This is a genomic window from Paenibacillus sp. USDA918EY (genome assembly GCF_009870825.1).
GTDB lineage: Bacteria > Bacillota > Bacilli > Paenibacillales > Paenibacillaceae > Paenibacillus_AQ > Paenibacillus_AQ albilobatus.
In genome coordinates, this window is sequence record NZ_WTWY01000011.1 from 57672 (window position 1) to 115342 (window position 57671).

Annotated in this window: 53 protein-coding genes and 1 riboswitch (1 of these 54 only partly in view); of the genes, 34 read left to right on the forward strand and 19 right to left on the reverse strand. The window is 54.3% G+C overall.

The genetic code is table 11. The annotated features are described in order from the left end of the window. Positions 1 to 76, reverse strand: partial view of an AEC family transporter gene (locus tag GQY55_RS20455; RefSeq protein WP_160043739.1) — the 5' end (the start) only. It extends 845 nt beyond the left edge of the window; the window shows 76 of its 921 coding nt (coding positions 1-76); its start codon is at positions 74 to 76; its stop codon lies beyond the left edge, outside the window. 622 nt (positions 77 to 698) lie between these two features. On the opposite strand from GQY55_RS20455, the gene GQY55_RS20460 reads away from it, so the two are divergent. Then, entirely contained in the window at positions 699 to 1172 is a 474-nt protein-coding gene (locus GQY55_RS20460) for a hypothetical protein (protein ID WP_160043740.1), read from the forward strand. Between the two features lie 12 nt (positions 1173 to 1184). On the opposite strand, the gene GQY55_RS20465 is transcribed toward GQY55_RS20460, so the two are convergent. After that, the gene (locus GQY55_RS20465; protein ID WP_306434073.1) at positions 1185 to 1925 is read right to left on the reverse strand and encodes a FadR/GntR family transcriptional regulator; all 741 of its coding nucleotides are present in this window, start codon (positions 1923 to 1925) and stop codon (positions 1185 to 1187) included. A gap of 262 nt (positions 1926 to 2187) precedes the next feature. Between GQY55_RS20465 and GQY55_RS20470 the strand changes: the two genes are divergently transcribed. Both GQY55_RS20470 and GQY55_RS20475 read left to right on the forward strand, forming a co-directional pair. After that, on the forward strand, positions 2188 to 3603 hold the full coding sequence (locus tag GQY55_RS20470) for an FAD-binding oxidoreductase (RefSeq protein WP_160043741.1): 1416 nt from the start codon (positions 2188 to 2190) through the stop codon (positions 3601 to 3603). Positions 3604 to 3679: 76 nt separating this feature from the next. Further along, a complete protein-coding gene (locus GQY55_RS20475) occupies positions 3680 to 4939 on the forward strand; it encodes a (Fe-S)-binding protein (protein ID WP_160043887.1) in 1260 nt (419 codons plus the stop codon). Positions 4940 to 5087: 148 nt separating this feature from the next. On the opposite strand, the gene GQY55_RS20480 is transcribed toward GQY55_RS20475, so the two are convergent. Continuing rightward, positions 5088 to 7094, reverse strand: coding sequence for a methyl-accepting chemotaxis protein (locus GQY55_RS20480; protein WP_306434072.1), 2007 nt, complete (start codon positions 7092 to 7094; stop codon positions 5088 to 5090). A 176-nt stretch (positions 7095 to 7270) separates the two neighbouring features. Continuing rightward, positions 7271 to 8449, reverse strand: a complete 1179-nt coding sequence (locus GQY55_RS20485; protein ID WP_160043742.1) for a MalY/PatB family protein — start codon at positions 8447 to 8449, stop codon at positions 7271 to 7273. Between the two features lie 159 nt (positions 8450 to 8608). Between GQY55_RS20485 and GQY55_RS20490 the strand changes: the two genes are divergently transcribed. Beyond that, a complete protein-coding gene (locus tag GQY55_RS20490; RefSeq protein WP_160043743.1) occupies positions 8609 to 9241 on the forward strand; it encodes a TraX family protein in 633 nt (210 codons plus the stop codon). Here the strand turns inward: GQY55_RS20490 and GQY55_RS20495 are convergent. Beyond that, complete coding sequence (locus tag GQY55_RS20495; protein ID WP_160043889.1) at positions 9238 to 9615, reverse strand: hypothetical protein; 378 nt, start codon at positions 9613 to 9615, stop codon at positions 9238 to 9240. The genes GQY55_RS20490 and GQY55_RS20495 overlap by 4 nt on opposite strands. A 177-nt stretch (positions 9616 to 9792) precedes the next feature. Between GQY55_RS20495 and GQY55_RS20500 the strand changes: the two genes are divergently transcribed. Then, positions 9793 to 11145 (forward strand): N-acyl-D-glucosamine 2-epimerase, encoded by a 1353-nt coding sequence (locus GQY55_RS20500; RefSeq protein ID WP_160043744.1) that lies wholly within the window; start codon positions 9793 to 9795, stop codon positions 11143 to 11145. A gap of 149 nt (positions 11146 to 11294) precedes the next feature. Here the strand turns inward: GQY55_RS20500 and GQY55_RS20505 are convergent, their stop codons facing one another. Beyond that, positions 11295 to 12038: an SDR family NAD(P)-dependent oxidoreductase gene (locus GQY55_RS20505; RefSeq protein WP_160043745.1), complete on the reverse strand. Its 744-nt coding sequence runs from the start codon at positions 12036 to 12038 to the stop codon at positions 11295 to 11297. Positions 12039 to 12295: 257 nt separating this feature from the next. On the opposite strand from GQY55_RS20505, the gene GQY55_RS20510 reads away from it, so the two are divergent. The 6 genes from GQY55_RS20510 to GQY55_RS20535 all read left to right on the forward strand — a co-directional run bounded on the left by GQY55_RS20510 (position 12296) and on the right by GQY55_RS20535 (position 20712). Beyond that, positions 12296 to 13975 (forward strand): extracellular solute-binding protein, encoded by a 1680-nt coding sequence (locus tag GQY55_RS20510; RefSeq protein ID WP_160043890.1) that lies wholly within the window; start codon positions 12296 to 12298, stop codon positions 13973 to 13975. Positions 13976 to 14095: 120 nt separating this feature from the next. Then, positions 14096 to 15001, forward strand: a complete 906-nt coding sequence (locus tag GQY55_RS20515; protein WP_160043746.1) for an ABC transporter permease — start codon at positions 14096 to 14098, stop codon at positions 14999 to 15001. Between the two features lie 21 nt (positions 15002 to 15022). Further along, positions 15023 to 15901, forward strand: coding sequence for a carbohydrate ABC transporter permease (locus GQY55_RS20520; protein WP_160043747.1), 879 nt, complete (start codon positions 15023 to 15025; stop codon positions 15899 to 15901). A gap of 36 nt (positions 15902 to 15937) precedes the next feature. Further along, positions 15938 to 17668 (forward strand): sensor histidine kinase, encoded by a 1731-nt coding sequence (locus GQY55_RS20525; RefSeq protein WP_160043748.1) that lies wholly within the window; start codon positions 15938 to 15940, stop codon positions 17666 to 17668. A 13-nt stretch (positions 17669 to 17681) separates the two neighbouring features. Then, complete coding sequence (locus tag GQY55_RS20530; protein ID WP_160043749.1) at positions 17682 to 19349, forward strand: response regulator transcription factor; 1668 nt, start codon at positions 17682 to 17684, stop codon at positions 19347 to 19349. 85 nt (positions 19350 to 19434) lie between these two features. Further along, positions 19435 to 20712: a Gfo/Idh/MocA family protein gene (locus tag GQY55_RS20535; protein WP_160043750.1), complete on the forward strand. Its 1278-nt coding sequence runs from the start codon at positions 19435 to 19437 to the stop codon at positions 20710 to 20712. Between the two features lie 229 nt (positions 20713 to 20941). Here GQY55_RS20535 and GQY55_RS20540 read toward each other — a convergent pair whose 3' ends face one another. Next, complete coding sequence (locus GQY55_RS20540; protein ID WP_160043751.1) at positions 20942 to 21415, reverse strand: DUF1641 domain-containing protein; 474 nt, start codon at positions 21413 to 21415, stop codon at positions 20942 to 20944. A 17-nt stretch (positions 21416 to 21432) separates the two neighbouring features. Continuing rightward, a complete protein-coding gene (fdhF, locus tag GQY55_RS20545; RefSeq protein ID WP_373309273.1) occupies positions 21433 to 24348 on the reverse strand; it encodes a formate dehydrogenase subunit alpha in 2916 nt (971 codons plus the stop codon). A gap of 385 nt (positions 24349 to 24733) precedes the next feature. Between fdhF and GQY55_RS20550 the strand changes: the two genes are divergently transcribed. From GQY55_RS20550 to GQY55_RS20565, 4 genes are all read left to right on the forward strand, one after another. Next, a complete protein-coding gene (locus tag GQY55_RS20550) occupies positions 24734 to 25075 on the forward strand; it encodes a DUF2294 domain-containing protein (protein ID WP_160043753.1) in 342 nt (113 codons plus the stop codon). Positions 25076 to 25087: 12 nt separating this feature from the next. Then, entirely contained in the window at positions 25088 to 25933 is an 846-nt protein-coding gene (fdhD, locus tag GQY55_RS20555) for a formate dehydrogenase accessory sulfurtransferase FdhD (protein ID WP_160043754.1), read from the forward strand. A 48-nt stretch (positions 25934 to 25981) separates the two neighbouring features. Next, complete coding sequence (gene moaA / locus GQY55_RS20560; RefSeq protein WP_160043755.1) at positions 25982 to 26992, forward strand: GTP 3',8-cyclase MoaA; 1011 nt, start codon at positions 25982 to 25984, stop codon at positions 26990 to 26992. Between the two features lie 305 nt (positions 26993 to 27297). After that, positions 27298 to 28101, forward strand: a complete 804-nt coding sequence (locus GQY55_RS20565; protein WP_160043756.1) for a formate/nitrite transporter family protein — start codon at positions 27298 to 27300, stop codon at positions 28099 to 28101. Here the strand turns inward: GQY55_RS20565 and GQY55_RS20570 are convergent. Beyond that, complete coding sequence (locus GQY55_RS20570) at positions 28086 to 28988, reverse strand: LysR family transcriptional regulator (protein ID WP_160043757.1); 903 nt, start codon at positions 28986 to 28988, stop codon at positions 28086 to 28088. The genes GQY55_RS20565 and GQY55_RS20570 overlap by 16 nt on opposite strands. Positions 28989 to 29032: 44 nt before the next feature. Further along, the gene (locus GQY55_RS20575; RefSeq protein ID WP_201452203.1) at positions 29033 to 29221 is read right to left on the reverse strand and encodes a helix-turn-helix transcriptional regulator; all 189 of its coding nucleotides are present in this window, start codon (positions 29219 to 29221) and stop codon (positions 29033 to 29035) included. Between the two features lie 286 nt (positions 29222 to 29507). Between GQY55_RS20575 and GQY55_RS20580 the strand changes: the two genes are divergently transcribed. Then, on the forward strand, positions 29508 to 30533 hold the full coding sequence (locus GQY55_RS20580) for a YeiH family protein (protein WP_236575757.1): 1026 nt from the start codon (positions 29508 to 29510) through the stop codon (positions 30531 to 30533). Between the two features lie 103 nt (positions 30534 to 30636). Here the strand turns inward: GQY55_RS20580 and GQY55_RS20585 are convergent, their stop codons facing one another. Continuing rightward, positions 30637 to 31029: a hypothetical protein gene (locus tag GQY55_RS20585; RefSeq protein WP_160043759.1), complete on the reverse strand. Its 393-nt coding sequence runs from the start codon at positions 31027 to 31029 to the stop codon at positions 30637 to 30639. A 278-nt stretch (positions 31030 to 31307) separates the two neighbouring features. Between GQY55_RS20585 and GQY55_RS20590 the strand changes: the two genes are divergently transcribed. Next, entirely contained in the window at positions 31308 to 33215 is a 1908-nt protein-coding gene (locus tag GQY55_RS20590) for a sensor histidine kinase (RefSeq protein WP_160043760.1), read from the forward strand. 47 nt (positions 33216 to 33262) lie between these two features. Here GQY55_RS20590 and GQY55_RS20595 read toward each other — a convergent pair whose 3' ends face one another. The 3 genes from GQY55_RS20595 to GQY55_RS20605 form a co-directional block, all read right to left on the reverse strand. Then, positions 33263 to 33475, reverse strand: coding sequence for a hypothetical protein (locus GQY55_RS20595; RefSeq protein WP_160043761.1), 213 nt, complete (start codon positions 33473 to 33475; stop codon positions 33263 to 33265). A 175-nt stretch (positions 33476 to 33650) separates the two neighbouring features. After that, positions 33651 to 34010 carry a DUF1634 domain-containing protein gene (locus GQY55_RS20600; protein ID WP_160043762.1) on the reverse strand — a complete coding sequence of 120 codons (360 nt, stop codon included), beginning with the start codon at positions 34008 to 34010 and terminating at the stop codon, positions 33651 to 33653. Position 34011: 1 nt separating this feature from the next. Further along, on the reverse strand, positions 34012 to 34839 hold the full coding sequence (locus GQY55_RS20605) for a sulfite exporter TauE/SafE family protein (RefSeq protein ID WP_160043763.1): 828 nt from the start codon (positions 34837 to 34839) through the stop codon (positions 34012 to 34014). Positions 34840 to 35073: 234 nt separating this feature from the next. Here GQY55_RS20605 and GQY55_RS20610 point away from each other — a divergent pair, with 234 nt between their 5' ends. Next, a complete protein-coding gene (locus GQY55_RS20610; RefSeq protein WP_160043764.1) occupies positions 35074 to 35529 on the forward strand; it encodes an Lrp/AsnC family transcriptional regulator in 456 nt (151 codons plus the stop codon). A gap of 17 nt (positions 35530 to 35546) precedes the next feature. After that, entirely contained in the window at positions 35547 to 35798 is a 252-nt protein-coding gene (locus GQY55_RS20615; RefSeq protein ID WP_236575759.1) for a hypothetical protein, read from the forward strand. 18 nt (positions 35799 to 35816) lie between these two features. Here the strand turns inward: GQY55_RS20615 and GQY55_RS20620 are convergent, their stop codons facing one another. The 3 genes from GQY55_RS20620 to GQY55_RS20630 all read right to left on the reverse strand — a co-directional run bounded on the left by GQY55_RS20620 (position 35817) and on the right by GQY55_RS20630 (position 38404). Then, positions 35817 to 37079 (reverse strand): MFS transporter, encoded by a 1263-nt coding sequence (locus GQY55_RS20620; protein WP_160043766.1) that lies wholly within the window; start codon positions 37077 to 37079, stop codon positions 35817 to 35819. Positions 37080 to 37223: 144 nt separating this feature from the next. Continuing rightward, complete coding sequence (locus GQY55_RS20625; protein ID WP_160043767.1) at positions 37224 to 37925, reverse strand: AIM24 family protein; 702 nt, start codon at positions 37923 to 37925, stop codon at positions 37224 to 37226. 32 nt (positions 37926 to 37957) lie between these two features. Beyond that, complete coding sequence (locus GQY55_RS20630) at positions 37958 to 38404, reverse strand: hypothetical protein (RefSeq protein WP_160043768.1); 447 nt, start codon at positions 38402 to 38404, stop codon at positions 37958 to 37960. Positions 38405 to 38624: 220 nt separating this feature from the next. Between GQY55_RS20630 and GQY55_RS20635 the strand changes: the two genes are divergently transcribed. From GQY55_RS20635 to GQY55_RS20670, 8 genes are all read left to right on the forward strand, one after another. Further along, entirely contained in the window at positions 38625 to 38777 is a 153-nt protein-coding gene (locus GQY55_RS20635; RefSeq protein ID WP_160043769.1) for a hypothetical protein, read from the forward strand. Between the two features lie 412 nt (positions 38778 to 39189). After that, entirely contained in the window at positions 39190 to 39888 is a 699-nt protein-coding gene (locus tag GQY55_RS20640) for a hypothetical protein (RefSeq protein WP_160043770.1), read from the forward strand. A gap of 152 nt (positions 39889 to 40040) precedes the next feature. Then, positions 40041 to 41006: a helix-turn-helix transcriptional regulator gene (locus tag GQY55_RS20645; RefSeq protein WP_160043771.1), complete on the forward strand. Its 966-nt coding sequence runs from the start codon at positions 40041 to 40043 to the stop codon at positions 41004 to 41006. 451 nt (positions 41007 to 41457) lie between these two features. Continuing rightward, positions 41458 to 43533, forward strand: coding sequence for a peptidoglycan D,D-transpeptidase FtsI family protein (locus GQY55_RS20650; protein WP_160043892.1), 2076 nt, complete (start codon positions 41458 to 41460; stop codon positions 43531 to 43533). Between the two features lie 287 nt (positions 43534 to 43820). Further along, positions 43821 to 45887 (forward strand): peptidoglycan D,D-transpeptidase FtsI family protein, encoded by a 2067-nt coding sequence (locus GQY55_RS20655; protein WP_160043772.1) that lies wholly within the window; start codon positions 43821 to 43823, stop codon positions 45885 to 45887. 242 nt (positions 45888 to 46129) lie between these two features. Then, on the forward strand, positions 46130 to 46873 hold the full coding sequence (locus GQY55_RS20660) for a Cof-type HAD-IIB family hydrolase (protein WP_160043773.1): 744 nt from the start codon (positions 46130 to 46132) through the stop codon (positions 46871 to 46873). A gap of 72 nt (positions 46874 to 46945) precedes the next feature. Continuing rightward, positions 46946 to 47431 (forward strand): DUF456 domain-containing protein, encoded by a 486-nt coding sequence (locus GQY55_RS20665; RefSeq protein ID WP_160043774.1) that lies wholly within the window; start codon positions 46946 to 46948, stop codon positions 47429 to 47431. Between the two features lie 125 nt (positions 47432 to 47556). After that, entirely contained in the window at positions 47557 to 49197 is a 1641-nt protein-coding gene (locus GQY55_RS20670) for a putative polysaccharide biosynthesis protein (protein WP_160043775.1), read from the forward strand. A 25-nt stretch (positions 49198 to 49222) separates the two neighbouring features. Here the strand turns inward: GQY55_RS20670 and GQY55_RS20675 are convergent, their stop codons facing one another. Further along, entirely contained in the window at positions 49223 to 50632 is a 1410-nt protein-coding gene (locus tag GQY55_RS20675; RefSeq protein ID WP_160043776.1) for a DUF2515 family protein, read from the reverse strand. Positions 50633 to 50782: 150 nt separating this feature from the next. Between GQY55_RS20675 and GQY55_RS20680 the strand changes: the two genes are divergently transcribed. The 7 genes from GQY55_RS20680 (at position 50783) to GQY55_RS20710 (ending at position 57175) form a co-directional block, all read left to right on the forward strand. Continuing rightward, positions 50783 to 51127 (forward strand): thioredoxin family protein, encoded by a 345-nt coding sequence (locus GQY55_RS20680; protein ID WP_160043778.1) that lies wholly within the window; start codon positions 50783 to 50785, stop codon positions 51125 to 51127. Positions 51128 to 51324: 197 nt separating this feature from the next. Then, positions 51325 to 52290, forward strand: coding sequence for a COX15/CtaA family protein (locus GQY55_RS20685; protein WP_373309271.1), 966 nt, complete (start codon positions 51325 to 51327; stop codon positions 52288 to 52290). A gap of 107 nt (positions 52291 to 52397) precedes the next feature. Continuing rightward, the gene (locus GQY55_RS20690) at positions 52398 to 53099 is read left to right on the forward strand and encodes a Cthe_2314 family HEPN domain-containing protein (RefSeq protein WP_160043781.1); all 702 of its coding nucleotides are present in this window, start codon (positions 52398 to 52400) and stop codon (positions 53097 to 53099) included. 85 nt (positions 53100 to 53184) lie between these two features. After that, positions 53185 to 53323: riboswitch (SAM riboswitch) on the forward strand. Positions 53324 to 53466: 143 nt separating this feature from the next. After that, entirely contained in the window at positions 53467 to 54477 is a 1011-nt protein-coding gene (locus GQY55_RS20695; protein ID WP_160043783.1) for a methionine ABC transporter ATP-binding protein, read from the forward strand. After that, the gene (locus GQY55_RS20700) at positions 54477 to 55145 is read left to right on the forward strand and encodes a methionine ABC transporter permease (protein WP_160043784.1); all 669 of its coding nucleotides are present in this window, start codon (positions 54477 to 54479) and stop codon (positions 55143 to 55145) included. The genes GQY55_RS20695 and GQY55_RS20700 overlap by 1 nt, the downstream gene beginning before the upstream one ends. A 142-nt stretch (positions 55146 to 55287) precedes the next feature. Further along, complete coding sequence (locus tag GQY55_RS20705; protein ID WP_160043786.1) at positions 55288 to 56133, forward strand: MetQ/NlpA family ABC transporter substrate-binding protein; 846 nt, start codon at positions 55288 to 55290, stop codon at positions 56131 to 56133. A gap of 253 nt (positions 56134 to 56386) precedes the next feature. Further along, positions 56387 to 57175 carry an SDR family oxidoreductase gene (locus GQY55_RS20710; RefSeq protein WP_160043787.1) on the forward strand — a complete coding sequence of 263 codons (789 nt, stop codon included), beginning with the start codon at positions 56387 to 56389 and terminating at the stop codon, positions 57173 to 57175. A 70-nt stretch (positions 57176 to 57245) separates the two neighbouring features. On the opposite strand, the gene GQY55_RS20715 is transcribed toward GQY55_RS20710, so the two are convergent. Then, positions 57246 to 57491 (reverse strand): NifU family protein, encoded by a 246-nt coding sequence (locus GQY55_RS20715; protein ID WP_036710886.1) that lies wholly within the window; start codon positions 57489 to 57491, stop codon positions 57246 to 57248. Positions 57492 to 57671 lie beyond the last annotated feature (180 nt).

Here is a 57671-nt window from a genome sequence, read left to right on the forward strand (position 1 = left end):
GCCGCTGCATGAGCGACCCGAAGGCGATCAGAACGAACACCGGCAGCACGACTTCAAGCAATATCGTCGCAATCATTAGTTCAGCTTCCTTTGTCTTTTTCTTGATGATATAAAATGGCGGGCCCATTCATTATAGCATCACTCGGAAGCGGCGGGGCTAAGAAAAACGTCTACCGACGCACTTTCACAGAAGACAGACCGCGTTTCGCGGAGGTTATTTTTAACGTTATGGAGTTTATAAAATAGAGTATATAAATTTCGGCCTCCCCGCAAAGTACATGAACCCGCTTCGAGGCAAGGCCCCGCTTTGCAGGGTTATTTTACGATCATAGAATTGTTCGGCTTGGCTGAAAACTTATGCGTTCCAATGATGGTCAAAAAATCGAGGTTGCACAGGGAGGTTTTTTTATGGAAAGTTCTTCATTTTTTAGGAAATAAGGTCGATATATATAGCATACACGCAAAATCGGACTGCATTGGGCATTCAGACGCATGAAACATCAAGGGCTTTGGCACCAATCCAAGCCAAGAGACAGAGGGTCCAGGGAGAAGCAGTTCGAGCAGTAACCGAGGATTTTGTCGAATTCATTAGGAAGTCATTCATCGGCAACGTCATGGATTCATTTGGCTGTTTCGAAGCAGGGAAAGGGCATCCGGCGTCATATTTTTGCAAGATTCTGAACGGGGAGGTTATCGAGATGCTGCCTTTTTCGGTACAATCGCAAAAAAACATCCGCAGCGGACTTTTTCACGAGGATGCGTACGAGTTGTATGCCAAAGCCCGCAGCTGGAACGATTTATCCCTTAGTTACATCCATTTTGCGCGCCCCCTGCTGGAGGCAGGCTTTTGCAAAGCAGCGCTGGTTGTCGCGCACATGAGCGTCAAAGCGAAGCTGAAGCAGCTTTATATGCAATTGGAAGGAAAGTTTCCGCCGGAGGATCTTTATTACGACGAACTCATCGGCCTGCTCCGGCAAACGGCCGGGATCGATTTGGAAACGGAGCTGTTCCTGAATACGCTGCAATATATTGCCGAATGCACGGACGCTGCCTTTTTTCTGCAGGACGGGGGCGACCATCTGCCAAAGATGCTTGAGAGGGTGGAACAAACGCTGGAACGCCTGGACGTATGTGCGGTTGGCGGCAGCGTGAAAGTCAGGCTCGAAAATTAGTCAAAAAGCCGGTTACGTCATCCGCAGATGATGGTCTCCGGCTTTTTTTTCGTTCAGCACTTGCTCCACCTTCGAAATATGCAATTCCATGCGGGCGGAGGCTTCCTTGGCATCCTGTCCGGCGATGGCTTCGTAGATCCGGATATGCTCCTGAAGCAGCCGTTCCGCGGAGGAGCGTTCGGCGTAAAACCAAAGCGCGCGCATATCCTTCATGCTTTCATGCAGCTTGCTCGCCAGCGATTCCATCAATTCAAGCAGAAGCGGGTTGCGGGTTGCGGCCGCGATCTGCTGGTGGAATTTAACGTCGGCCTGTTCGATAAAATGCTCGTCTTCGGATTGTCTCATGTCTTCAAGCAGCTTCTCGAAAACGGCCAAATCCTCCGCCGTTCGCTGCTGGGCGGCAAGCGCGGCGCAGCCGGCCTCAAGCACCCGGCGCACTTCGAGGAGATGGCGCAGCGATGCGGCGCGGCCTTCCCACAAATCGTCGTACCGCTGCATCGGGTGTACCGGTCCGGCTTCGGAAGGAGGCGCTTTGACGAACGTGCCCCCGCCTTGCTTAATGTTCAGCAGTCCCATCGCTTTCAGCGCGCTAAGCGCCTCCCGGATCGTCGATCTGCCTACATTGTACTGGGCGGCCAGGTCGACGACGGAGGCAAGACGGTCTCCGGGAGCAAGCCGTCCTTCATCCATCTGTTTTTTTAAATCGTTCATGACCCATTCGTACTGCTTCAAAGGTCTTTGCTGGTTCGTCAAGATCTCGACATCCTTCCTTGAATCTCTAATCCCGGCCGCTGAAACGGTTATGTACCGGTTAAGGGTTTTCACCTGTTCCGCGGCGCTTGCATCGGTGATTCTTTTTTTCAATACAGATTGGACATGCCGAAAAAAAATTTCGTTCTGGTCTATTTTCGATCCATATATTCTAGTGTATACTTGTTCACAAGAAAAGTCATCAGATGACCTGACTAATTTATAACGAATAACCCAAACCCAATGAATCCAAGGGGGGCTTTCCTTGCTGCAAGAAGAAGTCAAACGCGAACTTGCCTCGATCCTCGGCAGCGAATGCGTGAAGGACGATCCGCAATCGCTTGTCACCCATTCCTATGACGGCACGCCGATGCTCCAATCGCTGCCGGATGCCGTCGTTTACCCGTCCAGCACCGAAGAGGTGTCGCAAATCATGAAGGTGCTCAGCCGCCACAAAATCCCGGTCGTGGGCAGAGGCTCAGGCACGAATTTATGCGGAGGCACAGTGCCGGTACAGGGCGGTGTCGTGATGGTCATGCACCGAATGAACCGCATTTTGGAAATCGACCTCGAAAATTTGACGGCAACGGTGCAGCCCGGTTTGAACACGAAACAGTTCAGCACGCATGTCGAAAGTTTGGGCTTGTTCTACCCGCCCGATCCGAGCAGCATGTCCATTTCCACGATCGGCGGGAATATTGCCGAATGCTCCGGCGGCCTGCGCGGCCTGAAATACGGAACGACCAAAGATTACGTGATCGGCCTCGAGGCGGTGCTCGCAAACGGAGACGTGATCCGTACCGGCGGGAAACTGATGAAGGACGTGGCGGGTTACGATTTGACGAAGCTGCTCGTCGGGTCGGAAGGCACGCTCGCCATTATTACGGAAGCGATTTTGAAGCTGATTCCGCCGCCAAAATACAAAAAGACGATGCTTGCCATGTACAAGGACCTTTACGGGGCGGCGCGCACAGTATCGAAGATCATCGAAAACCGCATCATTCCGGCGACGCTGGAAATTTTGGATAACGCCACGATTCGCGTCGTGGACGATTTTGCGAAGCTGGGGCTGCCGCTGGACATGGAAGCGATCCTGATCATCGAGCAGGACGGCGACGAAGAAGCGGTGGAGCGGGATATCGCCGTTATTACCGAGGTTTGCAAAAGCGAGCATGCCGATCAGGTAAGTATTGCGGCCAGCCAGGAGGAGGCGGAGAAGCTGCTGACCGCGCGCCGGAGCGCGTTTACCGCGCTGGCGAGGCTGCGTCCGACGACGATTTTGGAGGACGCAACCGTGCCGCGCTCGAAAATCGCCGACATGGTGGTGGAAATCAACCGGATCGCGAAAAAGCATAACGTCCAGATCAGCACGTTCGGCCATGCGGGCGACGGCAACCTGCATCCGACCGCGACGACCGATGCCCGCAACAAGGAAGAGATCGCCCGTGTCGAGGAAGCGTTCGAGGAAATTTTCGAAGCGGCCATCCGTTTGGGCGGAACGATTACGGGCGAGCACGGCGTCGGCATGGTGAAATCGCCGTACCTGGAATGGAAGGTGGGCCCGGCGGGGATGGACGTGATGAAAGCGATCAAAAATTCCTTCGATCCGCATAATTTGCTCAATCCGGGCAAAGTATTCGCGAAGGAAACGCGCAAAAGGGTGGTGATCCAGCGTGGCTAATGGGCAAACGCAGCATACGAATCCACTGACCGAGAAGCTCCGTTTGCGCCTCGACGAAGACCAGCTGACCAACTGCATGCGCTGCGGGTTTTGCTTGCCGGCCTGCCCGACGTTCGCCGAAACGGGGCTGGAAGCCGAATCCCCGCGGGGACGGATCGCCCTCATGAAAGCCGTGACGGACGGCCTGATGGTTCCGGATCAAGCCTTCGAAGAGCAGATGAACCACTGCCTCGGCTGCCGCGCCTGCGAGCCGGCCTGCCCGGCGGGAGTCAAATACGGCCAATTGATCGAGCAGGCGCGGGACGCGATCGAAGACCATAAACGCCACAAGCCGTGGGTGCAGGCAACGCGCCATGCTGCCTTCAAGACGGTATTCCCGCATCAGAAGCGGATGAAATGGGTCGGCCGCGGCCTGCAATTTTACCAAAAATCCGGGCTTCGCGCCGCAGCTCATGCCACAGGCGCGATGAAGCTGTTCCCGAAGCATTTGCGCGATATGGAGAAAATTTTGCCGGACGCGACCGGGCGCGGCGTCGTGGAGCAGATCGGCGAGCGCCATCCGGCGAAAGGCGAAAAAATCGCGACGGTCGCCTTGTTCCGGGGCTGTATCATGGATGTTTTGTTTACCGACACCAACATCCATACGGTGGATTTGCTCACGGCTGCGGGTTTTGAAGTCGTCATTCCGCGGGAGCAAAACTGCTGCGGCGCGCTGCATGCGCACAGCGGGGAAGCGGAGGGAGCCAGGGAGCTGGCCAGACGGAATATCCAGACGTTCAAGGCCGCCGGAGTGGATTATATCGTTTCCAATGCGGGCGGCTGCGGGGCGATTTTGACCGAATACGACCATCTGCTGCACGAAGACCCGCAGTGGCGCGACGACGCCGTATGGTTCGCGGAGCGGGTCGTGGACGTCAGCGATTTGCTCGTGCGCGTAGGCAGAAGCCTCGATTTCGGCGAGGAGGAGACGTCGGACAGCACGGAACAAGTCCGCATCACCTATCAGGATTCATGCCATCTGCGCAACGTCATGCGTTCATCGGACGCTCCGCGCAAATTGATGCGCCAAGTGAAGGGGGCGCAGTTCGTCGAGATGAAAAACGCCGACCGCTGCTGCGGATCGGCGGGGATCTACAACATCACGCAGCCGGAAATGGCCGGGCAAATTTTGGACCACAAGATGGAACATGCCGAAGCGACCGGGGCCGGCTACATGCTGACCAGCAATCCGGGCTGCCTGCTGCAGATGAAGCACGGCATCGAGGAACATGGGCTGAGCGGGCGGATGAAGGCGGTCCATATCGTGGACTTCCTGCATGAACGATTAAAACGTTAGCTTTCGACGGCTACGATGGCATAAAATACAAACGGGATGTTCTTCAAGCGAATCGGCTTGAAGAACATCCCGTTTTTCATTTGCTTATAGCCCCCGAATTGGCGGCGCCTTTTACGGTTATCTCTACTTGTGCAGGAACTTTTTGCACCTATTCATCGAGCTTGAAGCGGTCGATCATCGCCTGCATGTCCGCCGCCATCCGGGCCAGGCCGGCCGCGGAGGAACTGATTTCTTCCATGGACGCCAGCTGTTCCTGGCTGGCTGCGGAGACTTGTTCGAACGAGGACACGGTTTGGCGCGAGATCCCGGCAACCTCGTGAACGGCAGCCGAAATTTCCTGGCTGCTGGCCGACATCTGTTCCGTGATCGCGGAGATGTCCTGGATCTGGTCCGAAATCTGCTTGGCGGAACGCTCGATGTTCACGAACGCCTCCAGCGCTTCCGCAGTGACGTCCAGCCCCTGGCTTACGTCGGCTTGAACCTTGTTCTTCATCACGTCGAAGGCGCTGGCGATCAGTTCGGTCATCTTTGCGATCGTCTCCTGAATCTCTTCGGCGGTGATGCGGGATTGGTCGGCCAGCTTGCGGACTTCGTTCGCTACGACCGCGAACCCCCGCCCATGTTCGCCGGCGCGTGCCGCTTCGATCGCCGCATTCAGCGACAGCAGGTTCGTCTGCTTGGAAATTTCCGAGATGGCCGTGCTCATGTCCGCGATGTTTGCGCTATGTTCATGCAGCCGATCCATCAACGCGGCCGATTCCACCGTGGATTGCCGGATGGTATCCATTTGAGCGCTAACCTGGCGTATTTTCCGGCTGCCGTCCTTCACGTCCTCTTCGGTGCGGCTGGACGAATCTACGATCGCTCCGGCGGATTCGGCGATTTTCTGGATGCCGCGCGTCATTTCTTCCAGCGTACGGGCGCTTTCTTCGGTAGCCAAAGCCTGGGTTGCGGCACCCTCGGACGAATCGGATATGAGCCGTGAAACCGTTTCGACCGATTGGGCGTTCAATTCGGTGCTGGCCGTCAGCTCTTCGCTGGATGCCGCCAGTTGACTGGACGTATCGCTCATGTCCAGCACCATGCTGCGGAGGGACGCGACCATGCCGTTGTAATTCTCGGCGAGCGTTCCGATTTCGTCCGTGCGGTTGATGATGACCTGCTCGCTCAAATGGCCGTTGCTGACCCGGATGGCCGATTGGTTCAGCTGCTCGATCGGTTTGGTCATGCCGCGGATGACGAAGAACATGATGACAAGAATAAGGGCAACGGCAATCACGAGCACGCCCACGGAAGTGTACAGGATCGGGCGCGTGGCATCGCTGTATTCGCTGTCGGGAAGGATGCCCACGATTTTGAAGGACGTCGTTCCGTTGGTGGTAAAATATCCCCGCTGAAGCACATGGGTATCGGGATTGGTGTAGCTAATAAAACCTTCCTTCTGGCTGTGCATGACCTCAAGCTGGGCACCTGACGCTTTGTCGCCGATTTTTTTGGTCGGGTGGGCCATCATAAGGTCGTTGCGGTCCATAATGTACAGATATCCTTTGTTGCCAAGGCGGAGATTATTGACGATTTTGTCCATTTCCTTCATGCTGAAGTCGATCGTTATCGCGCCCTGCCCATCGGGCAGCATTTTGGAAATGGAGAGCACGTAATTGCCGGTCGTGAACGAGATGGACGGATCGGCGACCATCGCTTGATTCGGATATTGCTTGGCCAGCTTGTACCAATTCCGGGTGCGCGGGTCGTAGTTGTTTTGCTTGCCGGGGTCCGGCGCTTTCATCCAGGCTCCCCGGTCGTTGCCGATCGACACGATTTCAACCTCCGGATGCTGGGCCTTATAATCGTTGATGAGCTTCCGGACTTTGATCGAGTTGACGTCGATGTCTTCGGAAGTGATTTGACCGGCAAGCATCTTCACGTTCGACACCTGCATTTGGACCATGCTGTCGACAAGGTTGTTCAGCAGCACGACGCTGGATTTGGTCGTTTCCTCCATTTTGCCCTGCAGTTGGGCCTTGGCGCTGTTTACGGAAAACAATGCTACAAAAATGTTTGGAATGATAACCATCAGACTGATAATGAGCAAAAGCCGGGTGCGCAGTCTTTTGATTTTCAGGAGCCGCAAAACTCCATTAAATTGTTTTTTCAAATAAATTCCCCCATATGGTATATATCATGTGGTCTCTTGTGAGGAGTCACCTCCTATATTTCGACAAAAACAGAGCAATTTTTCATAGCGTGATCCAAAAAAAAGAGGATCCGGCCGTTTGCCGCATCCTCTTTTTCTCGATTAGACGCTTAGATTCAATCATCGGACAACGAAAATCAGCCGAGTCTCCATTCTTTCATCGCGGCATCCAGCCGTTTCAACGCTTCCGTGACCGTCGCCTTCGAACAAGCTACGTTCATGCGCATAAACCCTTCTCCGCCCAGGCCGAACGAACCGCCTTTGTTCAAGGCGAGTTTCGCTTTGGTGAGCAGGAAGTCGGCAAGCTCGTCTGGCTTCATGCCGAGGGAGCGGAAATCGAGCCACAGAAGATAGGTCGCCTCCGGCTTTTGGACTTTGATCTCCGGGATATGCGTTTCAATATAATCCGTTACGTAATCGATGTTTTGCTGCAAATAAACCAGCACCTCATCCAGCCATTCGCGTCCTCCTTCGTAAGCCGCCTGCGCCGCGGTGCTTCCGAGCGCGCTGATGGAGCCTACATGGTACAGCTGGAGCGCTTTGCGGAATTTTTCGCGGATTTCCGGATCCGGAATGATGATGTTCGAGGTGTTCAGCCCGGCGATGTTAAACGTTTTGCTTGGCGACGTGCAGATGATGGTTCGTTTCTTCGCTTCGTCGGAAACCATGGCAAGCGGCATATGGGCATGGGGGGCATACACCAGATCGGCATGGATTTCATCGGACACGATCATCACGTCATGGCGCACGCAAAGCTGGACCAAAGCCGCAAGTTCTTCGCGCGTCCATACCCGACCGACCGGATTGTGGGGGCTGCACAAAATGAGCATTTTGACGCGCCCGCCCTCCAGAATCTTCTCGAGACCTTGCAAATCCATGGCGTATCGGCCGTTTTCGCAGACCAGCGGGTTAAGCGCGAGCTCGCGCCCTTGCTCCTGTACGACGCTGTGAAACGGCGGATATACCGGCGGCTGGATCACCACTTTGTCTCCCGGTTCGGTGAAAGCCTGAACGGCGAAGCTCAGCGCGGGCACGACGCCAGGGCAGAACACGAGCCATTCCGGGTCGATCTCCCAGCCGTGGCGTTCTTTCATCCAAGATGCAACGGACTCCCTGTATTCAGCCGTCACCATCGTGTAGCCGAATACCCCATGTTCAACACGCCGTTTAAGCGCGGAAACGACGGAAGGCGGGGATTCGAAATCCATGTCGGCCACCCACATCGGCAGCGCGTCCGCCGTCCCGAAAATATTTTTCATGCCGTCCCACTTTTCGCAGCCGGTCATATGTCGTGAAATCGGTTTGTCAAAATTCAAAATGTTGCCCTCCTCAAAGAATAAGTAGAAAGAAATAAAAGGTTCATGCCTATATTATATCAGAGGGAAACTTGGAGAAAGAGCAGCGGCAAAGTAAAATAGGATCAGGAAAGGATCATCGATCCGAAAAAACAATGTCCGAGCAAGGGAGAGGTCGTCGTGCAGCTGATTGCCATGCTGACCATGCTGGTCGACCATATCGGCATCGTGTTTATGGAAGATCAGTTATGGCTGCGAATGATCGGCCGGGCGGCGTTCCCGATTTACGCCTATGCCCTCGTCCAAGGGCATCGTTATACGAAGTCGCCGACCCGCTATTTGATCCGGCTTTTTGCTTTAGCCTTATTGTCTCAAGTGCCGTACCAACTGGCGCTCGATCCGGAAGGGCTGAACGTCGTCGCGACGCTGCTGATGGCCGCCGTGGTCATGAAGGCGCTCGACGGTATGGCGTCCGATTGGGCGAAAGTCGGGACCGTGGTCGCCGTCTGCGCGGTCATGGAGCTTTTTCCGTTCGATTACGGGGCCTACGGGCTGCTGCTCGTCTTATCCTTCCGCTATTTTGCGTCCGAACGGCTTCTTTTTATCCATTTGCTGCTGAATTTATTCTATTTGCTCTTGCACGGGCTCGGCGGCATGCTGCAAATGCTGGGCATCATCCCGACGCTGCTCCTCGTCTACGGTCCGGCCGTTTGGAAAAGGCTTGAGGGCATCCGGGTACGCAAGTGGGTGTGGCGCTCTTTTTATCCCCTTCACTTGCTGGCGCTTGCCGCCGCGGAGTGGGCATTCGGTTAACCGACCGGAAAAATGCCTTCGATTTTATTCAGCGGAAACAAAATCCGGGAAGGATGTTTGCCCTTGGCCTGCACTTCGATAAAATCGGTTCCGATTTGAACGAGGCGGATGTCGGAAAAAGCTTTGCCCGTTCGGAAGGTCGTCCGCAGGCCGACCCGCGCGGTGCGGGCAGCTCGTTTCACGCCGAATACCCGAATCGATTGCAGGCTCAGCGGCACGAACAGCTCGCCGGAAACCTGAATGAAGTTATTTTTGAACACCCGCTGCAATCTCCCGGGCTCCAGCCCCAGACCCTCACCGTTGATTTCCGCCAGATGGCCTGTCAATTCGGCAAGCCGCTGCTGAAGCGATATGTTTTTCCTAAGTTTGAGCATCGACAAGAATATCCCCTCCGTTTTCGCATTTGTTCTATTGTATGAGGCCCGTTTTGGGCGGGTGAGAGCCTCATGCGGCGAAAGTCCGCGAAATGAAAGCGGAGGGTGAAATTTCCCATTTCCGGCAATGCTATAAGGACAGATGCAGCATGCGACCCCGGAGGGAAGGAGACAAACGTGAAAAACGATTCCGAGAACTTGAAAACGCGGGCTTTGGAAGGCCCCAGCATCCAAATCGACCCGCTGTTCCCTTATTACCAGGACCGTTCCAGGGACAGCGTTGCGGAAGAAATTCAGCTGGCCGGTTACCAGGTTGTCCGCTATTTTGTCGTGAATGAAAACGAGATCGACGGCGAATTGATCGATTGTCTGCACCGCCGCAACATCGCCGTTTGGGCGCTCGTGATCGGCAACGGGACGTTTTCGACCTCCCATTTGCCCCCGGAATGGCCGGCCTGGAAAATGGGGCTCGTCAAGGAACTGAACGACGGTTTCGAGCGGCTTTCTCCGTTTTCGCAGGCGTACGTGCAGTGGAAAAAGGAAGCCGTCGCCGAAATGCTCCGCCGGTACCCGTTTGACGGGATCGAAATCGCGGAGCCTTATTTTCCCGAATGGGACGGCATCCGCCGCGGGGTATACGGGGACATCGGCCCCGCCGCGCAGCAGGCGTTCCGCGAAAAATACGGCCTTGCCGTTCCCGAGTTCGCCAACCGGTTTGCGGCCAATTATTATAAAAAAACGCCGGATATTTACGCCAAATGGGTCGATTTCCGCGTAGACGCCGTCAATGCACTCATCGATGAAATCATCAACGGGAGCGGCGGCGCGCGCGCGACCCGTCCCGACGTGCGGGTCGCCACCTGGTCGCTGGCGGTCGACGGCGGGGCCGTGTCCACCCTGAGGCTGAAGGAATGGCAGGGGCTCGACGCCATTTCCATGATCGCCAGAGTGAAACCCGACCTGCATATGCTGCAGACGCATTGGCCCGATTGGATGAAACGCGGCCTCAAAGCGGAATACGCCCGGTCGTACGAAAGTTTTGCCGCCCCGATCCGCGCCGCATACCCGCAGCTTCCGCTCGGCATTCAGGCCGATATCGGCTCAAAGGCCAACATGGTAAAGGGACGCGATTGGCTGAACGGTTTTCAAAACACCGTTTACGATTTGGGGTACCATACGTGGACCGCATACGAATATCATTTGGGCGGGTACATGTACGAGGAGCCGCCCGAGCCGATGACCGCCGTCATCCAAGGGAGCGCGGACGTGAGCGTGTCGTTCAACAAACGGGTGGATCCCGAATCCACCGGCGTGATCGTAATGGAGGAAGGCGAGGGAAAATGGGGAGAGATGCATGCGCTCGAAAGCTGCGTCGACGGCAACCGGCTGCGGCTCCGCTTTCACCGGCTGCCGGAGCGGCGGCCGTTTCAGATCGAGCTGCGGCAGGTGAAGGATACCCCGGCGTTATGGCATGTAAAAGGAAAACGGCCGAACGAAACGCCCCTGGGAACCCGAATCATAGTCAATTAAGCAAAGCGTTCACCCACGCCTTTAAAGAAGACCAACCGCACAAGCGGAAGCTTTTTCTTGCGATCATAGCATCTTTCGTTTCAATGAAACTTTGCATTTGTTAAAACCAAAACGCCCGAGGTCGGCTTTTCGCCGACCCGGGCGTTTTTTTATTGCGCGGTATACCCGCCATCGACCAGCAGGCTGGTGCCCGTGACGAACGACGCGTCGTCGCTGGCAAGGAACAGGACGGCTTTGGCGACCTCTTCCGGCGTTCCGAGGCGCCCGATCGGATGCAGATCGACCAGCTTCCGCTTCTCCTCGGGCGGCAGCACTTTGAGCAGCGGCGTTTCGATGTACCCCGGGCAAACCGCATTGACGCGAATGCCTCTGTCGGCGTATTGGATGCCCAAGGTTTGGGTCAGCATGACGACTCCGCCCTTCGACGACCCGTAGGCGGTGACGCCCGCCTTGGCCGCGTGCCCGTGTATGGAAGCGGTGTTGACGATCGCCCCGCCGGTACCTTGCTTCAGCATCTGGATCAGGGCGTATTTATCGGACAGGAAAACACCCGTCAAATTGACGTCGATCGTCTTCTGCCACTTTTCCAGCGAAAGCCGGTCGGCTGCGTCGTCGTTGGCCACGCCCGCATTCGCGAACATGATGTCGAGCTTGCCGAAGGCGTGCACCGTCCGCTCGATCAGCTCCTGGATTTGATCTTCCTTCGTGACGTCGACCTTGAAGAAAATGGCCTGGTGGCCGTCGTCCCGCAGCCTTTTGGCATGTTCTTCCCCCGCCTCGGAAAAATCGGCGATGACGACGCTTGCGCCTTCCTCCGCGAACAGCCGCGACGTCGCCTGCCCGATCCCGCTGGCCGCGCCGGTAACGATGGCCGATTTGCCGGATAATTTCATACGCTAACGCTCCTTTGCAGACATGATGTGCAGCGATTGATGGTTCGGATTGGTTATGGATGGCTCCGAATGGTGCGCTTTCCTTATCATGGCCCGCTTTTCGAATAATATCCCGACAAGGCCGCCCGGCCAGCAACATTTGTATACGGAAGTAAAGACCGGTATATAGCCTCTGCGAGGCGGCGCTACCTATAATAAGGTTAGAAGGCGGCAAGAACAAAACAACCGAAGATTCGACAATGATCGCTATCACCAAAATGGGAGGGTCAATCGTGCAAAAAATACGTAAAATCGGGCTGGCGCTGACGCTGATCCTGAGCCTGGGCGTCACGGCCTGCAGCAGCAAAACGGCGGATACCGGATCGGCGGAGCCAAAAGCGGCCGAGCAGCCGGCGGCTTCCAAGGAAGGCGGAGTCATCGAAATTTCGACCGTGCGCGCGCAAGACCCGTATCTGAAGTTTGACGAAGGGGAGAATTTCGACAAAAACGCCGTGTACGACGCGTATGAAAAAGACATCGGCGTCCGCATCAAAAACCAATGGGTCGTCGACGGCACCGTGGACGGGCCGCAGTTCCAGGAAAAGCTGAAGATGGCCATCACCACCAACGACATTCCCGATTTCTTCCCGGCGACCCCGGCTCAAGTGCAGCAGCTGATCGAGGCGGACATGATCCAGGATCTGACGAGCGTATACGATCAATACGCCAGCGACGAAACGAAGGAGTTCATGCAAAAGGACGGCGGGCTGCAGATGAAGTCCGGCACCTTCGACGGCAAGCTGATGGCGATCCCGCAGACGGGCAACCCGTTTGCTCCGCAGCTCGTATGGGTGCGTTCGGACTGGCTCAAGAAGCTGAACCTGCCCGAGCCGAAGACGATGCAGGATTTGATGAACATCATGGAAGCTTTCGCGACCAAAGATCCGGGCGGTACGGGAAAAGCCTACGGCATCGCCTTGAACAAAAAATTCGACGAGGGTGCGCTGGGACTGGTCGGTTTCCTGAACGGCTACCATGCGTATTTGAACCAATGGATCGACGACGGAAACGGCGGATTGATGTACAGCGACATCCAGCCCGAGATGAAGGAAGCGCTGCGCGGCCTGCAGGACATGTTCAAAAAAGGCTTGATCGATCCGGAATTCGCCGTCAAGGACATGCAAAAAGAGTCCGAACTGATTTTCAGCAACAAAATCGGCGTGCTGTACGGCGCGGAATGGACGCCGGCCCATCTGGCCCAAGGCGCCGTCAAAGACGGGAAAGTCGTTCAGGGATGGAGCGTATACCGCTTACCTTCCATTGACGGCACGGAAGCTTCCACGCAGATCGAGCTTGGCACGAACAGCTATTACGTCGTATCCAAAAAGGCCAAACATCCGGAAGCGCTGATCAAGCTGCTGAATCAGTGGATCGCTATAGACAATCATCAAACGACTCCGGAGCAAAAGGTGTATGAATTTGGTAAAGATCTGAAGGAAAAAGGAAACAACTACTGGCTGCTGAATCCGGTCATGGCGTTCAACCTGACGAGCGACAACGGCGACGTGCTGCCGAAAGCGATCGAAACGAAGGATGCCGGCTTGCCGAAAACGAAGGACCAAAAAACGCGCTTCGAGCGCGCGATGAAATACGTCAACGGCGAAGATATCAGCATGTGGTGGGAATACCTGATCTCCGGACCTAAAGGAGCGGTATCGAACATCCCTTACCTCAAGGAGCATAACCTCTTCCACCAGAACAAGTTTTACGGCGCGCCGACGCCGACGATGGTGGAAAAACGGGAAATTTTGAACCGCAAGCGCGACGAAATTTTCTTGAAAATCATCATGAACCAGGTATCGATTGACGAATTCGACAAGTTCGTCGACGAGTGGAAAAAGCTTGGCGGCGATGACATCACGAAAGAAGTCAACGAATGGTACGCGAAAAACAAGTAATCGGCTTGAAAGCTTGAAGGAGTCAATCAATTCGACAACGACGACGGTAACATCATTCGCGGGGAATCGGAAATCGATTCCCCCCTTTTTCTAATTCGACTTGAAGCAGGTGACGCATGTATGAATCAACTCGCACGCAGATGGAAGCGCGAATGGCCGCTGCATTTCATGGTGGTTCCCGCATTGATTTTCCTTGTCCTATTCAGTTACATCCCGATGGCCGGCATTCTGATGGCATTTCAGAAATATATCCCGACCAAAGGCTTGTTCGGCTCTCCGATGGTTGGCCTTAAGCATTTTAAATATTTGCTGGATTATCCGGATATCGGCCGGATCGTGTTTAATACCCTGTATATCGCGACGATGAAAATCATCGCTGGGCTTGTCGTGCCGATCACGATCGCGATTTTGCTGAACGAGCTGCGCCAGGAATGGATGAAACGCACGTTCCAAACGATGGTCTATTTGCCGCATTTTTTGTCCTGGGTCCTGCTGAGCGGGATCATCATCGACGTGTTGTCCCCGTCGACGGGCATTATCAATCAAATTTTGGGGCTGTTCGGCGCCAAGCCGATTTTTTTCCTCGGGGACAACAAATGGTTTCCTTACGTGATGGTCATTACCGATGTGTGGAAGGAGTTCGGCTTCGGCACGATCATTTACCTGGCGGCGCTGACGAACATCAATCCGTCGCTTTATGAAGCAGCCGAAATCGACGGGGCGGGACGCTGGAAACAGACCATAAACGTCACGCTGCCCGGCATGATGCCGATCATCATACTGATGCTGACGCTGAATATCGGCAACGTGCTGAACGCAGGTTTCGATCAAATTTTCAATCTGTACAGCCCGCAAGTATACGAAAGCGGGGACGTGATCGACACCTTCGTGTACCGGATGGGTATCGAGCAGGCGCAGTACGGGTTTGCGACCGCCGTCGGACTGCTCAAATCGGTCGTGTCCTTCATTTTGATTTCGGTATCCTACATCATGGCGTATCGTTTTGCCAATTACCGCATTTTCTAGCAAAGGAGAACGGTCAACCTTATGAAAAAGTCATTGGGCAGACGGCTGTTTCTTGGCTGCAACTTCGTGTTTCTCGCGGTGCTGTCGCTGATGTGCCTTATGCCGATCATCCACATTTTGTCGATTTCGTTCAGTTCGGGTTCGGCCGCATCGGCCGGGAAAGTATTGCTTTGGCCCGTGGAATTTACGCCGGCCGCTTACCAAAACGTGTTCGGCAAACCCGAGTATTTGCGCGCGTTTTGGGTCACCATTCAGCGGGTCGTGCTTGGGACTTCGATCAGCATGTTCCTGACCATCCTTACCGCATATCCGTTATCCAAAGAAAAGCATCAGTTCGGCATGCGCACCTTTTACGCGTGGGTGTTCGTCTTTACGATCCTGTTCAACGGGGGCCTCATTCCCTGGTACATGACGATCAAAGCCGTCGGCCTGATCGATTCGATCTGGGCGCTGGTGCTGCCGGGCGCGGTGCAGGTGTTTAATATCATTTTGCTGCTGAATTTCTACCGCAATCTGCCGAAGGAACTGGAGGAGTCGTCCAGGATCGACGGCGCGGGCCACTTCACGACGCTGTGGAAAATCTATGCGCCGCTGTCGCTTCCCGCACTGGCCACCACCGGGCTGTTCACGATCGTCTGGCATTGGAACAGCTGGTTCGACGGCATGATTCTGATGAATCATCCCGATCATTATCCGCTGCAAACTTTTTTGCAATCGATTATCATTAAAATGGATCTCCGCTTTTTGAAGTCGCAGGACATCGAATTGATGCAGAAGCTGTCCGACCGGACGAGCAAAGCCGCGCAAATTTTTGTGGCCGCTTTTCCGATCCTGATCATTTATCCGATCCTTCAACGGTTTTTTATTAAAGGAATTGTGATGGGGAGTGTCAAAGAATAATAGTTCCGGGATCATCTCAGGAACGGGGGAACGACCATGAAACTGTTATTCCGGATGAAAGACTCTTCGATTTTTATGAAAATGATGGCGGTGTTCCTGAGCGTTCTGCTCCCCCTGATGATGATTACGTGGTTCATCAACGAGCGGGGAGCAAGCAGCATTCAGACGGAAATATCCCGTTCGACCTTGAATACGGCCAGCTTTTACCTCGATTCGCTTGATAAAGAGGTTGAGCGCATCATGCAGTATTTGCCGAATTACGTCATGGATAACGATTTGATGGAGCTTGCGGCGATCGGGACGGACATGACGGATTATGAGCGGGCCCAAAGCATCACGCTGATCCAAAAGCGGCTCGACCTGATGAAAAACTCAAGTCCGTTCATTCAAGAGGCCAAGGCTTACGTCCCGAAAATCGGGCGAACGCTGCTCAGCGTGAAATACGAGACGGTGATCGATGAAGCCGAATACGCGGCGATGCAGCATGACGGGCCTTTCTACGACGATCCGTTCGTCTACTGGAACGACCGCCTGTTCCTGACGATGTCCTACCCGACGAATACGTTCAAGGATCCTTTGTACATGGTAGGAATCGAATTGTCCACGCGCAAAATCAAGGAGGCGCTGCAGCAAATCACCGGATCGCTCAGCGGCGAAAGCATGCTGCTGAATGCGGGGCAGGGGTTTCTGATCGGCAGCAGCGACAAGACGGAACTGCAGGATGAGCTCAAAGACTTTATTGCCAAAAAGCAGGCGCAAGGCAAACAGCAGGGTTATGAGAGGGTCCGATTCGGAGACGGACGTTATCTTACCGTATTCAAGTACTCCGACGTATGGAAGTCTTATTCCGTCACATGCATCCCGGAGTCGGCCGTTTTGGGGCCGATCCAGACTTACAAACGCTGGTTTTTATGGGCATGCGGCCTTGCGGTCGCGGCTGGGGCGTTTTTCTCCTATTCGCTCATGAAGCTGATGTACCGCCCGCTGATGCGTCTGATCCACGGCTTCAAACGGGTGCAAAAGCTGGAGCTCCTGCCGCTGTCGATCGATCGGAGGCGCGACGAGTTCGGTTATTTGTACCAAGCCTTTAACGACACGGTCCACTCGCTGAAGACGCTGATCGAGCAAAATTACGAGCAGCGGATTCGAAGCCAGCGCTCCGAGCTGAAGCGGCTGCAGTCGCAGATCAACCCTCATTTTTTGTACAACTGTTTTTTTGTGTTATGCAGATTGATCAAGTCCGATAAAAAGGAGAAAGCTTACCAATTTTGTCTCTATATCGGTGAATATTTCCAGTTTATTACGAGAAATGATGAAGATATTATTCCGTTCGAACTGGAGATCAAGCATTCAAGAACTTACGTTGAGATGCAGTCGGTCTGCTACGGCGACCGGATTCAGGTTCGGTTCGAAGTAGAGCCGCTGCCGCTGCAGGTGCCGCGCCTGATCCTTCAGCCGATCATCGAAAATGCCTACAAGCATGGTTTCGGCGGGATGGCTGGAAGAGGGGACCTTCGGATTTGCAGCGTGCGGAGGACGGACCGGTTCACGATCTGCGTCGAGGATAACGGCAACAGCCTGGACGACGACAAGCTGGAGCAGCTGCGGCTCCGGCTTGCCCATGCCGGTGACCGGATCGAAGAAACGACGGGGCTGATCAACGTGCATCGGCGAATTCAGCTTCATTACGGAAGGGAATACGGGCTTGAAGTTTCACGATCATCGCTGGGCGGACTGAAAGTGCTTATACATCTTGGAATGGAATAGGGAGGTATCGGTGATGCGCAGGCTTCTTATCGTGGATGATTTGCCGATTATCGTTGACGGGCTGCTGGAATTGTTTCAAACGACGGAGCATTTGGAGCTTGAGGTACTGAAAGCGTATTCGGGAGAAGAAGCGCTTCAGGTGATGCGGGAGCGGCCGGTCGATATCGTCATTTCGGACATTAAAATGCCCGGGCTGGAAGGCATCGAGCTGCTGCAGTTCATTCAGGCCGATTGGCCTTCCTGCAAGGTCATCTTCCTGACGGGATACAACGATTTTCATTATATCCGGAGCGCGATGGCTTACGGCGGTTTCGACTATATTTTGAAGGTGGAAAGCGACGACAAGATCATCGCCTCCGTGGAGCGTGCCCTCGAAAAGCTGGAGGAGGAGCGGAACCAGCTCCGGATGCTGGAGCGGGCCAACAGGCGGATGCGCGAGGCGCTCCCCCTTCTTCAGAAGGAGTATATATGGGAGCTGCTTCAAGGCAAGCAGGAGACGCCTGCCGAGCTGGCGCGCCATTTTGAGGAGCTGGGTATTTTGCTGCGGGTGGACCGGCCCGTGCTGCTGCTGCTTGGGAGGGTGGATACGTGGAAGGAATCATATACGCCGATGGACAAAGCGCTGCTGCTTTACGGCGTCCAAAACATAGCGGAGGAATACGCGGGCGCCGGCATGAAATGCTACTCCGGCGTATACGAAAATTCCCGCATCATTTGGCTGCTGCAGCCCTGGGAGGGAGACGACGCGAAGCAGGAGGCATGGAAAGCGGGCTGCGACCATGTCGGCGGCATGCTGGAGGCGATTCAGCAAACCTGTCAGCGGCTGCTGCGCGTGTCGGTATCTTTTGCGATCAGCAGCGAGCCGACCGGGCTGACCGCCATTTCGGAACGGTTCCATTTGTTGAAATATTGTTTTGTGCACGGGCTTGGACTGTCGCCTGCCGTCATCGTGACCGATAAGGATCTGCTTAAGCTGCCGAACGGAGAAGAAGAAAAAAACGACTACTGCCATCACGCCCGGCTGCAGCTGCTTCAGCGGTGCCTGGAGAACAAACACCGGGAAGAGTTCAATAAGCTGTATTTGCATCTGACGTCCATCTGGACCGACGACGCGCAGGTTTACGGGCGAAAAATGGAGCTGTACCATTCGCTCGCGGCCATTTTTTTGTCGATTATGGAGCAGAACGAGGATTTCAGGCAGGATGCATCCAAAAACATGGATACGATGCTCCTGTACCAAAAGGACGAGGGCATCTCCTGGCCGGACGTGAAGCAGTATTTTTGGAGCTTGGCCGACTGCTATTTTGCCAAACATGCACGGCAAGGGGAACAGGTGCCAAGCGACCTGGTCAAAAGAGTGCACCGTTTCATCGAGGAGCATTTGGCCCGCGACATATCGCTGATCGCGATCGCCGAGCACGTCGGGCTCAACCCTTCCTATCTCTCGCGGTTGTATAAGCAGCTGACCGGGATTGGTTTATCCGATTACATCAATGAATACCGGAACCTGAAAGCCAAGGAACGGCTGCTGAACAGCACGATGAAAGTAGGGGATATCGCGGCGGAGCTCGGATACAATTCGGCGCTCGCGTTCATCCGCTTTTTCAAGAAGCAGAACCAGGCGACCCCCCAGGAATACCGTCTGCAGCGCCAAGCCAAGGAAGTCAACAATAGTATATGAATGTACGGAAATGTCTCTTTCGGGCCTTCCGCCGCGTGGCGTACAATCAGGGCAGCATAAGCGACATATCGAGGAGGAACCGAAAGTGAAGACATTAACAGCCGTATTGCTTGGAGCCGGCAGCAGGGGACGGTATATTTACGGCCCTTATGCCGAGAAGCACCCGGAAGAATTAAAAATCGTGGCGGTCGCGGAGCCCCAGGAGGAGCGCCGGCGGCAAATCGCGGCAATCCACGGCATCGCGCCCGAAAACGTCCATTCGTCGTGGGAGCGGGTATTCGAACAAGGGCGGATCGCCGATGTCATGATCATCAGTACGCTGGATCATATGCATTTCGTGCCGGCCATGAAGGCGCTGGAGCTGGGATATCATATATTGCTGGAGAAGCCGATGTCGCCCGTGCCCGAGGAGTGCGTCCGGATCGAGCAGGAGGCGATCGCCCGTAAGCGGGTGCTGACCGTCAGCCACGTGCTGCGTTATTCGCCGTTCTGGTCGGGAATCAAACGCTGCATCGAGTCGGGGGAAATCGGCGGCATCGCGACGATCCAGCATGCGGAATTCGTAGGCTACCGTCACATGACGCACAGCTACGTGCGGGGCAACTGGCGGAATTCGGCGGAGACGAGCCCGATGATTTTGGCCAAGTCCTGCCATGACCTCGATATCATCTCCTGGCTGATGGACCGGCCGTGCGCAAGCGTCAGCTCCTTCGGCTCGCTGCTGCATTTTCGGAAGGAGCATGCGCCCGCAGGTTCGACGGACAGATGCACGGACGGCTGCCAGGCGGAACGGGATTGCCCGTTTTCGGCGCTCAAGCTGTACAATCAGCCGCCCGAACATCCTTGGGCGCGATATATTACGCATGACCTGTCTCCCGAAGGGATTATGGCGGCATTAAAGGAGGGGCCTTTCGGGCGCTGCGTCTACCGCTGCGACAACAATGTGGTCGATCATCAAGTCGTCAACATGGAGTTTGCCGGCGGGGCGAACGCAACGTTCACGCTGTCGGGCTTTACCGAAAGGGAGGTTCGCAGCGTGCGGGTTATGGGCACGAAAGGCGAAATCTACGGCGATATGGAGGAAGGAACGTATACGCTGCGCCGCTTTGCAACGGGGGAAACGATCGAATTTCATTGCGGCGTTTCCGGCGACGGACACGGCGGCGGGGACGAGCGGATGGTCGCGGATTTCCTTCATCAGGTGAGGGAGCACGGAAACGGCGCCGGTTCGGGGCTGACTTCGGCGACCGCTTCGCTGCAAAGCCATTTGATCGCTTTTGCCGCGGAGGAATCGCGCCTTCAGGAAGGGAAGTCCGTCAAATTGACGGAGCTGGCCCGGCGGGTGGCGACCGTTCATCCTTAAAACGTTCAAATCCCGTCTACAAAATTTTAAGGAAACTTGAAGGTTATTTTCATCTAATTTTAAGAAAGGGTTTCTATAATAAATGCATACCCCTTTTATAAATATATTGCTTGTGCCCCGGAGTCCGCTGCTCCGGGGCATGTTTTTGTCTGCCGGAGCAAAAAAAAGCGGGCCTTCAACCAAATTGAAGGCCCGTTTCCATTTTTATTGCAATTCCGGCATGCACGCCTTATTCGCCAAGTTCTTTGCCCATTCCCTTCAGGAAGCGCAGACCGAAGCCGATAGCCCGGTTTACGTCGGGATCCTTCAAAGCGCTCATCAGGGAGAAGACCGTCACTTTTTTATCCTGCGGCTTGCCGGCTTCTTCCAGACCTTTCGCCACGCTGCCGAGCAGCTTGGCGGTCTGGTCCGGGTCGATCTGAGCCAGGGCCCCGGCCGCCGCCATCCCGTTGTTGATCATGTTGGTCACTTCGGGACGTTTCAATTGATGCAGGGCGATTTCGGCGACCTTGGCTTTCGCTTTCAGGAGCGCTTCCGCCGCCTCCAGCACGCCGCTGCCGTACAGCTCGCTCAGGACGTCGATCGCCTTGTCGATCGCCTGCTCATGCTCCGCAAGGGAGTCCTTCAGCTGGTTTAGCGATTGCTGTTTGATTTCTTCTTCGGTTAACGCCTTTTTCTTGATAAACGATATAGGTTCAGCCATTCATCTTCCCCCCTTCCTTAGTCCACAAGAGAAACATAATCCGGACGGTTCCATTTGCGGTGCACTTCGACGCCGTTTTGCGGATGCCGTTTTTTGTTGCGCGGATTGCTGAGCGGCAGCGGGCTTGCTCCCTTGACGTTCAGCACCTGCATCCGGACTCTCGCCTGCTTGTAAGCCGGCGTATGCGTGCGGACATCGACCGCGCCGCCCGTCAACAGGTTGACCGCCGTTTCATGGCTCGTCGAGTGCATCGGCACGTACACTTCGTTGCGGTGCACCCGGTCGGTGACGAGCGCCTTCAGCTTGATCGCGCCGTACGGCGATTCGAGCCGCACCAGCGTGCCGCTTTCGACGCCGCGCTCCGCGGCAAGCTCCGGCGAAATTTCGACAAACACCTCCGGCAGCTTCAAATTGATGCCGTGCGATTTGTTCGTCAGGTTGCCTTCGTGGAATTGCTCCAGCAGGCGGCCGTTGTTCAGCACAAGATCGTATTCGGCCGGGAATTCCACCGGCGGGATGTAATCCACGAGCGAGAAACGCGCTTTTTTATCCGGGAAATAAAATCCGTCGGTGTACAGAAGCGGCGTGTCTTCGCCTGTCGACGAGCCCCAGGTGAAGCTGCCCCAGCCTTCGAGCACGTCGTAGCTGGCTTTTGCGAAAAACGGCGTCAGGCTGGCCATTTCCGCGAAAATTTCGCTCGGGTGGCTGTAACCCCAGTCGAAGCCGAGGCGTTTGGCGATTTGCGTCGTGATCCACCAGTCCGGCTTCGCGTCGCCGAGCGGCTCAAGCACCTGGTACAGCCGCTGCACGCGGCGTTCGGTATTCGTGAAGGTGCCGTCCTTCTCCAGGGAAGGGGTGGCAGGCAGAATGACATCGGCAAACTGGGCGGTTTGGGACAGGAACACGTCCTGCACGACAAAAAAGTCGAGCTTGCTGAGGAGATCCTGCACATGGTTTGCGTTCGAATCCACCCAAGCCATGTCTTCTCCGACGAGGTACATTCCTTTCAGCTCGCCGCGTTCCACGGCATCAAGCATTTGGATGTTGTCCATGCCCGGCTTCGGCGAAATCTTGACGCCGTAAGCCTGCTCGAAGCGGCCGCGAGCCTCGTCGTTTGATACATGCTGGTAGCCCGGCAGCCATGGCGGGAGCGTGCCCATGTCGCAGGCGCCCTGCACGTTGTTATGGCCGCGGAGCGGATACGCTCCGGCGCCCGGACGCATGAAGTTGCCCGTCGCCAGCAGCAGATTGGAAATCGCCGCCGACGTATGCGATCCGGCGATGTTTTGGGTGACGCCCATCCCCCAGCAGATGGCGGTTCCGTCCGCTTCGTGAATCATGGTCGCGATCTCGATGAGCGTTTCTTTGGAAATGCCGGTTTCCGCTTCCGCGAAATCCAGCGTGAATTTCTCCAGCAGCTGCTTGTATTCGCCGAATTGATGGACATGCTGCTGCACGAACGCTTCATCATGCCAGCCTTGATCGATCATGTATTTCGTGACGGCGCTCAGCCAGACGAAGTCCGTGCCTTGTTTCGGGCGAATGAACAGATCGGAGCGTTCGGCCATTTCATGCTTGCGCAGATCGGCCACGATCAGCTTCTGCCCGTGCAGCTTGTGGGCGCGTTTGATCCGCGTCGCCAGCACCGGATGGCCTTCCGCCGGCGCACAGCCGACCAAGATGACCAGTCCGGCCGAAGCGATGTCTTTGATGGACCCGGCATCGCCGCCGATGCCGACGGTGGACATCAGGCCGTCCGAAGCCGGCGACTGGCAGTAGCGGGAGCAGTTGTCGATGTTGTTCGTTTCGAACACCTGGCGGGCCAGCTTCTGAATCACATAGTTTTCTTCGTTTGTGATTTTGGAGGACGAAATGAACCCGAGCGCGTTGGAACCGTATTCTTTTTTAATGCCGCCGAGGCGTTCCGCCACAAGCGCCAGCGCTTCGTCCCAGGTCGCTTCCACAAACGCGTCCCCTTGGCGGATGAGCGGCGTCGTGATGCGCTCTTCGCTGTTCACGAAATCCCAGCCGAATTTGCCTTTGACGCAGGTGGAAATCGCGTTGACCGGCGCGTCGTGGGACGGCTGGACTTTCAGGATTTTCCGCCCTTTGGTCCATACTTCGAACGAGCAGCCGACGCCGCAGAATGTGCATACCGTTTTCGTCTTGCGCGTTCTCGTGTCGCGCATCGCCGCTTCGATTTCGGAGATGGCGAAGATGCCGCTGTATCCCGGCTCCACCTCTTTGACCAGATCGATCATCGGATCGAGGATCGGCTTGTCGATGGCGGTCATGAACCCGGCTTCGCCCAGCATCGATTTTTCCATCAAGGCGTTGCATGGGCAAATCGTGACGCATTGTCCGCAGCTGACGCAGGAGGAGTCGTTGATGGAAACGCCATCATCCCATTTGACGCGCGGAATGTCCGCCTCCCAATCGATCGACAGCGTTTCGTTGACCTGCAGGCTTTGGCAAACCTCGACGCATTGGCCGCAGGCGATGCACTGGTTCGGGTCGTACCGGTAAAACGGGTGGGACATATCGACCTCGGAAGGGTCGACCTTCGGGCGGTAAGGATATTTTTGATGCTCGATTTCCATCATTTCCGCCGTGTTATGCAGCTTGCAGTTGCCGTTGTTGTTGTCGCATACGGTGCAGTAAAGCAAATGGTTTTCGAGAATCCGGTCCATCGCTTCGGTCTGCGCTTCTTTCGCTCTCTGCGAGGAAAGCCGGACGTCCATGCCGTCCGCTGCTTTGGTCGAGCATGCGCGCTTTAACTGGCCGTTGATTTCGACGATGCACGTATCGCATGTTTGAATCGGATCGACCTCGGGAACATAGCAGATTTGAGGGTGCGACAAGCCGGCCAGATTAATGGCTTCAAGCACCGTCATGCCTTGTTTCACTTCGACCTGCTGTCCGTTCAAAGCTATGCTTACCGTTTCTTTGCTCACGAAAATAACCTCTCTTCCCAGCATGATTTTTTTAGGTAACGGAAGACTTCGGGCGCTGTTAAAATGCATACAATACACTTGCGAAATTCAAATCACTGAAATGTCAATGTCGAAAAAAAGTTCCGCAAACAAAAAACTCCACTAAACCCGGTCCGCTAGCTCTGGTGCGGCAGGTTGTAGTGGAGTAACCGATTAGCAATGGCCTACTAAACTGATCATTCCGTTATGAAATTAACATGCAATGAAAAAACTCACGTCTCGCCATGATTATACTACTTCCGCCCGAAAAAACAAGGTTGAAATATTCTGTACATTGTCCCTAAGATTTAGTATAGTGTTAAACTTGTGATGAGGTGATTGAGGGATGAAAAAGGAAGTCGCGTTTAACGACATTATCCGGAAAGTCCGGAAAGACACCTTCGGCAAAGGGCCTGAGCGCATTCATACGACGTTCGTCGAAAACATGGCGATCACCCGGATGTACGGAAATTTTACCCCGACGGAAAAGTTTATCGCGCAAACGGCGGAAGGCAAAAAAATGGTGCATAGCGCCAGAACGCATATGATCAAGGAATTGTACAAGGACCAGGTGCCGGAAGGGCTCGAAGAGCTTTGCGGCTCCAAGCTGGTGCATCTCTTCACGGATATCAAGGTCGATGAGGACGTCGCGATTTCCGTGTTTATGTTCGAAAAAAACATTGTGTGAGGATGAGGCCGAATGAACGCTGTGACGAAAGAACAGGGCGGCATCATCCGCTACGAGCAGGGGCGCGCAACGGAAAAATCCGATCTCGTCGTCGCCGAGCACCCCGTAACGATCAAAATCAACGGCGAAGAATTCGCCACGCTCGTTTGCACGCCCGAATACATTGAGGATATGGCGGTCGGTTATCTGGCGTCGGAAGGCGTCATTGCCGGCATCGACGAGTTGCAGGATTTGTGGGTGCAGGAGGAGGAAGGTTTCGTCCACGCCACCGTCAGCCGGTGGAGCCCGCTTCATAGGCAGCTTTACAGCAAAAGGTACGTTACGTCATGCTGCGGCGCCAGCCGGCAGGGCTTCGTGTTTTTTAACGACGCGAAGACGGCCAAACGGCTGCACGACGCTCCGGTCGAGCTTTCGTTTGACGACGTTTTCAGGCTGGTGCGCCGGCTGCAGGAAAGCTCGGAAACGTTCAGCCGGACCGGCGGCGTCCATAACGCGGCATTATGCGACAGGCAGGGCATTTTGCTGAACCGGATGGATATCGGGCGGCATAACGCGCTGGATAAAATCTATGGCCACTGCCTGAAACGAAACATCCCCGTGAACGATAAAATCATCGTGTTCAGCGGGCGGATTTCCTCGGAAATTTTGCTGAAGGTCGCCAAAATCGGCTGCGGCGTCATTTTGTCCAAATCGGCGCCGACGCAGCTGGCGCTGGAGCTGGCGGAGAATTTGGGCATAACGGCGGTCGGCTTCGTTCGCGGACAGTCATGCAACGTGTATACGCATCCGCGGCGCATCATCGAATGCCGGCAGATGTTGAATCAACATGCGGCAGAGGCGGAGCGGCCGGAATTGTAATTCCGTCATTTTCGGCTGCCTTTGGCACGAGAAATGGAGTGAGAAATCATGGAAACCAGTGATTATTTCAAACGTGCGCTTCGGGACCTGCGGATTTCCGTGACGGACCGCTGCAATTTCCGGTGCCGTTATTGCATGCCGGAGGAGATTTTCGGCAAGGATTATCCGTTCCTGTCCCGGGACTCCGTGCTTTCGGTCGACGAAACGGTAAGGATCGCCAGGATTTTCGCCCGGCTGGGCGTGCGGAAAATGCGGATTACCGGGGGAGAGCCGATCCTGCGCAAGGAACTGCCGGAGATCGTTGCCGGCATAGCCGAAATCGAAGGGGTAGAGGATATCGCCTTGACGACAAACGGGAGCCTTCTTGCCAAGCAGGCCGCGAAACTGCGCGAGGCCGGATTGATGCGGGTGGCGGTCAGCCTTGACGCTTTGGACGATGATACCTTCATGAAAATGAACGGCGGCAAAGCGAACGTGCGTCAGGTGCTTGAAGGCATCGACGCGGCCGCCGAAGCGGGCTTGTCCGTGAAGGTGAACATGGTGGTGCAAAAAGGCGTCAACGAGCATGCCCTGCTGCCGATGGTCCGCTATTTCCGCGAAAAAGGCCATATTTTGCGCATGATCGAATATATGGACGTCGGCAACACCAACGGCTGGGATTGGAAACACGTCATCAGCAAAAAAGAGATGCTGGAGCGGATCGGCGCCGAATTTCCGCTGGAGTCCGCCGCCCCCAATTACACGGGAGAGGTGGCTTCGCGCTACCGCTTTGCGGACGGCAAAGGCGAAATCGGGATCATTTCCTCGGTCAGCGAGGCGTTCTGCCAGACCTGCACGAGAGGCCGGTTGTCGGCGGACGGCATGTTTTATACATGCCTGTTTGCGACAAAGGGGCATGATCTGCGGACGCTGCTGCGCTCCGACGCTTCCGATGACGATATCGTCCGGCGGATCGGATCGATTTGGGAAGGCCGCCACGACCGGTATTCCCTGGAGCGCGAAGAGGCAAGGGGGAAGACGGACGGGGCGAAAGTGGAGATGTCCCGGATCGGCGGCTAAAAAAGCTTGCAAGACAAAAAATCTTGAAGTTCACATTGTTGACAAAAATAAATCGTATGGTTATCATGTGTTATGTGTTAGCGAATGAAGGGGCTGTAGGCGTTGCAGCCGCTTTATTTGACGGTATGAACGTGTGATTGATGCTCCTATAGGAAACGGGTAGGAGAATTAACCGGCACAAATCTTTCTTTTCGGTTCTGGCGGAAAGAAGGGTTCGTGGCGGTTTTTTTGGTTTTGTCGGAATGATTTTTGCCGTAACCGTTTTCACGAAAGCTAATTAACGAAATGGTATGGAGGAATGCAGTATGTCGTTTTACACACCGCAGCAAATAAAGGAGATCGCAGCCGAAACCGGGGAAAAGAAGGCAAAACTTCCCGTTACCTCGGTGTTGATCCTTGGATTTTTGGCCGGGGCGTTTATTGCGCTCGGATTTTTGCTCGATATTCGCGTCATCGGCACGGCGCCGAAAGAATGGGGATCGTTTGCGGGATTTTTGGGAGCCGCGGTTTTCCCGGTGGGGCTGATCTTGACCGTGCTCGCAGGAGGGGAGCTATTGACAGGCAATATGATGACGCTGCCCGTCGCTTGGTTTTCGCGTAAAATCGGATTCGGCCCCGTGCTGAAAAATTGGATCCTCGCCACGATCGCCAACTTTGCCGGCGCGGTGTTCGTCGCTTACTTTTTCGGACATATCGTCGGCCTGACCGAAGGCGCTTTTCTTGCCAAAACGGTGGCCATCGCCACCGGCAAAGTGCATGACAGCTTCGGGCAAGCGTTCGTGTCCGCCATCGGCTGCAACTGGCTCGTATGCCTTGCGGTGTGGCTCGCCTATGGCGCGAAAGATTTTGCCGGCAAAATCGCAGGCATCTGGTTCCCGGTCATGGCTTTCGTCGCCATCGGCTTTCAGCACGTCGTCGCCAACATGTTCGTCATTCCGGCCGCGATTTTTGCCGGACAAATGACATGGAGCCAATATTTCCCGAACTTTGCGGCCGTCTTCCTCGGCAATCTGGTCGGAGGCATCGTCTTCGTGGCCGGGGCTTATTTTGTCGCTTACCGCCAGCCTGCAGGCGTCCAATCCGTGCAGGGCGCTCAAAAATCGGCGTAAAGAGACTGCACGTTCGTTTTCAAGGTTTGGATAAACTTCAGCACCGCCATTACAGCCGGTTCGTCCTTGCTCTGCAGCAGGGACAGATCCCGGCTGATTTTCGTTCCTTTGATCGGGACCTCCTTCAACTCGCCGCTTTCGAGCTCCTTTCGGACCACCCAGCGCGACAAAAGGGCGATGCCGAGGCCGCAGGCCGCCGCCTCCTTGACGCCTTGGCTGCTGTTGAACACGAAGCTGCGTTTGACGGCAAGGCCTCCTTCCTGGATGAGCCTGTCGCTGTAGGCGCGCGTGCCGGATCCCGTCTCCCGCATCACCCATACCTGATTCTGAAGCCGGGCGAAATCGACGTTTTTTTCGGAAGCGATCGGATGGTCCGGCGCCGCGATCAGCACCATCTCGTCTTTCATGAACGCGGTCACCTTCAGGTCCTTGGCTTCGACATTCCCTTCGACCAGGCCGATGTGGAATTTTCCGGCGCGAATATCCTGCAAAATGTTGTCCGTGTTGCTGATATGGACCTGGACATCCACAAGCGGGTACTGCTGCGCGTATTCCGCAAGCACCCTCGGCAGAATGTATTCGCCGATCGTAAAGCTTGCCCCCATAAACAAAGCTCCCGTCACTTCGTCCCGCAGCATATGGATATCTTCCTTCGCTTCCTCGTACAAAGCCAAAATCTGCTGCGCCTTGCCGAATAAAATTTCTCCGGCCTCGGTTAATTTGACGAGCTTCGGGGAACGGTGCATCAGCTTGGTTCCAAGCTCGTTTTCCAGGTTGCGGATATGCAGGCTGACCCCCGGCTGGGACAAGTTCAGCAGTTTGGCGGCCTGCGAGAAGTTCCTCTGCTCAGCCACCGTCACAAACACTTTTAATGTATCGGTAATCATTGCGATGTTCCTCCAGTATGGTTCGGGAAGATGGTCATCCCTACCTATTGATCGTCTTTACCGTCTACCCAAAACAGGTCGTCCAACGTCCGGTTCAGGGCATAACAAATATCCAGGCATAATTTCAATGAAGGATTGTAGGCGCCTTTTTCGATCAGGCTGATCGTTTGGCGGGTGACACCCGTTTTGTCCGCCAGCTGCTGCTGGGTCAAATCCGCTTGGACGCGTGCCATTTTCACCTTGTTCACCAATAAGCATCGATACCTCCTTTCATTAAATCGTAATATATACTTTACATTTTGCAATATATAAATTGCATTCTCGGGTCAAGACTTTGCAAAATCCGCAGGTATAAATTTCATTCTAGAAATAAACGATACATAACAGTTCCGCAATATCCCAATGATAAGTTTTCCTCATGATAGGGATAGCAAATCGGTATTTCCCTTCCTCGCCGGCCGACTTTATAGTGAGCGTATAAGAAGAACACCGAGTGAAAACAAAGGGGATGGCAATGCCATGATTTCAAGGGAATCTGCGGCTCCGCGCAGAAAAAGGAACACGAACGCATTTATGTTGGGGATCGGCCTGACGCTCATTTTATCTTTGCTCGCCAAAGGGCTGTCGCTGCTTCCGTTTTTGAGCATTATGGGTCAGCTGGTTCTGGCCATTATTCTCGGCATGGTCTACAAGGCGGCGGTCGGCGTGCCGGAATCGATTATGCCGGGAGTAGGCTTTTCCAACAAAAAGCTGCTTCGCTTCGGCATCATCCTGCTGGGGATGCGGCTGAATTTGGTGGATATCGTCCATGCCGGGCCCAGGGTCATATTGATTGCCGCGATAAATATTACGGTAACGATTTTCGTTGTATACGGACTGGCGAGGCTGTTTAAAGTGGACCGTCCGCTGGCGCTTTTGACGGCATGCGGGACGGCCATTTGCGGCGCCGCCGCGGTTGTGGCCATCGCGCCGCTAATCAAAGCGAGGGAGCAGGAAACGGCCGTCGGCGCGGCGACCGTCGCGATCCTCGGCACGCTGTTTACGCTCGTTTACGTCGGCTTGTACCCGTTTCTCGGGTTGACGCCTTCGGCATACGGAGCGTTTGCGGGAGGCACGCTGCACGAGGTGGCGCATGCGATCGCGGCGGCGGCGCCCGGCGGCAAGGAAGCGGAGGACATGTCCGTCATCGTCAAGCTGACGCGGGTTGCGCTTCTGGTTCCCGTCTCGCTGTGTGTCGGTTATTGGGCTAGCCGCAAGCAGGAAGGGACGGCACAAAAAAGCAAAATCCAAATTCCGTGGTTCGTGCTCGGGTTCCTGCTGATGAGCGGCGTCAATTCGCTTGGCGTCATCCCGCATGCCGTGACCGCGCAAATCATTAACCTCGCTTACATCCTGATCGCGATGGCGATGGCGGGGCTCGGTCTGAACGTGGACTTTGCGTTTTTCCGCCGCAACGGGGTAAAACCTTTCGCGGCCGGCGTATTGGGGTCCATCTTGCTCGCCTGCCTAGGTTTTCTGCTTGTCCATGCGCTGGGTTTCATATAAGTCAAAACATCGGCAAACGCGAAAAACGGCCTCCGTTACGTTATGGGGCCGTTTTTCGTATTCTCTCTGCCCTAGCCTTTTTTCAAGCAGTCTCGTCCGTGCCTCATTCCGTCTCGTCCCCGTCAAACCCGTTGATCAGGTCGGTTCCATGCATATCCTCGATGGTCGCCACAGGGTCGATCGGGCTGTCCTTCTGGATGTCGTCCGCGTCCGGCACGTCTTCCAATTCGGTATATTCTTCGCCGATTTCGTCCGAAGCAGGCCCGACCGATGGCTCGGGAGGCGTATTGCGGCGGCCGCCAAGCTCGGGGCTCATGTCCGAGCGGACATAAAATGCCGCATCGGCCGGATCGGGCTCGCTGGTGATGCTTTGCACCGTTTCGGCGTTCACCTCGCGGAGATCCGCGTCAGGCAGGCCGTCTTCCACGGGATGTTCCCCCGCGTTTTGATAACGTTCATAGGTCCAGTCCGCTTCGGATTTGTATTTGTCAGGCATTCGGGTACCGCCTCCTTTTCATGAAAGATGCCGTAAAACGCAATCTGAAATCGTATTTATCCTTTTGCGGTTCATATTTACCCTTACCCGAAACAAGGGGAAATAAACCTGGGGGAGTAAAGGCAAAAGCTCCCGTGTTCAGCGTAAATCCAAGTATTTCGAATTCAAGAAATTGCGTAAAATACCAGAATCGAACATAATAAACCCAAGAGATTTTTAGGAAATTTCGGCGAATATTGTCGGTCTGCCTCTAACATTCACATCTTTTGGGGTGTCCTATGAAAAATTCGATCATCAAAGCGCTCCTCATCCCGATCCTGGCCATCCCGGTTTTGTTCGGATGCCTCCCGCATTCCGTCTTGGCGGCTTCAGCCGCCGAAGCGGAGGTTGTCCAGTGGGGCTGGGAGTTTAAATGGAGCATGCCGGCCACCGCCCAAGAAAACGAAGGAGGAGGCTGGCAGCGCCTCGATTCCTTGCGAAAACTTCCGGACAGGCGGCTCGAAGTCAACGAGGCGTGGTACCGGACAATCGTGCCCGACCTTCCTTCCGAGGCTTCGGCGCTGCTCCTGAAAAAGGTGTACGGCGAGCGCATCGCGGTTTACCTGGACGAGCGGAAAGTCTATGAGCAGAGCCGAGGTTACATGTACGACGTTAGTAAAATTTTGCTTCCGTTAAGCCCGGACGACGAAGGGAAAACATTGCGCGTTCAGATCGTGTCGGAGAAGGAACGCGACCGGATCGGCATCGGGGGGGAGGTTCTTGCCGGCGACTATCCGACGCTGCTGAAACAATATGTAAAATCGAATCTTGACGATTTGATCCTGGGCAGCTCTATGGTTTTTCTCGGCGTCATGATGCTGATTCCCGCCTTGTTCATGCGCAAAAGCCACTTGGCCAGCTGGCTCGCTTTAACGGCGGTGCTGACGTCGACCGGCATTTTAATATTGACGTACTCCCCGCTTTTGTACGGCCTGTTCAACCGGTACGGGCAGTGGTTTTTGGTTATGTTCGACGCGGCGCTTCTGACGCTGCTGCCTTCGACGACGTTTTTCTTTGAAAAAACGGTCGGTGCGGGATACAGGCAGCTGATCCGGCATTTTCGTAAATTCCAGGTTTTTTATTCGGCGTTTTGCCTCATTCTTCTGACGATCAACGTTTCGCTGCACGACCGCATCATCGGCATATACGACCTGTTTTCGGTCAAAATGCTCGGCTACCTGATCATTGCCCAGGTCCTTTTGCTGATCGCGAGCTCCGTCTATTATGCCGTCAAAGGAAACCGGAACGCTTTGATTTTTACGCTAGGATTTGCCGTGTTCGGCTTGACCGTGCTGGTTGAAATGACATGTTATTTAGCCAGCGGCGGAAAATACGAGCTTTTTTGGTGGAAATGGGGCGTGCTCGGATTTGCCGTTGCGCTGATTGCCGCGCTCGGCCATCAATTCGCGGAAAACCACAAGCAGATTCTCGTCTATTCGAAGGAATTGGAAAGATTCAACACCGAGCTGCAGCGGTCGGAAAAAATGGAGATCATCAGCGAGCTTGCGGCATCCGTTGCGCATGAGGTCCGCAATCCGCTGCAGGTCACGCGCGGGTTCCTCCAGCTGCTTCAGAAAAAGTCCGCCAGCAAGGAAAGGGAATATCTTGAACTCGCGTTGGAAGAGCTTGACCGGGCTTCGGGCATCATCACCGATTTCCTTACTTTTGCCAAGCCGGAAATCGAACAGGTGCAGCTGCTGGACCTGGCCGAAGAGTTCCGGCATATCGAAGGCATTCTGAATCCGCTGGCCAACTTCAACGGCAGCAAAATCACGTCGGATATTCCGCCGGGTCTATACGTTCAAGGGAATTCCTCCAAGTTCAAGCAGGCATTTATCAATATCGTCAAAAACAGCATCGAGGCGCTGCGCGAGGAAGGGCAGATCCACATTTGGGCTTACGCCCGGGACGGGGAAATCGCCATCCATATCCTCGATAACGGCGAAGGCATGGAACCCGCCGAAATGGCAAGGCTCGGCGAGCCTTATTTCTCCAATAAAACCAAAGGAACCGGTCTGGGGCTGATGGTAACGTTCCGAATCATCGAAGCGATGCAGGGACGAATCGAATTTATGAGCGAAAAGGGGCTGGGGACCGAGGCCGTCGTTCGTTTTCCCGAACCAAGCAGCGAAACGGGACCAACATAAAGCAGCGCAAAAAGACGCCGAGTCGCGAAGGCGTCTTTTTGCGCACTTTAGATGAGCGTTTCGCTGGTACCGCCGCTTCTTAAATCATTCCAAGCCACAAACAAGCTGAGTGCGGCGGCGATCAAAAACAGAATAGCCGAAATCAGGGCGATTTCGTTTCTTTGTCTCGTCGGGATCATGCCCCCGCCGCCTCCAACGCCCCCAACACCTCCGACGCCGCCGCCGATGCTCCGTGTTTTTACCGGTTTCACTTGCTTCACACGCAGACACTCCTTTGGACGCAATGGCATTTGCAAGTATAGTACGTATTGAGCACATTGTAGATTATGTCGGCGGGAAGTTTACCGTTCCGGAATGGGGCGAAAATGTACGGATCAGAGAGCGAAGCCCGGTCTCTTTACGCGAAAGAGCCCGGGCTTCGCTGCCGGTTAGGATTCAGGCCTTGCCAAGCACGAAGCTGACGATAAGGATGACCAGGACGATGGACGTAATGATGACGTACAGTTTGTCGCCTTCACGCGCGAACACCCAAATCGAAATCGCGACGCGCAGCACCGGCGTAAGGATCAGAAGCATCAATCCTACCGTAATGACGGCATAGGGTTTGAATTGGATCAACCCGCCGAAGATATCATGCAGATTATGCGGATAAAATTCTCCCGGGTAGCCGCTTTCGCCCCGGACAAAAAGCAGGATGAGGCCAAGGATAATGACGCAGGCGCTGATGATGACGCCGACCCGAAGCCAGCGGCTGACGGCAAGCTCGACGTCCTGAATTTCGCTGTTTTCGTTCATGCTACAGCCCCACTCCTTCATAAATCATTTGAAACGCCACATAAAGAAGAACCGGGATAAACAGCATGCGGATCGTTTTGCTTTTCAGCCGCTGCATGATTTGCGCCCCGATGGTCGCCCCGGCCAAAACCCCAAGCGCGACCGGACCGGCGATATGCGGATCGATGTCCCCGCGCAGCAAATAAACGCCCGCGCTGGCCGCCGCGGTGACCCCCATCATGAAGTTGCTGGTCGCGGTGGACACCTTCAGCGGCAGCTTCATGAATACGTCCATCGCCATCACTTTGAAGCTGCCGCTGCCGATTCCGAGCAGTCCGGACACGATGCCCGCGCCGTACATGACGCCGAAACCTCCGTACACGTTTCCTACATTATAAGAGATCTGCTGCTGGGCCGCTTTATCGTAGTAGCTGCCCGCCAGCTTCAATTTGGCGGCGGCGGGATGCATACTGACCTGCTCCTGCTGCGCGCCTTTTTTCCTTTTGATCATATTCACCGCCGAATAGACAAGCAAAAGACCGAAAATGATATAAAGCAGATTGGGGGCGATCAATCCTCCGATAAAAGCCCCGGTAATCGCGCCGACCGTGGTGGCGATTTCCAAAAACATGCCGACGCGAAGATTGGTGATCCGGTCGCGTATATAAGCGATCGCCGAACCGCTCGACGTCGCGATAACGGAGATGATGCTGGCGCCGATCGCGTGTTCGATGCTGACGCCGAACAGCAGCGTCAAGGCCGGGGTCACGATGATGCCTCCTCCCAGCCCCAAAACGGATCCGACGATGCCGGCCAAAACGGAGATCAGAAGGATTTCCAATGAAAACATGACCAAGGGTAGACACCTTCCTCTCGATAATAGTGAATCCGATTGCTTTTCACTCCGCAATGCTTGTAAACTGGGAGTAGATTGATTGACAACCGATTCGATTCCCGGTTTATTATACAACGATTGTAAAATAATTTATATACAATCGGTCAATTTTATTTTTATTTAATTTACATTGTAAAGATTAGCGCATCCGATGGATATGCGTTGATCATAAGAAAGAGGGGAAGGCAGATGCGGTTTAAACATTTGGACGAAAAGGACGAGATGATCCTGAAACATTTGCTCGACAACGGCAGACTGAGCCACGCGGAGCTCGGCAGGCTTGTCAATCTGACGCGTGCAGCCGTGCGCGAGCGGGTAAACCACTTGATGGAGCAAGGGATCATCGACAAATTTACGGTGACGGTCAATCCGATCAAAGCCGGGAAAAACATGTCCGTTTACTTTAACATCGACGTGGAATGGAGCCTGCTGGAGAGCGTCGCCGAGCAGCTTTTGAGCGATGAGGAGATCACCAGCGTATACCAGATGAGCGGCGGCCCCCACCTGCATGTCCATGCCTTGATGGACGACCAGGAGCATGTCGAGCGATACCTTGCGAGACTTCGAAAGCTGGAAGGCATCACGGGCGTCCACAGTGAATTTTTGATCAAACGTTTCAAGGAAAGGGAAGGTCTCCTGATCTGATTCCTTTTGCCTACAGTATGTCCGCATCGGCCGCGCCGTACCCGAAGAAAGCCGCCGTTTCCCAAAAAGGACGCAATCGAAAGGAGCCATGCATGGTGGCAGAAGCGGAAGACGATATCGATTTGCGGCGTGAACCGGGGAACATCGAGGCGTGGGAAAAGGATCAAAAGCAGGTTTGCTTCTGGGAGAAACTGAGCGGGCTGCAAAGAGCAGAATTTTGGAAAGGCTGCGGCCAAAAAAACATGGCCCTGGACGATACGGATCGTTAAGGGCCATGCGGTTTGGAATTATTGTTTGGGTTCCTCGCCTTCGCCGGACCAGCGGTTCAGCTGTTGATCCGAAGGCAGCAGGAAGGTCAGGACGCCGAGAAGCGGCAAAAAGCTGCAAATGGCCATGACGGTGTTGACGCCGGCAAGGTCGATCCATTTGCCGAGCACCAACGCCCCAAGACCCCCCAAACCGAAAGCCAGGCCGGTAATGAGGCCGGAGACGGTGCCGATTTTGCCCGGAAACAGCATCTGGGCATACACGACGGTGACCGAAAAGCTCGAAAAGACGATCAAGCCGAGCAGCGCAAGCAGGATGCCGACGCCCCACAGCCCGACATGAGGCAGCAGCAAGGCGAGCGGAGCGGCCAGGACCATGGAAGCGAAAATGACGTTTCGTTTGCCGATCCGATCCGCGACGGGACCGCCGAAAAAGGTGCCTACGGCTCCGGCGCCGAGAAACAGGAAAATGAAAATTTGGGCGTCGTCGACGCTGAGTCCGAAATGATCGATCAAATAAAACGGAAAAAAGGTGCTGATCGAGGAGCTGTACCAGGACCGGACGAAAACGAGCACGACGAGCATGACGATCGCAAACCGGACCTTGGAGCGAACCTCGGGCTTCAGCTGCCGGGCTTGGGCTTTTTTCTTGACCTGGGCTCCGCTTCGCAGTTTGTTGCCGTACCATCTGGCGATGTAAAGCTGAACGGCGATACCCGCCCCGGCAACGAGGGTGAACCAGATCGAACCGAAAAGTCCAAGCGGAATAAAAATCCACATCGTCAGCATCGGAGCGAGCGACTGCCCCGCGTTTCCTCCGACTTGGAAGATGGATTGGGCCAATCCTCTGCGCGTGCCCGAAGCCATGTGGGCGACCCTGGATCCTTCGGGATGGAACGCCGCCGAGCCGAGTCCGACAAACACGACCGCCAGCAGCACTGCGGGGTACGAGTGGGCGAACGCGAGAAGGAGCATGCCCGTGAACGTAAATCCCATCCCGATCGGCAGCAGCGCCGGCTTCGGCTTGCGGTCCGCGAACCAGCCGACCACCGGCTGCATGATGGAAGACGTAAAGTTTATGGCAAAGGAAATCCAGCCGATCTGCGTATAGTTCAAATGCATCGAGGAACGCAAAATCGGAAAGATCGCCGGGATAACCGACTGAATCGAATCATTGAACAAATGAACGAGACTGACCGCAATCAGGATGCGGAAGACGGTAGCGCCGGCAAGGGGCTGCCGTCCTTTTTGCGGCGCGGCGGTTTGAACGGTGGGAATGGACATGTTGGCCTCCTGATCTCATCGAATGGTTAAGGTGATTATATGACAAAAAAAGGGTATGCGTATACCCTTTTTACCAGACTAATTTCGGGGGCTCCCCGCAAAGCACCTGATTCAGCTTCGAAGCCAAATGCCCCACTTTGCCGGTTATTTTATAATGACCCCGCCAAAAGGGAGGATTTCGCGCAAAATCCGTTTAAAAAGATTGTCCTGATCCATTTCTTCCCGCAAACGGCTTGCCGTGGGGCCCGCATGAAAAAGCACCGTGCCGACGCCCGTCATTTTCCAATGGTAATTCATATGCTGGCTGGCCAGCGTGTTGCCGTAGACGGTCAATTCCAGTTTGGCGTTTTCGGGATAGGCGAAGAGGCTGCGGGCGTCCACGTAAAGGGGCTCGGAGGGATGAAGCTCGGCTTCGTAGACGGCGCCTTCCGTCAGTAGCCCGACGGTGCCCGCGCCCGAAAATTTCATTTTGACCGCATCTTTCGTGATCAGCATGTTTTTGATATGCAAAATCCGCGACTGCATTTCGATCCCCGAGCTGTAAAAGAAAATATTGCGGAAGTCGTACAGCAAATCGCTGCCCTCCCGAAGCTCCACGGTTTTGACGGCAAACCCGGAAGGCAGGGCGGCGGTAAACTCGCATGGCCCGCAGAAATCCGCCTGAATCAGCTTCTTTTTGCGGTACATGCCCTTCATGTTCATCAAACGGTCGCTGCGGCCGTCGGAAGGCCCCCGGTACGTAATGATTTGCTCGGGATGAAGAAAATGCACGGTCTCGCCCGGGTTTAGCGAAAAATCGACGGCTTGGCCGATTCCGCCTCCGGACTCCCGAATGTCGATATTCAAAAACCTTTCCCCTTTCTGGCTCGAAAATAACGCTAACGCCGCAATTTGCGGTTGGAGCGCCGCATGAAAAACCGCAGCACGCGGATCCCGATAAAATAACCGGCCACCAGCAAAACGACGGCGATCAGCATATTTTTGAATTTGCGGGCTTTGGCGTCCTTGCTGTCGCTTTCATCCTTCAATTGGTTTACCGTTTGGGCCAGCTCGCGGTTTTGCTCCAAAAGCTTCGCATTTTGTTCCTCGTACGCTTTTGCGCTTTGCTTGGCCCGGTCGAGCTCGTCCAACGTCTGCTCGTAGCTTTTCTTCAGCTCGTTCACTTCGCCGGGCAGCCCGGAAAACTTCTCCACGCCATTATAAAAGTCCTCAAAATAGTTTGCGCTTGCGGCGGACCCGGCCGGAAACGGGGCACAGGCAAGGCAAAAAAAGATTACGGCCGTACGCAGCAAAGCGGCGTCCATCCGCCACTGTCGTTTTTTCATCATTACACCACCTGATGCATAAAATGGAACAAGCCCGGTTGTTTCGCTTTCGCCTCCGGACGTTTATATCGTTTCTAGGGGTTCTGCTCATCTCCGCGATTACGGCTGTACGAAGCTTGTACATGTTTGCACATAGACAGCGGACGTCCTCCAAGGAGCGCAGGCGCTGCGAGAACGCCGGGACGAAAGATTACGCAAAACGTTAAGGAGTGGATTAGCTATGGAAAAAGAACATCAATACAAAAAAATGCTCATCACGGTCAACGGAAAACCGGTCGGCAGGGAACTGTGGATCGACAAAATCACCTACGCGAAGGCAACGATGCATGAACAACCCGAAAAACCTTGCAGTCAGGGGCCTGAGACAGCCTGAGCGCCGCGTCATGCGACAGCCTGATCCGACCTTTTTTTCATCATATCATATCCGTACGTAAAAGTCCGAAATCCGGTGGGTTTCGGGCTTTTTTGCCGTTTTTGCGGAATTGGGCCGAAAGTGTGAAGTTTGCTGCGCATCCGCTAAAATTATATTTTTATTTCAACCCATAATTACACATTTCGACATTTATTTTTGTGTAGTTCTTATATACTATAATGGGTATTGGGTAGGTCTTTTTGCGCATTTGAGCAAGGATGGGGGGGAATTAAAAAATCGCCAAAAATGTTCGCCGGCTGTTGAAATTATGCTAACATGAAAGAAATATATCGCACGAACATATGTTCCATGACATCTTAATGTCAACCAAACTTGGTACGATATAAAGATGACATGTAAAGGGGTGAAATCCATGCATTCAGGTATTCAGGAGAATTTTACATGGAACCGCGGTCATATTCTTGCAAGCGGCTCCAATAAAGTCACTTTGTTGGTTGAATGGTTCGGGGGATCCTTCCGCCAATCAAGAAGAAGAAATACGCCCAAACTGATCGCCCAAGACGTGCAGCTGCACTTATGGCTTGAACCGCAAGTTACCTTGGTCCGGATCCACGGAGCGAAGGCTATGACAAACCTGGGTCAATCACTAATGATTCCTCTTGGTGATCTGTATGATGGCGTGAAGCAGTTTCTGGCCATCGAGCTTGCTCTTCAGCCCCAAGGTGCCGGCATGCATGGCGTTTTGTCTGCTCAATGGAAATTCAAAGAAAGAAACAAGGAGCGCATTAAGGAACTTCCTGTGAAGGAATTATATATGAACTACACGTACCATACCGGTTTGTTACAGGAGCCGGAAAGCTTTCATGTCAGAAAACACGTCATGCTGCTGGAAACCCAGAGCATTTTGAAGGAAGCGATCCGCTTGTTCGAGCACGGTGACATTGAACGCGGAGAATGGCTGCTGCGCCGGAAAGGAGACGAGATGCTGATCGAAGCGGCGCGCCATACGGACGAACGGTTGCTGGAGGAGGCGGACATGCTTTACCAGCTCAGCGAACATTACGTCGGGACTTACCGGAGCCAAAAAGTTCTTATCGCTAAAAATGGCTAGTCCCGGTTTTGAAGGAGCCGGCCCGCGGTTCATGTCAGTGGCCGCAAGCGGATCTAGGTTTTTCTGGCAGGATTCACTCGCTGCAAGTCGAATGGACTACATTACGCAAACGGATATGAGTCTAATTTACTATACGAGCTAGGAGAATCCAGATGACAGACAGATTGATTCGATTAATGCGCATCATCACTCTCGTCCAAGCCAAACCGGGTATTTTGGCCAGGGAGCTGGCGGAACGATGCAGCACCACCGAACGGACCATTTATCGCGATATGGAAGCGTTAAGCGCCATGCATATACCTATCACGCATCTCGGATACGGAAAAGGATATCGGTTTATCGGCAGTTTTGCCTTATATCCATTCGATTGGACCGCGGAGGAAGTTCAAGCTTTTACGGCCTTGGGCAAGGCGATGCCTCAGGTCAAGCCTTTGCTCCCCGACGGTTTTGAAGGGGCCTACGAAAAGGTGATGGCGGCCCATAACAAGCAACGGACGGAACACCTGGAAACCGAACTTCAGGAAAGGGACAATCCATGGATCAAATGGGCCGAAAAAGCGGAAGCGGAAGAACAGTCGGAGTACCTGATCCCGATTTTGCTGGCGACGCTGTCGCAGCAAATCATTCAGGCGGAATATTATGTTCCGGAGCGGAACGAGCTCTTGTTCGGCAAAATCGATCCGTATATCCTTGTCCCTTGGCAGCACCGATTTTACTTGGTCGGACGCAACCATAATACCGGAAAACTGTATACCTACAGGTTAAAATATTTTGCGAGGGTCGTCGTGCTGGATGACGTCTTTATTAAAGTACATACCAACATGCAGCAAGAAAAACATCAACATTTCCGAGGAAATGAAGAAAAGGAACCGGTTGAATTTAAGATAAGGCTTACCCCTGCGGCGATCCCAAAATATAAGGAGAAGGAATCGATCACTCCTCTTGCGCAGACGAAGGATCGGGACGGGAGCGTCGTGATGGATGTCACCGTCGAGGACGTTCCGTGTTTTATGAGCTGGCTGTCCCAATTCGGAGCCGACGCGGAGATTATCGAGCCCGAGCATTATCGGGATGTGATGAAACGTGAATTAATCAAATGGCTTGCGGTATATAGCTGAATGACGATGATTGGCTTTTTCGTTCCCTTAAATCGGAGACATGCCGGCATATAACCGGTAACGGCTGACATGCTGGCCGTGTCTCTGGCTGACTCCCTCCATCCCCATGCTCCTGCAAGGGCCTGCTCAATGCCCCCGATCGTCTTTTTCGCATCTTCTCCCTAACATGTAGAATGAGTCGATATGAAGAAATACGGTTTGTTTTTTTGAAAATGCGTCGATTGGATTGAGGTTGTATTTTATAGCCCGGGAAATGATCGTTTTGTCCTTTAGCATCATGCAGCGTTGACTTGGGAAAAGTTGATGCCTTGTTTTCCTTTTAATGGTTGTATATGTTAAAATTTATAAGGGGAAGCGAGCAATACATTGGAGTACATAACTACTTTATATATCGTTAAACCAGGGAGGGAGAAATTTGCGTTTTTTCAGTTCCGGAAAATCGCCGGAGGAGATGGAAGCTGAAAGCAAACAAAGCTTGAATTTGCGCATCAACATGTTTTTTTTCAGCACGTTCATCATTTTTTGCGTCGTCATCGTCCGGCTGGCCGTCATTCAATTCGTGGAAGCGCCGACGTTGACCGAAAAAGAAGCGAACCAAAACACGAAAAACATTCCGCTTCCGCCGGACCGGGGGAACATCCGCGATGTCTCCGGGGTCAAGCTGGCTTATTCCAAGCCGGTTCAATCACTGTATATTACGCTGATGAAGGATTACAACAACAACACGGACAAAGGGAAGAAAAACCGCCCGGAAATCGAGGATATCGCCAAACGGATGGCGGCGGCGTTCAAGCAGTTCGGAAATCCCGGCGACAAGCCGATGACCGCGGGGGACGTGATCGAGGCGATGGACCTCGAATCCAAACGGGACAGCGGCTATACGCCGCGGCGCATTAAAATGGACCTCAATAAAAAAGAGATTCAATATTTTATGGAGCATAAATCGGAGTTTCCGGGCATCGAAATCATCGAAGAAACGATGCGCCTGTACGATCCGGATACGGTGGCCGTGCAAACCGTGGGTTACGTCAAATCGTTCAAGCGGACGGAAAGCCTGAAGGCCTATGATAAAGCGCGGCAGGAGAGCAAGGACGGCACGAAGCCGGACGAAACGTATACGAAGGATGAGCTTGTCGGCTTCGACGGCATCGAGTTTTCCTTTCAGGACGAGTTGAGAGGGAAAAACGGCTACAAGGTGGTGTCGGTCAGCTCCGCCAACATTCCGGAAGAGGTGGTCGACATCGTGCCGCCGGTCAAAGGAAACGACGTGTGGCTAACGATTAATAAAGAGGTTCAGCTGAAAACGGAACAGGCGATCAAGGACCAGCTGGAATGGCTGCATACCCATCCGGTGTCCGGCAAAACGCATCCCGAAGCCGTGACCGGCTATGCGGTGGCCATGGAGGTCGACACCGGCAACGTTGTGGCGATGGCCAGCATTCCCGATTACGACACGAATATATGGAAAACCGGGGCGGCATCTACTGCGGACTTTAATAAATTGAACAATAATTATCAAAATGGGGCCATTACTCCGCTGGACTCCGGTAAGTCGAAGCATAAATTCGATTCGGCCGTGCTTCTCGGTTCCACCATCAAACCGCTGAGCGTGCTGGTCGGGTTAAACGAAAAGCTGTTTACCACGACGACCCCTTACAACGACACGGGAGAAGCCTTTTTCGGGAAAGAGGGCCACCAGGCGCGGGTGCAAAATTCCCAAGGGCATGCCTACGGCTATTTGCGTACGCCTGCCGAAGCCATCGAGCATTCCTCCAACGTGTTTATGGTCGATATGGTGGGCAATGCCCTGTATAAAAAATACGGCAAAAAAGGCATCGACGTATGGAACAGGTATATGGAGGATTTCGGGCTGGGCGTCGCGACGGGCATCGATCTACCCAAAGAATATTTGGGAAAAAAAGAATACGGCACTTCGGAAAACGTCCCCATCAAGACCGTCGGCAGCGCCCAAGCCGCGCTTGTCTATGCCTCCTTCGGTCAAGGCGGCAAATATACGCCGCTGCAGCTGGCGCAATATACCGTGATGCTGGCGAACGAGGGGGAGCGCATCAAGCCGCAAATCGTCAGCAAAATTACGGACGCAAACGGCAAAGTCGTGAAACAGAGCAAACGCGAAGTGCTTAGTCGGGTGCAGTTCAATCCTTCGTATTGGAAGCTGGTCCGCAGAGGGATGAACACGAACGTCAGCGAAGCTTTTGCCGGATTCCCGTACGATTTTGCCCGAAAAACCGGCACCTCGCAGCAGGATTCGAAAGACGGGCTTTTAGACAACGGGGTGTTTATCGCCTATGCCCCGCGCAACAATCCGAAGCTGGCGGTAGCGGTCGTCGTTCCGGAGGGCGGATTCGGCTCGCAAAGCGCCGCGCCGATCGCCCGCAAAATATTCGATGCGTATGACGAGGAGTACGGCCTCGACGGCGTGCCGAAAAAGCAGCTCAAAAACCAGGCGGGCACGGATTCCGCGGATAACGCGGGTATTGGGCAAAATAACAAAAAACAGCAATGAGCCCGAAAGAACGGCAGCTTGGATGAAAACTCCAGGCTGCTTTTTTTTTCGTAAAGGCGCACTTGATCCCAAAAAGCAACCCTTGCTGGATAAGCAAGCCGGCTTCGAATCGTCCATTTCCGCCCTTTGGAAGACGCCGTGTCGCCTGACGTACCGGCCCGTTTCTGTCGAACGATAGGGAAAGATGCCGAGCACCCTCGAACTGTGCTAAAATATGAAATGTCATTTTCATAGAAGGACGTTTCGAAGTCCGTACCGATCATGTTTTAGAGAGAGGAGGGAGGCCGGTGACCGAATTTGCACCGGACAATCCGGAACAGGAGGAGACAAAAAAGAAAGGGAATTTGAACTTAAGGATCAACCTGTTTTTCTTCAGCACGTTTATCATTTTTTGCGTCATCATCATCAGGCTTGCCATCCTGCAGTTCGTCGAAGGGCCGACGTTGACGGAGAAGGAGTCCAGCAACATCGTCAAGGACGTACCGCTTCCGCCGATCCGGGGCACCATTTACGATGCGGCAGGCGTGCCGCTGGCCTACTCGACCCCGACGCAGTCGCTTTATATTACGCTGATGAAGGATTACAGCCAAAAGAACGGCAGCAAAAACCGTCCCGAAGCGGAGCAGCTTGCGCAGCGCCTTTTGGACGTATTCGATAAATACGGCGATTCCGACAAAAAGATGACCAAGCAGGAGATCATCGAAGCGATGGACCTCGATTACAAAAAGTATGCGGGGTATTCGCCGCGCCGGATCAAAATGGATTTGAGCCAAAAGGAAATCGCCTACTTCAGCGAACATAAATCCGAATTTCCGGGGATTTCGATCGAGGAAGAAAGCGTCCGCCACTACGACCCGGACACGGTTGCGGTTCAAACCGTCGGATACATTCGTACGTTCAGCGGTTCGAAAACCTTGAGCAAGTACAAGGGGATCGACGAAGAGCAGCGCAGCGGCGACGTTACGACCGATCCGGGCCTGATTTATACGGAGCCCGAATTCGTCGGCTTCGACGGGCTGGAGCTGATGTACCAGGACGAGCTCCGCGGCAAAAACGGCTACAAAAAAGTGCCGATCAATCCGCGCAACATGCCGGAAGGCGTCGACGAAGTCGTTCCGCCGGTCAAAGGGAACAACGTTTACAGCACGATCAACAAGCAGGTCCAGCTTGCCACGGAGCAGGCGATCATGGATCAGTTGAGCTGGCTGCATACCCATCCGGTTTCCGGAAGAACCCATCCGGATGCGACGACAGGATTTGCCGTCGCAATGGAAGTGAAGACGGGGAACGTCGTCGCCATGGCAAGCATGCCGGATTACGATCCAAACATCTGGCAGACGGGAAGCGTTTCGCCGGATAATTGGAAGAGAATCCAAAACATTTACCAGAACGGCACGATCCGTTCGTTTAACCCGGGAAAAAAGGGCGACCATCCGGAATCGGTCGTCCTGCTCGGTTCGACCCAGAAGCCGCTCAGCGTGCTGCTTGGCTTGAACGAGGGTTTGATTACGACCAATACGTATTACCAGGATAAAGGCGCGGCCTACTTCGGCAAGGAAGGCCATCAGACGCGCGTGCAAAACGCCGGAGGCCACGTGTACGGCGGGATGGACCCGGCGCGTGCGATCGAAAAGTCCTCCAACGCCTTTATGGTCGATATGATCGGCAAAAGGCTTTACGACAAATACAAGGACAAGAGTATCGGAGTTTGGGACGAGTATATGACCAAATTCGGGCTTGGCGTCCTGACGGGGAGCGGCTTGCCGGGCGAATGGAAAGGACGCAAGGAGTATACGAACGTCAAACAGGCGGGAAGTACCCAGTCCGCGATGGCGTATGCGTCGTTCGGGCAGCAGGGGAAATATACGACCTTGCAGCTGGCGCAATACACGGTCATGCTGGCGAACGAAGGCAAACGGCTGAAACCGCAGCTGGTCAGCAAAATTACCGACGAGAAGGGCAATGTCGTCAAAACCTTCAAGCCCGAAGTGCTGAATACGGTAAACTTCCCGAAATCCTACTGGAATGAAATCCGCCGCGGCATGAAGAGTGACGTCTCTTCTTTTGGCGATTTCCCTTACGCGTTTGCGCGCAAAACGGGTACCTCGACGCAGCAGGTCGGACACAAGCTCGTCGATAACGGCGTATTTATCGCTTATGCACCACGCGATAACCCGGTTTTGGCGGTCGCCGTCATGATTCCGGAAGGCGGCTTCGGCTCGCAAAGCGCCGCGCCGATCGCACGGAAAATATTCGACGCGTACGACCAGGTTTACGGCCTCGACGGCGTGCCGAAAGGAAATGCCAACAACCAGTCGGCAAACGGAACGACGGGAACGAACGGCAGCAACTGATTCGCGGTTCCGATCTTTATGCAATCATCGTAACATTGATCTCTTTTAAGGACAGGTTCGGGGCAGCCCGGGCCTGTCCTTTTACGTGCCTGGCCCGCGCAGCCCTTCGACCGGCACTACAACAGAGCCTGAAGCACCCGGATAGGCGGTCCAAAAAACTCTTTTGTGGCCCTCCGCTGCTTTATGGTAAAATGTCCGTATGTGTGTGAATCGTGAAAATGCGTACAAGAAGGAGGAGCGATATGGACACGAAATATAAGATGCTTGCGCTCGATATGGACGGGACGCTGTTGACAAGCAATCAGACCATTTCCCCGGACACGTCCAAATGGATTCAGCGGGCGAAAGACGAAGGGGTTCACGTATGCCTTTCCACGGGAAGAGGCTTCGAAAGCGCGCTTCCGTACGGCGAGGAGCTGGGGCTTTCGACGCCCATGATCACGGTTAACGGCAGCGAAGTTTGGCGCGCCCCGCATGAGCTGCACCAGCGCTCGCTGATGGATCCGCAGCTTATTTCCGACATGCGCGCCATCGCGCTTGCCGAGGATTGCTGGTATTGGGCTTACTCCGTGGACAAAGTCTATAACAAAGACGTCTGGACGGATTCCATCGAAGAAAAGGAATGGCTCAAATTCGGCTTCCATACGGAGGACGACGAAGCGCGGCACCGGATTTTGATGCAGCTGCAGGAAATGGGCGGCCTGGAAATCACGAACTCATCCCCCCATAATCTCGAAATAAACCCGCAGGGGATCAACAAAGCTTCGGGGATTCGAACCGTATGCGGTCTGCTGGGCCTGGAGATGAACGAAGTGATCGCCGTCGGGGACAGCATGAACGATCTGGCCGCGATTCAGGCGGCAGGCGTTGGCGTCGCCATGGGAAATGCCCAGGAGGTCGTCCGGGAAGCCGCCGATTATGTCACGTCAAGCAATGATCGGGACGGCATTGCGGAAGTAATCCGGAAATTTATCTTTCAAATGTAACCATATATATTGTACCCGGGAGCGGCCGGAATCGAATTTTGCAAAATCCTGACTTAAAAAGGAGATCAAGTTATGGCTGTACTCGGATGGATTCTCATCATCGCGTTGTTCGCCGTCGGGATGGCCGGGACGATCGTTCCCGTGCTGCCCGGCGCGATCGCCATTTTCGCAGCCTTTTTCGTTTACGGATGGTTTTTTACGTTCGGGCATTTTGGCGCGTGGTTCTGGATTATCGAAACGCTGATTATCGTCGTGCTGTTTGTCGCCGACTATGCCGTTGGCGCCTGGGGGACGAAAAAATACGGGGGCGGGAAGCTGTCCGTTATTCTAAGCACGATCGGCGCCATCATCGGACCGTTTGTCATTCCGGCGTTCGGCCTTGTCATCGGGCCGTTTCTCGGCGCGTTCGTAGGCGAGCTGATCGACGGATCTTCGGTATCGAAATCGGCCAAGGTCGGGTTCGGCACGCTGGTGGGGCTGTTCAGCAGCATGGTCATGAAAATCATTTTGCAGATCGTCATGATCATCGTGTTTTTCATTTGGATTGCGTGGAACTAAAACCGGAAGCGAACGGTTTCGTTCGCCGAGAGTCCGATCATGCCTAATTTACACCGGGATATGGCGAATCCCGTTACATCTGCTCCATGGGGAATGCTCGCTGGGGGAAAGAAGGGGAAAGAAGTTTGGCTAAAAAGGAATCGTTTATCAAAGGTACGCTGATCCTTGCCGCCGCCGCGTTGGTGGCGAGGGTATTGGGGCTTGTGCAAAGGGTGCCCCTGGATCATCTGTTTGACGATGTCGGCAAAGCATCATTTACCATTGCGAACAACGTCTATCTGATGCTGCTCACCGTGGCGACGGCGGGAATTCCGAGCACGTTGAGCAAAATGGTGTCGGAACGTTACGCCTTGAAACGGCCGGGCGAAGCCCGCCAGGTATACCATGCCGCGCTGCTCTTCGCAGGTTTCGCCGGCGTGATCATAACGGTGCTGCTTTACATTTTAGCTCCGTATTACGCAACGTACGTATCCAAAGTGCCGGATGCGGCGCTGTCGATCCGCGCTCTTGCGCCTGCGCTGCTTTTGTTTCCGGCCATCGCCATGATGCGCGGCTATTTTCAGGGGCGGAACAATATGACCGCAGGGGGCATCTCGCAGATCGTCGAGCAGTTTGCCCGCGTCGGCGCAGCGATCATCATCGCCTATATTTTGCTGAAATCGGGTTACGACGGAAGTTGGGTGGCCGCAGGGGCCTCCTTCGGGGGCGTGCTCGGAAGCATCGGGGCGTTTGCCATCATGCTCTATTACACGGTAAAAACGCGCCAGCAGGACAAAGCGCTTATGCTTCAGGAGGGCGACGGCGTCAAGCTGCCGCTGATGAGGATTTATAAAGATATTTTTACGTTATCCATTCCGATCGTTTTATCGTCGCTTACGGTGCCTGCCGTGAACTTCATCGACTCGTCGATCGTGAACCCGCTCTTGATCGGGCAAATCGGGGAAGCCAAAGCGACGCAGGTGCTCGGGATTCTCGGGCAGCGCGCCCAAAGCATCGCCGGCATCCCGCCGATTTTGGCGATCGCGCTCAGCACGTCGCTGATTCCGGTCATCTCGGCGGCGTTCGCCCGGAAAGACCAGGAGCATCTGCAGCAGCAAATGACGCTGGCACTGCGCATTTCCATTTTGACGGGAATGCCGATCGTCATCGCGCTTTGCGTTGCCGCCTATTCCATTAACGGGCTTCTTTTCAGCAGCCTTGACGGCAGCTGGATCATCATGCTGCTGACGTTCGGGACGATTTTCCAAATTACGATGATGACCACCAACTCGATCCTGCTTGGCGTCAACAAAGCGAAGCTGTCGATGGTCAACGTCATGATCGGGATCTTGGTGAAGCTGGCCGGAAGCTTCGCGCTTGCGTTCGTGTTCGGGATCTACGGCATCATCGCCGCCACCGGGCTTTGTTTCCTGGTGATTACGCTGCTCAACCTTCGTTATCTGAAAGTGATCGTGCCGTTCTCCATTCTCGGCAAACGTTGGACGGGCTTCCTGATCGCCGTCATCCTGACCGCCGCGGTCGGCTACGGCCTGAACGAAGCGGGAGTTCAGCTGACCCGCATCCTGCCGGACCGCCTGGCGTTTCTGATTACATGCATCATCGTCGGGGGAGCGGTCGTCGTTTTATACCTCGTGCTGCTGATCATGCTCGGCGTGTTGCGCCAACACGAGCTGGCAAGCTATCCGCGCAAATTGCAGCGGCTGCTCCGGCCGCTGATGCGCCTGCAGCCCGCCAAGTACAAATCCGCCGATTCAGAGAGACAATAAAAGCGGCGGAGTCCATGCGCCTCGGTTAAGGCTGCCGCGGAGCGGCGTCGGAAACCGCCGCATGGACCGCACGATTGGCATCATGCGTCAGCGCCGCCTTTTGAACGGCGAACCGGTGCGCATGGGACATTTCGATGAGCACCGGCCTTTTGGGCCGGTTCAGGTGATCGAGGGCGTCTTTCGTTTTGAACCAGTCGTAACGCGTGATCGGCTCGTAGGGCATATCCTGCCATACCTCGTTCAGGGTCGGGCTATACAGCCGTTTGTCCGGGGGAAGCCATTCCCGTTTCAGCAGCTCTGCACTTTCCTCCGGAGAGTTCAGGGCTGTTTTTTTGTCGTTCGTGAACAGTCTTGGCCAATATTCCTGCCTGGAACCGAGGTGCTCCGTCCGGGCCGCAAACGCCTCGACCCCCGCGAGCACGTCCTTGTAACCGAACAGCATGGCGTATAACGCTTTGCCGAATTCGATCCGTTCGCCAAGATCGGCAAAATGCTCCAAAACGAGGCCGACCATGCCGCGGCAGCCCGCTTCGCCGCCCTTTGCCGCCTCTTCCGTGCAAGACCCCGCGGGAGGGGGAACCGCCGCCGCATTCCCGTCGTCCGTACCCGCTTGGGATTCGCCCAGCAGCGGAAAAACGACCTGATTCATTTGAAAGAAGCTGTTCATCGCAAAAAAGGGATGATTCAAAACCCGTTTCTGAAAGTAACTGTTTTGGACAACCCTGCCTTCGATGTAGTTTTGCTCGTTGATAATGAGGCCTACGGCCAAAAGCGCGCTGTCGCGCTCGATCCAAAACCGTTCCCAGATCGGGCGCATGAAAACCGAAACGCGGAATTCGGGCAGCAGGTAAAACAAGCTTCTCCCGAGCTTGCGGCTGTGGACGTACAGCAGCAGCTGCGGATAGGCATCAAGAAAGATAAGGGCGTTGCTGCGTTCGAGCATCTGGTAAATATCCTCTTGAAGCTGCGCCGGGACCACGTCCGAAAACAGCCCGCCCTTCAGATCGGTCATATTCCACCCGGCATTGCGGGATACCATGTGGGCAAGGAAAGACCAATGCAGTTCCGGATTGTCCCTGTAGCAATCGTAATACGCCTTCGTCCGGGTAATGTTGCTGAGGCTTGCTTCGAGGGCGGCTTCCCGGATCGTCCGGACGATTTCCCGGTCTTCCGGCGATAGCGGGACAGGCCCTTCTTCCTTCCCGAAAGCGCCGCCGTGCATCCGGTTCCGGTCCGCGAGCAGCCGCTTGAGCTGATCGCGGATGCTGTGGGCCGCCGACTCCCGCCAGCCAAGCGGTCTGCGTTCTTTAATCAGATCCTGCGACGCCTTCCAGCAGACGTATTTGCCTTTTACCGCTTCGGCGGCCGTTTGCGGCAGCGTTTTGGCCAGGCGGATGAATCCGCGGAACGTATGCCCTTCCTCTTTTTCCGACACGGTCGCATCCTCCTTTCTTCATGAAATGGGCTTATTTTCAGTATGGCTCAAAAATTTGACTTCCACTCCATATTTTGATTCACTAAGGGTAGGATTTTGCAAAATCCGGAAGAATAAACGAACCAACGTTCAGAGAGGACTGATTTATAGATGCAAAAAATTACGTCCGAAGCCGAATTTCAAGTGGCCATCCAATCCCCGCGTTTGACGGTTGCCGTGTTCAAAGCCGATTGGTGCGTGGACTGCAAATTCATGGATCCGTTTATGCCCGACGTAGAGAAAAAATTCGAAGGCGATATAACGCTGGTCGAAGTGGATGTCGATAAAGTCGAAGACGTCAGCCAAGAGCTGAACATTCTCGGCATTCCGAGCTTCGTCGCGTTCACCGACGGCCGCGAGCTCGTGCGCCTTGTCAACAAGCTGCGCAAATCCCGCGAGGAAATCGAAGGTTTCCTGCAGCGGGCGCTGGACGTATACCGCACGATCCATAAGTAACCTCGTCCACGGCACCGCTTTTGCCCTTTAAGCAGAAGCGGTGCAGATTTTTCTGGAGCGCGCCCGGAATACGATTACTTTTGCGTTTTGTCACAAAATGGCTATATTTCGCGTCGCTTTATCAGGTATAATAGACGAGATTGGTAATATACGGGCGCTTCAGAAACAAGATGGAGCGTTTTTACTTTGATCTGCAGGTGAGAATTTTGAATACAAAACAATTAAAATGGCTTAGCTACCTGACCTTTGTCGTCATGTTTTTCGCAACGTTCGGCGGGACGGTTGTCACCAAAACCGACTCTGGGCTGGGATGCGGCCACGAATGGCCATTATGCCGCGGGCAATTTATTCCCGCCCATACGATCGCTTCGTTGATCGAATATTCCCACCGTCTGGTCAGCGGCTTGGCAGGACTTACAGCGGTGGCGGTCGTCGTGGCGTTTTGGCTTTACGCCAAAAATCGCAAGGATCTGCGCGTCTACTCCGTGCTGACGCTCGTTTTTGTCATCGTTCAAGCGCTGATGGGGGCGCTCGCCGTCATTTATGACCAATCGTCCGCCGTGTTAGCGCTTCATTTCGGATTTTCGCTGATCGCATTCGCCGGCTCGCTGATGCTTGCGCTTGGGGCCCGAAAGATGGACCGGGACAAACAAACGAGCTTCCGCGAGAATCAGCCCTCGGTTTCGCCGGGATTCCGCAATTTCGTATGGTCGGTCACCATTTATTCCTATATCGTGGTTTACATAGGGGCTTACGTAAGCCATACCAGTTCGGCCGGGGGCTGTTCCGGTTGGCCGCTTTGCAACGGGCAACTGATTCCGTCCATGACGGGCAGCATAGCCATCGCGTTTATCCACCGGCTGGCGGCATTGGTGCTGCTGATCGCCGTCGTGACGATGGCCGTTTTTGCGTATAAGCTGCACCGCGGCAGCAAGGAGCTGCGTTCGCTTGGGGTCGCCGCCGCCGTTCTGTGCGTCCTGCAGGTGTTCAGCGGGGCGGGCATCGTATATACGCTCAGCAAACCCGAGGTGTATATTTTTGCGGCGCTGCTTCACAACCTGCTCATTTCCTCTTTGTTTGGCGTCCTTTGTTACTTGAGCGTGCGGGTGTGGCAGCTTGGGAAAGAACCCGTCGAACAGCTGCAGCCTGCCTCAAACGTGTAAATCATAAGCTTAAAGCAAAGTCCGCGAACCGGGGTTCGGGGACTTTGTTTGATCCTGTGACGGAGACATGCCGTTTAACGAAATTTTTTTTGCGGGGAGAGAAGCCCATGCTGCGAACACTGCTTGGAGAAATGCCGCGCCAAAATAGCGGTCTGCTTGGGGAAGCCATGGATGCGATGCACCGGACGATCGGGCGTCTTCAAAGGGAAATGGATAAAAACGATGACCCGAGCCATGATTTCCGCAAGCTTGACATCTGGACACGCGGACTTGTTTCCTCGCTGGACGAGCTGGAACAAAGCTGGTTTGCGGCCTCCTTTTTCCGCAGGTCGGTCAAGGCCGGATACGTGGATGACATGAGCGCCGAGGAGCAGACGGAATACGCAAGGTACGTTTATTTTTACAAAAACGGCTTTATCCGCGTCTTTTCGGTTTTGGATAAGCTCGGCACGGTATTAAACGAGCTGTTTGAGCTTGATACGGCAAAAGTTAAAGAGCATTATTCGTATTTCACCGTCCTTCGGCGGCTGCGGGAGCTGGGGCGGCATCCGGAGCTTGAAGCCGAGCTGGCCGCCGTCAAAAACGATTACCGGGACTGCTTGAACGTTTTGCGCAAGCGCCGGAACGCCGAAATTCATTATATGAACGCCGAGATGCAGGACGACCTGTGGCAAAGGCATCAAGGCCTGCACGCCAAGGTGGAGCTGGAGGACTTGGACCAGCATCTGAACGATTTGAAGCAGGGGCTCGACATGGTATGCAAATCTTTGATCGCCGTCTACCGGTATGCGGGGAGACTGAAGTCCTAAAATCCAACAAATTTCCTTTTGACAAGCAGCGGAAAAGTGATTATACTGAAACACGTGAAAAAATAATATTGTTTGCATACATTTTTTCTTATCGAGAGAGGCGGAGGGACAGGCCCGATGAAGCCCGGCAACCGATTTGAGAAGCGGCCGTAAGGCCCATTTTCGAATGACATGGTGCTAATTCCTACAACTGCAGGCATTCGCTGCAGGTTGGCAGATGAGAAGAGGAAGCGACTTCGAATAGAAGAGCCCTTTTTGATTCGGTCAAGAGGGCTTTTTATTTTGTCTATTTATGTCAGAACGGCAGTTCATGATAGATACGAAACAAGGTTCAAGCTTCAAGAACGCAAGGAAGGAGAGCTTCGGATTGATAGAATTGAAACAAGTAACCAAAAGATACGGCAAGGGCGCAAAAACGACGGAAGCTCTATCCGGTTTGAACCTCTCCATTAAAAAAGGAGAGATATACGGTGTCATCGGCCACTCCGGCGCCGGCAAAAGCACGCTGATCCGCTGCATGAACCTGCTGGAACGCCCTACCTCCGGCGAAGTATGGGTCGACGGCGTCGATTTGACGAAGCTCGGCAAACAGCAGCTGCAGACGAAGCGCCGGGAGATCGGCATGATTTTTCAGCATTTCAACCTGCTGAGCTCGGCGACCGTATACGACAACATCGCGTTTCCGCTACGGCTGGCCCATGTGGATAAAGCGAAAATCGCAAGCAAGGTAGGCGAGCTTCTCCAACTGGTCGGGCTGGAAGCCCACCGCGACAAATATCCGGCGCAGCTGTCCGGCGGCCAGAAGCAGCGGGTCGGCATTGCGCGCGCGCTGGCCAGCGATCCCCAAGTGCTGCTGTGCGACGAAGCGACGTCCGCCCTGGACCCGCAGACGACGGATTCGATCCTGAAGCTGCTGCTCGACATCAATCAAAAATTCAACCTGACCATCGTCCTGATCACGCATGAAATGCATGTGATCCAAAGCATCTGCGACCGGGTCGCCGTCATCCACCAGGGAGGCATCGTGGAGGAGGGGGCCGTGGCCGAAGTGTTCCTGAAGCCGCAGCATCCCGTGACCCGCGAGTTTATCCTCGGCGAGGCGGGGGAATCCGCGCAGCTTGCGCTGCAGGCGCCGCATGACGGGTCGTCCAAGCTGTGCAAGCTCACGTTCCTCGGCGAAAAGACGTATGATTCGATTTTATCCCGGACGGCAAGGGAAACCGGCGTCGATTTCGCGATTTTGCAGGGAACGATTTCGAAGATCAAGGACATCCCTTACGGCCAGCTGATCGTCCGTCTCGAAGGGGAACCGGGGAATATCGGGCAAACGATCCAAAAAGTCCGGGACGAAGGCTTGGATGTGGAGGTGTATGACTGATGCTCGGTTTTGATTTTTCGCAGCTGGATTGGAACGAAATCGGCGTGGCCAGCGCGGATACGCTGAAAATGCTCGTTTCCTCCGCCGTGTTTACGTTTATTCTCGGCCTGCCGCTAGGCGTGCTGCTGTACCAGACCTCGCGTTCGAACACCGGCTGGGTGCGCGTCGTATACAACGTCTTGTCGATCATCGTCAACATTTTGCGGTCCGTGCCGTTTATCATCCTGATTGTCGCCTTGATCCCGTTTACGACATCGATCGTGGGCGTTTCCTACGGGGTGCTCGGTACGATTCCGCCGCTGGTGATTGCGGCCGCGCCGTTTTTTGCGAGACTGGTGGAAACCTCGCTGCGCGAGGTGGACCGGGGCGTGCTCGAAGCCGCGCAGTCGATGGGCGCTTCCACCTGGCAGATCATCCTGAAGGTGCTGCTGCCGGAAGCGAGACCGGGCCTGCTTGCAGGCATTACGATCACGGTTGTCACGCTGGTTTCCTATACGGCGATGTCCGGCATGGTCGGCGGCGGCGGGCTCGGCGATCTTGCGATCCGTTACGGTTATTACCGTTACGAGAAGGAAGTCATGATCATTTCCGTGTTGTTCATGATCATTTTGGTGCAGGTGCTGCAGATGGCCGGCGACCGGCTTGTCAAACATTTTACGCGCAAATAACGCAATAACGGCAATGCCATCCGTTCATCGGATGTTGAAGGAAGCGCCCGGACCGCATGTTTTTTCCGCCTAAGAAACAACATGCGCGGGGCCTTCCAATAATAAAACTTATTAAGTCGATCAATTAAAGGGGGATTTACCAATGAAAAAAGGATTGTTTGCGTTACTCAGTCTCATTCTCGTGGTGGCGCTTGCCGCTTGCGGAAGCAAAAATGCCGAGGACAAACCGGCGGCAGGCGGGGAGAACAAAGGCACGGAAGCAGCGACGCCCGTCACTTTGACGGTGGGAGCAACGGCCGTACCGCATGCGGAAATTTTGAAGCATATCCAGCCAGCGCTTGAAAAAGAAGGCGTAAAGCTTGAAATCAAGGAATTTTCCGATTACGTGCAGCCCAACGTCCAAACGTTCCAAAAGCAGCTCGACGCGAACTTCTTCCAGCATAAACCATATCTCGACGACGAAAACAAAACCCGGAACATGGATCTCGTGCCGGTTGTAGCCGTACACGTGGAGCCGCTTGGCGCTTATTCCAAAAAGGTAAAATCCGTTGACGAGCTGAAAGACGGCGCCGTGGTCGGCATTCCGAACGACAAAACGAACGGCGGCCGCGCGCTGAGCCTGCTGGCGAAAAACGGTCTCATCAAACTGAAACAAGACAACATGATTCAAGCGACCGTCAAAGACATCGTTGAAAATCCCAAAAACATCAAAATCAAAGAGCTTGACGCCGCCATGCTTCCACGCCAGTTGGATCAATTCGATTTGGCGGTCATCAACACGAACTACGCGCTGGATTCCGGCATCGATCCGGTGAAAGAGGCTTTGTTCATGGAGGACAAAGACAATCCTTACGCGAACATCCTTGTGGCCCGCCCGGACAACAAAGACTCCGACGCGATCAAAAAATTGGCCGCGGCGCTGACTTCCGACGACGTAAAAAAATTCATCGAAGACAAATACAAAGGCGCTGTTATTCCGGCGTTCTAAGCCAAAAAAGCACAAACTTCGAATCCGCGTGGGCGACGCCGCCTGCGCGGATTTTTTCTGTCTTACGCTTCCAAACTTTTGCATAAATCCCGAACTCTTATGCGCCTAAGTTGCTGGGATGCCGCCAAATCTTCTATACTAGAGGAAAGGGAATACATAAGGAATCGATGTAATACGGTTATATACATGAGGATTCGCAAAATCCGGATCTATAAAGTTTGCAGTCATTCCCGATGCCGATGGAGGAGGAGCAATGTTAAAGGATAAAATCGCCTTGATAACCGGAAGCGCGAAAGGGCTCGGAAAAATGACGGCGCTGACGCTGGCCGAGCAGGGCTGCGACATCGCGCTCAATTACGTCCACAGCCGGGAGGAGGCCGAGGAGCTCAAGCAGCGAATCGAAGAGCTTGGAGTACGGTGCATCGCCGTTCAAGCGGATATTTCGGATGCGGCGCAGATCGAGGAACTGGTGCGGCAGGTGGAATCCCGGCTCGGCAGCGCGGATATCGTCGTCAACAACGCCGGGCCGTTTATCCGCCAGCGGAGGTTGTTTGCCGATTACACGAAGGAAGAAATCCTGTCGCTCGTCCAGGGGAATCTGGTCGGCACGATGCTGCTCGATCATCTGGTGCTGCCGGCCATGCGGCATAAAAGATGGGGAAGGATCATCCATTTCGGTTACGGGCATGCGGCGGAGGCAAGGGCTTGGCCGCACCGGGCGGTATATGCCGCGGCGAAAACGGGCCTGGTTTCGTTCACGAAAACGTTGGCGGTGGAAGAAGCGCCGTTCGGGATTACGGTGAACATGGTTTGCCCCGGCGATATTCGAGGCGACAACAAGGAGAAGACGATCGCGGAGGTATCCGGGCTCACCGATGGGGAAACGCCCCGGGGAAGACCGGGAAGCGGGGAAGACATTGCCCGCGTCATCCGGTATTTATGCCATGAGGACTCCGATTTTATTACGGGCAACATCATGGACGTCTCGGGGGGGCTGGACCCGATCCGGCCTTGGATCGAACCGGCAAACCCCAAGCTGTAGCAACGCAAAAAAGAGTCCTGCGCTTCCGAAGGAAGGCAGGACTCTTGCACTTGCAAGCTATAAAATGGGATTAGAATACTTGAATAACGTCGTTGATTCCGTCGACTTCCTCAACGAGTGCACGTTCAATCCCGGCTTTGAGTGTAATGGTGGAGCTTGGGCAGCTTCCGCATGCACCCATCAATTTCAATTTCACGATGCCGTCTTCCACGTCAACCAGTTCCACGTCACCGCCATCGCGCTGAAGGAACGGACGAAGCTTATCCAGCACTTCCGCTACCTCGTCGTACATGGTGCTTTGTGCGTTTTCGCTCATTAGTTTCAACTCCTTTCCTATAATGATTATTATATTACAAAACGAGCCAAAATAAAATGGCTATATCTGCGCGCAAAAACAACGGCATTGATCTTTTCTTCTTTCACCGCTAAACTAAGGGAAGTTCTTTGGATCGCGAGCCTTCTTTGAAGGCGCGCCGACAGACGTCTTTTGTTAAAA

Coding starts and splice junctions, on each gene's coding strand:
- GQY55_RS20650 (WP_160043892.1), top strand. CDS start 41,458: ATGGAAGCTGAAAGCAAACAAAGCTTGAATTTGCGCATCAACATGTTT.
- GQY55_RS20605 (WP_160043763.1), bottom strand. CDS start 34,839: ATGTTTTCATTGGAAATCCTTCTGATCTCCGTTTTGGCCGGCATCGTC.
- GQY55_RS20460 (WP_160043740.1), top strand. CDS start 699: ATGCTGCCTTTTTCGGTACAATCGCAAAAAAACATCCGCAGCGGACTT.
- GQY55_RS20715 (WP_036710886.1), bottom strand. CDS start 57,491: ATGAGCGAAAACGCACAAAGCACCATGTACGACGAGGTAGCGGAAGTG.
- GQY55_RS20600 (WP_160043762.1), bottom strand. CDS start 34,010: ATGAACGAAAACAGCGAAATTCAGGACGTCGAGCTTGCCGTCAGCCGC.
- GQY55_RS20610 (WP_160043764.1), top strand. CDS start 35,074: ATGCGGTTTAAACATTTGGACGAAAAGGACGAGATGATCCTGAAACAT.
- moaA (WP_160043755.1), top strand. CDS start 25,982: ATGGAAACCAGTGATTATTTCAAACGTGCGCTTCGGGACCTGCGGATT.
- GQY55_RS20495 (WP_160043889.1), bottom strand. CDS start 9,615: ATGCTCAAACTTAGGAAAAACATATCGCTTCAGCAGCGGCTTGCCGAA.
- GQY55_RS20710 (WP_160043787.1), top strand. CDS start 56,387: ATGTTAAAGGATAAAATCGCCTTGATAACCGGAAGCGCGAAAGGGCTC.
- GQY55_RS20580 (WP_236575757.1), top strand. CDS start 29,508: ATGATTTCAAGGGAATCTGCGGCTCCGCGCAGAAAAAGGAACACGAAC.
- GQY55_RS20640 (WP_160043770.1), top strand. CDS start 39,190: ATGCATTCAGGTATTCAGGAGAATTTTACATGGAACCGCGGTCATATT.
- GQY55_RS20475 (WP_160043887.1), top strand. CDS start 3,680: ATGCGCTGCGGGTTTTGCTTGCCGGCCTGCCCGACGTTCGCCGAAACG.
- GQY55_RS20615 (WP_236575759.1), top strand. CDS start 35,547: ATGTCCGCATCGGCCGCGCCGTACCCGAAGAAAGCCGCCGTTTCCCAA.
- GQY55_RS20635 (WP_160043769.1), top strand. CDS start 38,625: ATGGAAAAAGAACATCAATACAAAAAAATGCTCATCACGGTCAACGGA.
- GQY55_RS20645 (WP_160043771.1), top strand. CDS start 40,041: ATGACAGACAGATTGATTCGATTAATGCGCATCATCACTCTCGTCCAA.
- GQY55_RS20525 (WP_160043748.1), top strand. CDS start 15,938: ATGAAACTGTTATTCCGGATGAAAGACTCTTCGATTTTTATGAAAATG.
- GQY55_RS20520 (WP_160043747.1), top strand. CDS start 15,023: ATGAAAAAGTCATTGGGCAGACGGCTGTTTCTTGGCTGCAACTTCGTG.
- GQY55_RS20565 (WP_160043756.1), top strand. CDS start 27,298: ATGTCGTTTTACACACCGCAGCAAATAAAGGAGATCGCAGCCGAAACC.
- GQY55_RS20705 (WP_160043786.1), top strand. CDS start 55,288: ATGAAAAAAGGATTGTTTGCGTTACTCAGTCTCATTCTCGTGGTGGCG.
- GQY55_RS20665 (WP_160043774.1), top strand. CDS start 46,946: ATGGCTGTACTCGGATGGATTCTCATCATCGCGTTGTTCGCCGTCGGG.
- GQY55_RS20680 (WP_160043778.1), top strand. CDS start 50,783: ATGCAAAAAATTACGTCCGAAGCCGAATTTCAAGTGGCCATCCAATCC.
- GQY55_RS20575 (WP_201452203.1), bottom strand. CDS start 29,221: ATGGCACGCGTCCAAGCGGATTTGACCCAGCAGCAGCTGGCGGACAAA.
- fdhD (WP_160043754.1), top strand. CDS start 25,088: ATGAACGCTGTGACGAAAGAACAGGGCGGCATCATCCGCTACGAGCAG.
- GQY55_RS20660 (WP_160043773.1), top strand. CDS start 46,130: ATGGACACGAAATATAAGATGCTTGCGCTCGATATGGACGGGACGCTG.
- GQY55_RS20630 (WP_160043768.1), bottom strand. CDS start 38,404: ATGAAAAAACGACAGTGGCGGATGGACGCCGCTTTGCTGCGTACGGCC.
- GQY55_RS20540 (WP_160043751.1), bottom strand. CDS start 21,415: ATGGCTGAACCTATATCGTTTATCAAGAAAAAGGCGTTAACCGAAGAA.
- GQY55_RS20585 (WP_160043759.1), bottom strand. CDS start 31,029: ATGCCTGACAAATACAAATCCGAAGCGGACTGGACCTATGAACGTTAT.
- GQY55_RS20510 (WP_160043890.1), top strand. CDS start 12,296: ATGGGAGGGTCAATCGTGCAAAAAATACGTAAAATCGGGCTGGCGCTG.
- GQY55_RS20620 (WP_160043766.1), bottom strand. CDS start 37,079: ATGTCCATTCCCACCGTTCAAACCGCCGCGCCGCAAAAAGGACGGCAG.
- GQY55_RS20530 (WP_160043749.1), top strand. CDS start 17,682: ATGCGCAGGCTTCTTATCGTGGATGATTTGCCGATTATCGTTGACGGG.
- GQY55_RS20515 (WP_160043746.1), top strand. CDS start 14,096: ATGAATCAACTCGCACGCAGATGGAAGCGCGAATGGCCGCTGCATTTC.
- GQY55_RS20550 (WP_160043753.1), top strand. CDS start 24,734: ATGAAAAAGGAAGTCGCGTTTAACGACATTATCCGGAAAGTCCGGAAA.
- GQY55_RS20505 (WP_160043745.1), bottom strand. CDS start 12,038: ATGAAATTATCCGGCAAATCGGCCATCGTTACCGGCGCGGCCAGCGGG.
- GQY55_RS20700 (WP_160043784.1), top strand. CDS start 54,477: ATGCTCGGTTTTGATTTTTCGCAGCTGGATTGGAACGAAATCGGCGTG.
- GQY55_RS20590 (WP_160043760.1), top strand. CDS start 31,308: ATGAAAAATTCGATCATCAAAGCGCTCCTCATCCCGATCCTGGCCATC.
- GQY55_RS20570 (WP_160043757.1), bottom strand. CDS start 28,988: ATGATTACCGATACATTAAAAGTGTTTGTGACGGTGGCTGAGCAGAGG.
- GQY55_RS20690 (WP_160043781.1), top strand. CDS start 52,398: ATGCTGCGAACACTGCTTGGAGAAATGCCGCGCCAAAATAGCGGTCTG.